Below are 57,671 nucleotides of genomic sequence, written 5' to 3'. Positions count from 1 at the left end.
GCCGCTTCAAGAAAAGCAGCGAAGCCGATTAATTCCGGCAATGACGCAATCTTGCAGTCGATTTCGCACACCGCCCGTTATCGTGACATATACTGCCATAGATCGGACAGAAGGCTGCTTTGGGAATGGCGATGAGAAGTCAAATTACGGTTCCCAAAACAGCTTTCCAAAGAGAAAAGCAGGAATCGAATGAACCGGTGTCAAATTAATAAGATATGAACTAATGTATCATTCGACATCATTCTAAGTTATCCATTGCTGCAAGGGTCAACCGAGTCATTTGTAAAAATGTAAAGGAGGGCAATGCCATGAAATTAGTTGTTGCCGTTGTACAGGATAAGGATAGCAATCGGCTTTCGAATGCTCTGATCAAGGAAGGCTTCCGGGCTACCAAGCTGGCAAGTACGGGCGGGTTTCTACGGGCCGGCAATACGACCTTTATGATCGGTATCGAAGACGATCGTGTGAATGAAGTGATGCAGGTCATCAAGTCGAACTGCAAAATTCGTGAACAGATCGTTACTCCTGTATCTCCTATGGGAGGAACGACCGACTCCTACATTCCGTTCCCGGTCGAGGTTCAGGTTGGCGGAGCTGCGGTATTCGTGCTTCCAGTTGAACGGTTTGAGCATTTCTAAATCGGAGAGGCAGGTTGCACTGTGAAAATAAATCCGGGCTGGCGCCCTTTCGGTAAAGAAATTCAAAGAAACGAGACCTCAACGCCCCAACAGCTGCAGCAGAAATCGTTCTCAGATATGATGCATCAGCACGACGAAAGGGCATCGCAGGAGCAGCTTCAGCGTATTTTGCAGCAGATTCATTTGCAAGGGGAACGCTTGTCGAGGTCGATGACGGTCCGTGAATTGCGCCAGTATAAGCTTCTCGTGAAGCAGTATTTGGAGGAGACGGCACGCCGCGGGGTACAGCTGCGCGATACGCGCGGCTGGGACCGGCGGGGGCGCTCCAAGCGGTACAAGCTTTTGGAGGAGATAGACGAAAAGCTTCTGGCCCTGGCGGACGAGCTGTTAGAAAGTGAGCAGGGAAGAATTGATCTGCTGCATCAAATAGGCGAAATTCGCGGCATGCTAATCAATCTTGCTTTTTAGGTTTTGTAAGAATCGGACAATGCAAAGGTCAACACTGACCTCTATATAATAGGAAAGGATAGTACAGGAGCACAATGTCTTTCCAATCCATACCCGGGCAAGAACGTGTCAAACAGATATTGCAGAACAGTTTACGTACAGATAAAGTATCCCATGCTTATATATTTACAGGTCCATCCGGAACTGGCCGTAAGCAGATGGCGCTTGCTTTTGCACAAGCTCTGTACTGCCAGGTGCTGCCGGACGATGCCTGCGGAGAATGTCTCGACTGCCGTAAGGTGGAGCATGGCAACCATCCGGACCTGCATTGGGTCCGCCCAGATGGGGCTTCTATCAAGATTGAGCAAATTCGGGAGCTTCAGAAGCAGTTCTCCTATCGTGCATCCGCTTCCGGGCTAAAGATGTACATTCTGGAAGATGCCGATAAGATGACGGTTCAGGCTGCCAACAGTCTGCTGAAGTTCCTAGAAGAGCCGACCTCCCGTGTCGTTGCCATTCTGATTACAGATAATGGACAAGCCCTGCTTCCGACGATCCGGTCCCGGGCGCAGTGGGTTCCCTTTGCTCCTATGAGCCGCGATCGTATGATAGCCGTGCTTCAAGAGGAGGGGCATCCCTCGGTTCTGATTCAAGCGGCGGTTCGGCTGGCTGCAGGTCCCGATGCGGCGAGAGAGCTAATTCAAGGAAATGGGTTTGCAGAAATAAGAAATCTAGTGATACAATTAACAAAGGAAAGTATGTCCCGACTGCCTACGGCGCTTTTGACGGCTCAGCAAAAGCTGGCTAAGTCCGAGCTGACGGAGCAGCTTCCCTTATTCATGGATCTGCTGATTTTATGGCTGAAAGATATGGTGCAGTTAAACATCGGCAATCGGTCCGGGCTCGTATATGCCGATCAAACCGATTGGATGGCAGGATTGGCCTTATCTTACGATATGAAGCATTGGGTGCGGTGTTTGGAGCAAGCAGTCGAGCAGCAGAAAAGACTCCGCTTTCATGCAAACCCGCAGCTGGTGTTGGAAAAAATGTTAATGCAGCTGAAGGGGGTGTAAATTTGTACTCGGTTGTTGGTGTCCGCTTCAAGAAAGCGGGAAAAATCTATTATTTCGACCCGATCGATTTACCGGTGGATAAAGAGAGTGCGGTTATTGTTGAAACGGCTCGAGGGATTGAGTACGGAAAAGTAGTTATCGGGAGACGGACGGTTCAGGAATCCGATGTCGTTCTTCCATTAAAGAAAGTCATTCGCATAGCGGATCAAACTGACGCACAGCTTGTGGAGGACAATAAGAACGCAGCGAAAAACGCATTTGCGCTTTGTCAGGATAAAATAAGGGATCATCAGCTCAAAATGAAGCTGGTTGACGTTGAATATACATTTGATCGCAACAAAATCATTTTTTATTTTACAGCCGAAGGAAGAGTCGATTTCCGGGAGCTGGTGAAAGATTTGGCCGGAGTCTTCCGGACCCGCATCGAGCTTAGGCAAATCGGCGTTCGAGACGAGGCCAAAATGCTGGGCGGTATCGGTCCTTGCGGGCGCATTCTTTGCTGCTCATCCTTCCTGGGGGACTTTGAGCCGGTATCCATCAAGATGGCAAAAGACCAAAATTTATCGTTAAATCCGACAAAAATTTCCGGGCTTTGCGGCCGGTTAATGTGTTGTTTGAAATATGAGCACGATAATTATGAAAGTGGTAAAGAGGATATGCCGCGCGTAGGAAGCGAAGTCATTTCCTCCCTGGGCAACGGCCGTGTCGTATCGCTAAATATTAACGAGCGTACCGTAAAAGTGCAGATTTATGAGCTCGGTAAAGTCATGGAGCTATCCTTTGACGATGTAGTGGAGCAGCAGCTTTAACGGTTGTTAGCTTTCTTGAGGTGAATGTGTGGATAAAAGAGACGTTTTTGTTCAAATTGAGCAAATCGAAGAACAGATGGGTGCTATCTACTCCGAGCTGGGGCTGATGAAAAAGCAAATTATCGAGCTCCTCGAGGAAAACAAACGCTTGAGCATAGAAAATCAGCAGCTGCGCAAGCTGCTAAAGAAGGATGCGGAGCCGCCTGTTGAAGTACCCCATATTCATGTCACCGCCGCACAGGCCAAGGAGCTTACAGGTGAGGGGTACGACAATCTGGCCCGCCTGTACCACGAAGGCTTCCACATCTGTAATGTCTACTACGGTCATTTGCGTACGGAAGGCGATTGTTTGTTTTGCTTATCGTTTTTAAATAAATAAAAAAACCGCCGTAGGGAGCAAGCTTCTCTACGGTTTTTTTCAAGAAAGAGGAAGCGTGCGCTGATGGAAAAGGTACCTTTGCAGCCTAGTGAAAGACTAGACGATTTATTAACGAATGATCTGAAAATCATCCAAAGCGATGAAGTGTTCAGCTTCTCGATGGATGCGGTGTTGTTAGGCAGATTTAGCTATGTTCCGCCGAGGGGAAGGATGGTCGACCTCTGTACGGGGAACGGAGTGATTCCCTTGCTGCTGTCGACGCGCACGAAGGCTTCGATCGTTGGCGTAGAGATTCAGGAGCGGCTCGCGAATATGGCGGAGCGCAACGTCCAGCTGAATGATTTAGATCACCAGATTCAGATTATTCACGGGGATTTGCGCACGATTCATCAGCAGCTGGGGAACGGGACCTTCGATGTAGTGACCGTGAACCCGCCATATCTTCCCGTTCCGAACGGGGAGCAAAATGGGAATGAGCATGTGGCGGCTGCACGGCATGAGGTGTTCTGTACGCTTGAGGATGTCGTCAGAACCAGCAGTAGGCTGGTACGGAGCGGAGGCCGCGTAGCGATGGTGCACAGGCCCAGCCGGTTAGTCGAAATTTTTTGCACGATGCGTCAGTATAAACTGGAGCCCAAAAGAATCCGGTATGTACACCCGCGTGCAGGCGAAGAAGCGAATATGGTGTTGATTGAGGCGCTCAGAGACGGGAAGCCGGAGCTTAGGACGCTGCCGCCGCTGATCGTATATAAAAATAAAACGGACTATTGTGACGAGCTGATGGAGATATATTACGGCAAGCGTGACGAGCTCATCCAGCCGACCGTTACATAGTGAGGGACAAACGTGGACATTCAGAAAAGCTATCAGCAGGATAATGGAGTAGGGAAGCTATATCTGGTCGGAACACCGATCGGCAACCTGGAGGATATGACGTTTCGTGCGGTGCGCATCTTAAAGGAAGTGCAGTGGATCGCCGCAGAGGATACGAGACAGACACGCAAGCTGCTAACCCATTTTGATATCGCAACACGGCTTGTAAGCTACCACGAGCATAATAAGCATGCAAGCGGGCCCGAGCTGATTCGTCTTTTGCAAACAGGCGAAGACATTGCGCTTGTCAGTGATGCAGGGCTGCCTGCCATTTGCGATCCGGGAGCGGATCTGGTTCGACAAGCTATCGACGCAGGAATAGCGGTTATACCCATTCCAGGCGCCAACGCGGCCTTATCGGCCTTGATCGTATCGGGGCTATCGACAGAACGTTTCACCTTTCTGGGCTTTTTGCCGAGAGACAGAAAGCCGCTGCAGCAGGAGCTTGAATCGCTTAAGCAAAGGAACGAAACGATGCTGTTCTATGAATCCCCTCATCGCATAATGAAGACGTTGGAAGCGATGCTGGAGGTATGGGATCCGGAACGGCAAATGTGCCTGATGCGGGAGCTGACCAAGAAATACGAGGAAGCGGCAAGAGGGACGATCCGAGAATGCTATGAGCTGCTGCAGGAGCATCCTCCCCAGGGAGAATACTGCATCGTCGTACAGGGCAGCACCGATTCGGAGAATGAAGTTTCGGACGCCTGGTGGGAAGGCTTCAGCCCGGAAGAGCACGTCGAGCATTATACGACTCAAGGGCTTGACCGCAAGGAAGCGATAAAACGCGCGGCAGCGGACAGACAGATACCGAAGCGGGAGCTGTACAATTATTTGCACCAAAAGTAGATCGCGAATGCGGAAGCGGCGAAATCAGCCGGTCGGCTCATTGCCGGATCGGCTGATTTTTTATTGGCTTACGCAGGCCGTACAAGCCCGTCGATGATGTGCCCGTGCTTTCCCGCCGCCAAACTGTAGAAATGGAGGCTTGGCGGAACTTTTGTGACATGTTCTTTCTATTATAATAGGTGACGCTAACACAAATAAAAACGGAAAAAAAATCCCCAATCTCATGAAATTTCATGGATTGGGGAATAGAGGAGATATGAAAAAGGTTAGAATTACCTTAGTAAGAAGTGCTATCCTTATTATAACCTATTTTTCTTATTTTGTCACAGGTATTGGCATTTCCGATAAACATTCGTGACAAACAATTTTACCTTTGAAATAAGAGACGTTTTCTGCATTGCCACAGAAAATACAGGCCGGCTCATATTTCTTCAGCATGATGCGCTCACCGTCGACATAGATTTCCAAAGCGTCTTTTTCGCCGATGCCCAATGTTCTGCGAAGCTCGATAGGGATAACAACACGTCCCAGCTCGTCAACCTTTCTAACAATACCAGTAGATTTCATCATATATAAAAGTCCCCTCTCGAATTAGATAAATCGTCATTATTCGACAATATTCTTAAGATTTATGATACCAACCATTCCCAAAATAGTCAACTAGAAAATTGCATTTTTTGCCGTTAAAATATGGTAGTCTATCCTTCTACTTCAATATAAAACAGAGTGGCTGCTGAAAAACCTTGCAAATATGCACCTTTTCTATAGACACCAAACATAGTATTATGAATATATTCCATACTAAAGAAAAATTTAGAAGACATATTCTGTTCACATTTGGAAGTTTTATACGACAAAGTTCGACAAAAACATCATTTTCCTGCTCATTCCGTGTCGAAAATACAAGAAGCTTTAGGGAGGTTACGCATCATGTCGAGTCCTTTACAGGAAGAAAAGGTATTCAAAGACCCGGTACATAAATACATCTACGTGCAGGACCAAACGATTTGGGATCTGATTAACACCAAAGAATTTCAACGCCTCCGTCGTATACGACAGCTCGGCACTTGCTTCCTGACGTTTCACGGCGCCGAGCACAGCCGATTTTCCCATTCCCTCGGGGTTTACGAAATCACGCGCAAAATCATATCGCAATTCGAACGAAACGGCTATGAGGATTGGCCGCGGGAGGAGCGGCTGCTCTCCTTGTGCGCGGCCCTTCTGCACGATGTCGGACACGGCCCCTTTTCCCACTCGATTGAAAAAACGTTCGGGACCCATCACGAGGAATGGTCCTGCCGGATCGTTCTTGGAGATACCGAAGTGAACAAGGTGCTTAAGCGCGTATCCCCCACTTTTCCACAAAGGGTGGCTGGGGTTATCGCCAAAACGTACAAGCAGGAAATCGTCGTCAGCCTCGTCTCGAGCCAGCTGGATGCAGATCGGATGGACTACTTGCTCCGCGACGCCTATTATACCGGTGTCAATTACGGGACGTTCGACCTGGAACGCATTCTGCGGGTGATGAGACCGTTTCAAGGCCACATTGTCGTGAAAGAGAGCGGCATGCATGCTGTCGAGGATTACTTGATGTCCCGGTACCAGATGTATTGGCAGGTATACTTTCATCCTGTTACCCGCAGCGCGGAGGTTATTCTGCATAAAATTTTTGAAAGAGCGAAACAGTTATATGAAGAAAACTATTCTTTCTCGTTTATGCTGCCGCCGCTCTTAAACCTGTTCCGGGGGACATTGTCCATACAAGAGTTCCATTTGCTCGATGAAGCCTTTATGCAGACGGTGCTGATGCAGTGGACCAACGAGCAGGATGCCATTCTGGTTGACTTGTGCTCTCGCTTCCTTAACCGCAAACTGTTTAAGTATGTCATGCTGGAGAGGATCGACGCGCTTCAAATAGAGCGGCTGCGCGATACGATGCGGGCTCTGAATCTGGATCCGTCCTTCTACCTCGAAATTGATTTTCCGTCGGATCTTTCGTATGATGTGTATCGGCCGGGAGTCCATGACGAAAAATTGCCGATTTTGCTGCTGGACCAAAAGCATACGTTGACGGAAATTTCGCGCAAGTCGGAAATTGTCCGGTCCATCAGCGGTATTCATATGGGGAAATACCATCTGTATTTCCCGGAGGAGCTCTTATCCGCTGATCCGGGCTCCATTCATCCGGAGCACCGCAAGCTGCTTGGCATGGAATAAAAGCTCGTCTATCGAACTGCAAGGACCAAATTGAACTTACATATGAAGGAGTTAATTGCCGCTATGCTGATAGACACGCACACCCATTTGAACGCCCCTCAATTCGATGACGATCGACATGAGGTTATCCAACGGGCATTAGAAAGCGGAATCAGTCGAATCATCAATGTCGGATTTAATCGCGAAACGATCCCTACCTCGATTGCGCTTGCCGAGCAATATGACTTTATTTATTCAACCGTCGGATGGCATCCCCAAGATGCCAAAGATATGATGCCGGGCGATCTGGAATGGATCGAAGAGCTGTGCAAGCACGAGAAGGTGGTGGCCATCGGAGAGATAGGCTTGGATTATTATTGGGATACCTCTCCCAAGGATGTACAGGATCGAGTATTTCGGGAACAAATCCGTCTGGCCCGCAAGCTGGGTATGCCTATCGTGATCCATAACCGGGACGCACACCAAGACATTATCCGGGTTCTTCGAGAAGAGAAGGCTTCGGAGGTCGGCGGTGTCATGCATTGCTTCTCCGGCAGCTGGGAGACGGCCAAGATGTGCCTCGATATGAACTTTTACATCTCCTTCGGCGGCCCTGTCACATTCAAAAATGCCAAGCAGCCCAAAGAGGTGCTGGAGAAAGTTCCGCTGGACCGTTTATTGGTTGAAACCGACGCGCCTTATTTGACTCCGCACCCCTATCGAGGGAAAAGAAATGAAACCGCATATGTGAAATTAGTCGCAGAAACCGCTGCACAAATCAAGGGGTTAACCCTGGAGGAGCTGGCTCACGCGACTACGAAAAATGCAGTTACATTGTTCGGATTACGGTGAAATAAAAGGGGGGTTGGGACAGCCCTATTTTCGTCGAAAACGTGAAAACGAGAGAAAAACAATCCAAAAAATACGTCAAGTTGAGAAATACATGGGTTATGCTCAAGAAATCGATCAAAAAAATCGGAATTGAACAAAAACGGACCTTTTTTGCCGAGTTTGTATACTTTACAACTTTATATCCGACAGCGTAAACTCAATATTAACTTAATACGATTACCAATTTTCCATTATCGCTGAGTTTCCGTAAGGGAAACGGGGGAACCGCAAAAGGCCAGTCTTGATTTGAAAATAAGGCTAAGGTCACATTTTCTGGGGTGAGTCTTGGATGGGTAGATGTTTGTTTACCCGGATCCAAGTAGGGCGACTCTCAAGTCCGAATCCGTCAGCTAACCTCGTAAGCGTTAAGAGAGAGGTATGATTGTCGTGTGCTTTATTTCATTACTGATGAAATAACCTAAAGTCACGGGAAGAGTCCTCTTTCCGTGACTTTTTTTGTTCTCCCGTCATTGTGATAACTATCCGACAACATAATCATTACCTACAGCCAAGAGGAGGTGCTGGCCGCACGCAGGAGAAACGATATGGATTGCTAGTTGCAGCCCTTAGTTGACCGCACAGGAGAAGCTTTTTCGAGCAGAATGAGTGTTCGTGAAACCTTCAGTGCTTCCAGGATACGTTTACTCAACGATCATGGAGGTTGTTCCTGGGTGAAAGAACGTCGTTAGGCGTTGTTCTTTATTAACCAACAGATTGCAAAACTTAACCATAGTCGCGTCAGATCAATCATGCGTAACACTCGACGGCGGGGCTTTGAAGGAGGACCGAACTAGTGGGAGCTATTCAACACGAGCAAACCCATGTAAGACGATCATCCAGCATGTCCTTCGCATTGCGATGGAGGCATGAAAACTTGCGTTTGATATCGATCATAGCAATTATTTCATTCGCGTTGACTTTCATGTTTTTATTAATGTTATACGGTACGGCTACCAAGAAGGTGACCGTAGTCGTGAACGGAGAAGAAACCATTGTTTACACCAAGCAATGGGATTTGAAGCATTTACTGGATGAGCAAGGCGTCACTGTAGGAGAGCATGATCGTCTCTCTGCAGCGCTGGATTCGAAAGTAAAATCCGGGGACCGGATTACGATCGAGCATGCAAGGCCGATTCAGCTGACGGCTGACGGAGAAACGAAGACGCTGTACACGGTGCAAAAGACGGTGGGCGGCGCATTGAATGATTTACAGGTTCAGGTAGGAGAGCTTGACAAGGTAACCCCTGTCGTGGATGCCGATCTGCCTGACAGCGGTGAGATTCAAATCGTACGGGTAACCAAAGAGGTTGAAGAGGTTCAAGAAAAGATAGCCTATGACGTTGTGAAAAAGAACGACCCTCAATTGGTAAAAGGCAAGGAGCAAGTGGTGCAGGAAGGCCAGGAAGGCCTGGTTGTGAAGAAAAAGGAAAAGATGTACGAAGACGGTAAGCTTGTATCCGAAGAAGTAGTGGACCAAAAGGTTCAATCAGAGAGCGTCAATAAAATTGTCGCGGTAGGCACCAAAAATCCGGTTGTTGTATTATCAGCATCATCGCCAAATCTACAGGAAGTAACAAAAGGCGGAGTTTCCTTCGGCGTCAAGCAGGTCATTAACAATGTGACATTGACCGCTTATTCAGCGGGCGCTGCTTCGACAGGAAAGAGCACAGAGCATCCGCAGTACGGACTTACGTCTACAGGCACGAGAGTAACGGAAGGTCGCACAATTGCAGTGGATCCCAAGGTGGTTCCGCTGGGCTGGTGGGTTTATATTGACGGGCTTGGATTCCGCAGAGCGGAGGATACCGGAAGTGCAGTCAAAGGAAACATTATCGATGTGTATTTTGACAGCAACGATTATGCCAACCGATTTGGCTTGAAGCGCGGGTATACCGTTTATGTGATAGGACCCAAGAAACCAACCGCGGACTAAGGACCTGCAATTGGGGAAGACTCATTATATATATGCTAAAGGAAGAGAAGAGGGCTACCTCTTCTTTTTTATGTGATCAGGGCAAGTTCACGCGGACAGGCTTCGTCATCACTTGAAAGTGGCGGGAACAAAGGCTAGTATAAAGAAAGCCGTATGGATGATTCTGGTATAGGGTGAAGGAAGGTAAGCAAGATGATCAAAGAAATTATAGTGGTAGAGGGCAAAGACGATACAACCGCCATCAAAAGAGCCGTAGAAGCCGAGACCATAGAAACGGGCGGCTCCGCGATTAATAAAGACGTTATCCGGCGCATCAAGCTGGCTCAGCAGCGCCGCGGCGTCATCATATTGACGGACCCCGACCATGCGGGTGAGCGCATCCGTAAAATCATTACGGCGCAGGTGAAGGGCTGTAAGCATGCTTTTATCACTCAGGAAGAGGCGACGGCCAAAGGGGACATCGGGGTAGAGAATGCTTCGGTTGAGGTCATCCGCAAGGCTCTTGCGAATGTAAGAACCGATTATGAGGCTGAAGAGTCGGACATTACTTGGGAGGACTTGATTGACGCCGGCTTGATCGTCCATCCGCAAGCTGCTGCCCGTCGTATGGAAATGGGCAAGCATTTGGGTATCGGGTACTGCAACGGAAAGCAATTTTATAACCGCTGCCGAATGTTTCGAATTTCCCGCGAGGAGTTCGCGGAGGCATGGAAGCAGCTTGAGAAAAAAGAGGGCGAATCATGACAAATATCCATTTCAATATGCAGGAGGACATTGCCTCCCCCAAAAAAACGAAAGAGCTTCTTCAAAGGCATGGCTTTACGCTGAAAAAAAGCTTGGGTCAAAACTTTTTGATCGATCCGAATATATTAAATAAAATCGTTACCGCCGCAGATCTGGATGCTTCCAAAGGAGCGCTGGAGATTGGCCCCGGGATCGGGGCTTTAACCCAGCAGCTGGCCAAAATCGCCGGCGGCGTCGTTGCCGTAGAGATCGATCAGCGACTGCTCCCGCTATTGGAGGAGACCCTGTCGGCCTATCCGCATGCGAGTGTCGTCCATGGCGACGTACTGAAGGTCAATTTGAAGGAATTGTTTGAACAGCATTTCGCGGCATTCTCCAAAGTGAGCGTAGTCGCAAATTTGCCGTACTACATCACGACGCCGATTATTATGAAGCTGCTTGAGGAAAAGCTGCCGCTGGAGAACATTGTCGTTATGATCCAGAAGGAAGTGGCGGAGCGAATGTCGGCCAAGCCGGGAGGCAAGGATTACGGCAGCTTGAGCATTGCGGTGCAGTACTATTGCGAGCCTGAGATTGTTACGATCGTTCCTCATACGGTATTCATTCCTCAACCGAATGTCGATTCGGCCGTCATCAAGCTGAAGGTTCGGAGCGCGCCTCCTGTGACGGTGACGGACGAGTCCTTCTTCTTCGAGGTCGTTCAGGCTTCTTTTGTGCAGCGCCGTAAAACGATCTATAACAACCTGGCTTCGCGGTTCTTTACCAAAGAGACGAAGAGCCAGCTGGAGGCTATTTTGCACGAGGCGGGCATCGAGCCTTCCCGACGGGGAGAAACCTTGTCGATCGAGGAATACGCTCGTCTGAGCGACTGCTTGCTCCGTGCACGTGGGAGCGAAGCATCGGCAACGTGATTGCGGATTTCATGAAAGGATAGGCTTGATAATCACCAAATGCCTATTGACGCCATAGGATACACGAGGAGGCGATTTGGCCATGAAACAGGGAGACCTCGTTATTCGTAGATCCTATGGCGGTGATATCATATTTAAAATTCAGGATATTATGCAGAATCAGGCTATTCTGCGTGGTGTGGATTACAGGCTGCTGGCCGACGCACCGCTTTTTGACCTGATCAAGGCGCCGCTGGATCCGTACCAGTACACGATCAATACCACCCGGCCGTCATGGATGGAATCCATGCGTCGGGCAAGAGAGAATCAAACGGAAGCCCCCCAGGCATACGGGGCGGTAGGAACTGCCGGTAATCCAACTCCGGTATATTTTGAAATGCCGGGGAAGGTGCTGCATTTGGACGGCGATCCGATGTATTTGCGCAAATGTATGAACCTGTACGGTGAATTAAGAGTCCCCGCAGAGGGATACTATGTACCGGAGCCTCAGATGGCGGATGCCATGTACCGTTTACTGCCCCAGGTAAAGCCGGATATTGTGGTCGTGACCGGCCATGACGGCATTCTGAAGCATCGCAGAAACGGCGACGTGACGCATCTGAGCAACTATAAGAACTCCTACCATTTTGTGAATGCCGTCAAAATAGCAAGGCAGTATGAGAAAAATAAGGATACCTTAACGGTCATCGCAGGCGCTTGCCAATCCCATTTTGAGGCGATTATGCAGGCCGGAGCTAATTATGCCAGCTCACCGGCCCGGGTGCTGATTCATGCATTAGATCCGCTCTGTGTGGCGGTTAAGGTAGCCTATACGCCAATAAGGGACACGGTCAATATAGTGGATGTCATAGGACTGACTCACAGCGGACTGGAAGGGCTTGGCGGTGTGGAGTCTCGGGGCAGCTACCGTAGAGGCGTTCCCACTATGCAAAAAATGACTCCTAAAGAAGCGCCATAAGGCGCTTTTTTGGTTTTGTTTGACAATTTTGTGAACGGGAATGAGGGGGATTCCTCGAAAAAGTCGTTGGAATAAGGAAAAATCCCGTTGACAACCGCTCAACATGGCTGATATAATATTTGTTCTAATTTGACATACTACCTCTATTGGGTTATAATTAACAAGGAAAGAGGTGGTAGTGGTCAATGGCTAAAAACGCGCTATTGGAGATCAAACGCAGTTTGGAACCTCATGTCGGACAGAAAATCATGTTAAGAGCAAACGGCGGTCGCCGTAAAACGATCGAACGCTCCGGTGTATTGGAGGAAACCTACCCTTCCGTTTTTATTGTGAAGCTTGATCAGGAACAGAACGCTTTTAAGCGCGTTTCCTATAGCTACGCAGATATACTGACTGAGTCAGTTGAGGTCATGGTTTGTAACGATGATGGACAAGTACGTATCACTATACAGCAATAAAGGGGTTACTTGAACGGCATGCTCTGACAAACAGAGTGTGCCGTTTTTGGTAAGTGAGCCTTCGTCTATCCGGACTGCATGAATAAGCGGCGGCCGGGTATACTACGGTTATCTTACCTGAAAAGGAGTGTTCGCGTATGGCACGCAGAAGAAATGGAGTCATGTCGGAACAATTCAAATACGAGCTCGCCAAAGACCTGGGATTTCACGATACGATACAACGTGAGGGCTGGGGAGGTATACGTACCAAAGATGCGGGCAACATGGTAAAGAGAGCGATTCAGATTGCCGAGCAATCGATTTCGAAGCAGCCGCCGAGAGGTTAAATAACGGTTCTAACGGAAGCTGGAGCACGCGAAGCGCTGCTTTAGCTTTTTTTTGTTTCTTTTTTGTTATAGTATTAGGGAATAGACTAGAGCTGCAAAGAAGGTGTCCTATGAAAGTATTTGAAAAAGCGCCGGCCAAAATCAATTTGTCGTTGGACGTCCTGCGGAAGCGGGAAGACGGTTACCACGAGGTAGAGATGGTGATGACGATGGTGGACCTTGCAGACCGGATTGAAATGCAGGAGCTGCCACGTGATACGATTATCATCTCCAGTCAAGCGGGGTATATCCCTCTGGATGAAAAGAACTTGGCCTTTCAGGCAGCCAAGCTCATCAAGGACCGTTATGATGTAAAGCAGGGTGTTTACATACATTTGGATAAAAAAATACCAGTAGCTGCAGGCCTTGCGGGCGGTAGCAGCGACGCGGCAGCTACGCTGCGGGGACTTAACCGGTTATGGAAGCTTAACATTCCTTCGGAGGAGCTTCAGCGCTTGGGAGCGGAGCTGGGCTCCGATGTGCCCTTCTGCGTTACAGGGGGTACAGCGATTGCGCGAGGGCGCGGCGAGAAGCTGGAACCGATCGAGTCTCCTCCTCAGTGCTGGGTTGTTTTGGCCAAGCCCCCTATCAATGTATCCACTTCGGAGATTTATGGCAAATTAAAAGCCAATGCGATTCAATCGCATCCTTCCACGGAACGCATTGTCCAAGCGATTCGGAATAAAAGGTTCGATCTGTTATGCGAAAACCTCGGCAATGTGCTGGAGGAAGTGACACTGGATTTATACCCGGAGGTTCGCCAGCTGAAGGATTGCATGATGCGGCTTGGGGCTGACGGAGTCCTGATGTCGGGCAGCGGGCCGACTGTATTCGGATTAGTATCCAAAGAAGCCAAAGTCCCAAGGATTTATAACGGCCTTCGCGGCTTTTGCAAGGATGTTTATGCCGTCCGTATTTTAACATGATCGGTTTGTGTTAGTTATATGTAAGAATAATTTGCATCGATCTCTTGAATAAATACGGATAAAAATGATATATTCACTATATATTATTCGGATTTTTGTGTATTTTCATGAAAGATCTTACAGTGCTGGCGGTTCATCGTACATAAGCACGAAGAAGAACGTATGTTACCTCTGGCCGGGGTCTCTTCACAGGGGGGCCGGCAGAGGGCTATCTCAAAGGGGGCATTCAGATGAAAAAGTTAAAAAGAAGCGCAAGGTTGGTCGAGATGACCCAATACTTGCTTTTTCGCCCCCATACCCTGATTCCTTTAACGACATTCGCGGACAGATATAATTCGGCTAAATCTTCGATAAGCGAAGACTTGGCAATCATTAAAGAGGTGTTTGAGGAAGAAGGGCTTGGCGAGCTGATGACGCTGGCCGGAGCAGCCGGTGGCGTCAAGTTTATTCCGAAGGTGACCAAGGCGGCCTCGTTGCAGTTTATTCAAGGCATCTGCCGTCAGCTGGAGCAGCCGGAGCGAATATTGCCGGGCGGTTATATGTATATGTCCGATATTATGGGACAGCCGATGATATTGAACGAAGTAGGGAAAATGTTTGCGACGGCCTTTGCCGGGAATGAAATCGATGTCGTCATGACGGTAGAAACCAAGGGGATTCCGCTGGCTTATGCTACGGCGTCGTTCTTGAATTTGCCTGTTGTCATCGTGCGCCGCGATAACAAAGTGACGGAGGGCTCCGCCGTCAGCATCAATTATGTTTCGGGCTCGAACAAGCGGATCCAGACGATGTCGCTTTCCCGCAGAGCCTTGAAGGAAGAATCCAAGGTGCTCATCATCGATGACTTCATGAGAGTGGGCGGAACGGTGCACGGGATGATGGACCTGTTGAAGGAATTTAATGCTACGGTCAAAGGTGTAGGCGTTTTCGTGGAATCCGGAGAAGTGGAGGAGCATTTGGTGGAGGATTACATTTCTCTCGCCAAGCTGTCTGCCGTTGATCCGAAGACAAGACAAATCACCGTAGAACCGGGAAACTATTTCAGTGACGGAGAGTGAATACAATGACATTAAAAACCATTGCAACGACAGAGGCCCCGGCGGCCATCGGACCTTATTCGCAAGCCATTCAATTCGGCAGCCTGCTGTTTACTTCCGGACAGATTCCGTTAAATACGGACGGGCAAGTGGTGAGCCAGGATATTGAAGAGCAAACGCACCAGGTATTCCGGAATTTGCAGGCGGTGTTATCCGCAGGCGGCTCCTCCTTCAGCCAGGTGATTAAAGCAACGGTGTTCATCAAGGACATGAACCAGTTTGCCAAGGTCAACGAGATCTACGCATCGTACTTCGGTGACCATAAACCGGCCCGCTCTACGGTCGAAGTAGCCCGTTTGCCAAAGGATGTCCTTGTCGAAATTGAACTGATAGCGACGACCAGTGTCGAAATTTAATAAATTAATCAAATATTTATAAAATTATACATTTTTGATTAAAAAAAAGAAGGATTTTGCCCTAAAATGTGGAATTTTATATCCCAAGTCTCCTAGATGGAAAAAGGTGGTGAACACTAATGCAGATTACAGACGTTAGACTCCGTCGGGTTAATTCCGAGGGAAGAATGAAAGCCATTGCTTCCATTACCATCGACAACGAATTTGTGGTTCACGACATTCGTGTGATTGACGGTAACAACGGCATGTTCGTCGCAATGCCAAGTAAGCGCACACCAGACGGGGAGTTCAGGGATATTGCACATCCGATCTCTTCCACAACTCGTGAGAAAATTCAAGCCGCTGTATTGGCTGAATACGATCGAGCAGCAACGGAGGAAGAAGTAATCGTTGAAGGGGCATAATTCAGCTGAGAGAGGGCCGAGAGAGGCTCTCTTTTCTTTTTGCATGAATTCAGATATATTGGGTTGAGGGACCATGTTCATGAATATGTTTGGCTGGGATGGTCCCAAGCGGGAACGTCCTTTCGAAGGTTTTTTTAGTGAGAAATCGCAGTCTCCTCTTGAAGGAGCCTCTCTTTGACTTGTTTTCATAAGTATAGTTGGTTAGCATGGAAGTAGAAGTTTCATAGACATAATAGGGATAACAAAGGAGTGGACTGGATTGAACGTGATGGGGATTGTCCTGGCGGCAGGACAAGGCAAACGTATGAAATCGAAGCTGTACAAAGTGCTTCACCCGGTATGCGGGAAGCCGATGGTAGGCCATGTTGTTACCGTGCTGGAGCAGCTGCAAACACAAAGAACGGTTGTCGTGGTAGGCCATGGAGCTGAATCCGTTAAGGCATACCTTGGAGACCGCGCCGAATATGCGCTGCAGGAGAAGCAGCTGGGTACGGGACATGCCGTGCTGCAGGCTAAGGAATTGCTAGGAAACGAGGACGGGTTAACCGTCGTGCTATATGGCGATACGCCGCTTGTAACCACAGAGTCCGTACAGGAAATGATCCGTGTCCACCAAGAGAAGGGCGCTGCCGCAACGGTGATGACGGCTATCTTTGACAATCCGTTCGGGCTGGGCCGCATTATCCGCGACGCCCAGGGGCGTGTTTCCCGAATCGTGGAGCAGAAGGACTGCAATGCGGAGGAACGGGAAATTAAGGAGATTAACTCCGGAATGTACTGCTTCACTAACCGAAAGCTGTTTGATGCTCTTTCCAAGGTGAAGAATGATAATGCGCAGCAGGAGTATTACTTGACGGACGTCATCGGGATTCTGGTGAATGAAGGAGATATCGTAGAGGCTTACTGTACGCCGGATGCGATGGAGACGCTCGGCGTAAATGACCGGGTGGCGCTGTCGGAGGCGGAACAGCTGATGAAGGCAAGGATCAACCGCGGTCATATGCTCAATGGGGTCACGCTGATCGATCCGGCGAATACGTATATTGAAGCTGATGTGCAAATCGGTTCGGATACGGTCATTTTGCCCGGAAGCGTACTGAAAGGGCACACCGTAATCGGTGAGGATTGCATCATCGGCCCTCAAGCGGATATTACGGATTGCAAGCTCGGCAATCAGATCCAAGTGAAGCATTCGGTTCTTTCCGAAGCTGAGGTCGGCGACGGCACGGCCATCGGTCCGTTCGCTTATTTGCGTCCGGGCTCCAAGCTGGGCTCCAACGTGAAGATCGGAGATTTCGTGGAAATCAAAAACGCGAAGCTGGACGATGATGTGAAAGTATCCCACTTGAGCTATATCGGCGATGCGGTCGTAGGCAAGAACGTCAACTTTGGCTGCGGAGCGATTACGGTCAACTACGACGGCTTCAATAAACAGCTTACCGAAGTTGAGGAAGATGCGTTTATCGGCAGCAACGTCAATTTGATCGCCCCGGTCAAAATTGGAAAGGGCGCCTACGTCGTGGCCGGATCGACCATTACGCATAATGTCGAAGCGAATGATTTGGCGATTGCCAGAGAACGTCAGGTGAATAAATCCGGCTATGCCGAGAAGCTGCGCAATAAATTTCGCGCGAAGAAACAGCAATTGAAGAACGACAAGTGATTGGTTTTTTCCTTATTTGGGTAAAGTAAGAATAGGCAGGCTATTTCCTGGACCCAAATGAAGGAGGATTCACCCAATGGAAGCTACATTGAAAGCGGAAGTCCGCGGTACCAATACCAAATCAGAACGTAAAGGTCTGCGGGCAAAAGGAAAAATTCCGGCGGTTGTGTACGGAAGCAAGGTGACCAATACGCCTATCGCTGTAGATGAAAAAGAGCTGCTGGCACTGCTGCGCTCCAATCCTCACGCCATCATTCAGATGGAGCTGCCGGATTCGGGCAAGCAGCCCGTGATGATCAACGAGGTTCAGCGAGATGCCATTTTGAAAAATGTGCTTCACGTTGATTTTCACCAAATTAACATGGACGAACCGGTTACGACAACAGTGCGGCTCGACTTTACCGGAGAGCCTGTTGGCGTAAACATGGGCGGTATTCTGCAAATTCAGCATCATGAGATTGAAATTCGCTGCTTGCCAACTCATATCCCTGCTTCGATTGAAGTCGATATTAGCGGGCTGGAGATCGGCGGCAGCATGCTGATATCGGATCTGAAGGTGGACCCGTCTATTGAGATCAAGTCCATCGCCAATGATGTATTGGTTACCGTGCTGGCGCCTCAGAAAGAGGATCTTCCTGCCGATACGGAGGAAGAAGCAGAGCAAAAGGCGGAGGCCCAGGCCGAGGCGACTCAGAACCATGCGCAGGAAACGGTGTAACGTTAGTTTGGTGGAGAGTTCTCCCTTGTTTGCGGAGCGTGTCGAACGCGTGTTCGATGCGCTCCTTTGTCACGTTTGGCGTCTTCCTGCTAAGCAGATAGCTTCTACAGCATCACTTGGTTACATCAGCTGGAGTGGGAAGGGGAGCAATGAAAATGAAATGGTTTGTCGGATTGGGCAACCCGGGCAAGCAGTATGAAACGACCCGGCATAATATCGGTTTTATGGCATTGGACCGTTTTGCAGACAAGCATGGGATTACAATAACCCAAAATAAATGCAAAGGGCTCTTGGGAGAAGGTAATGTCAACGGAACGAAGGTGTATTTGCTGAAACCGATGACGTATATGAATTTATCGGGGGAATCGATAAGAGCATTCCTTGATTTCTATAAGGCATCTATAGACGATTTGGTCGTTATTTACGATGACCTGGACACGAGCTATGGACAAATCCGGCTTCGCTACCAAGGAAGCGCTGGAGGCCATAACGGCATCAAATCCACCATTCAGCATCTCGGCACTCAATCGTTTAACCGGATCCGGATGGGGATCAGCCGCCCGGCCCCGGGGTACAACATTGCAGACTATGTGCTGTCGACATTTTCCAAGGAGGAATTCAAGACCATGCCGCAGGTGCTGGATACGACGTGCGAGGCCATGGAATATGCGCTGGACAATCCGTTCGAGAAAACCATGGCAAAGTTCAACGGCTAATCTATGCCAGAGCGAGGTCTAATTTATTGATCGGGTGAGTGTCGGCTAAAATCCCCCTTTTTGGGTCATAATGTAATGAAAAAGGAGGGATTGCGTCATGGCTATCCGATACGTCTGCCGGCACTGCCGGACAATGATAGGAGAACTGGAGCAGCGTCAGGTAAGTGAGGAGCTGCTGGGCTTCCATTTCTTGACCCCCGAAGAGCGTCAGAGTATAATATCGTATAACCCGAACGGAGATATGACCGTCAACGTGGTTTGCGATTATTGCAAGGAAGCGCTGGACAACAATCCGGAGCTGTCGCTTGTGGCAAGTCCGCTTCAATGACAAGGGCGGCTGCAGCATTCGAGTATACGTGCCTGGGCTAGTTGAAGTCTGGGTTCTTTTTCGAGTACTTGAGTTACGGGCTTCTTAAGCGGGCCTCCCCGCCATATGATTTAGATGGAAGCCTTGCGTGACATCCATCCCTATTGGAGCTTTATTAGGTATGTGAACATGGATAGTGAATAATAAAAAGGGGCGTCACCCTGATATGGTGTCGCTCCTTGTACCCGTTGGCGGGAAACAGGAGAGCCACTCGGCCGTTGGCGAAGCAGCCGCGGCTGACTTCTAGAGGGCGATAGATGAAAGAGGTTTTGTTGATGGGTGAGAGGGGGTACGTTTTTTGCAAGCTTTAATCCAGGCGTTCTCTGCGGACCCGGATTTGCAGAGTATTGTTTCGGGCATTCAATCGGGGATGAGAGAGCAATTAATATCCGGGTTGTCCGGATCTTCCAGACAGGTTATGCTGGCTGCGTTATACCAGGAGCTTCAGCAGCCGTTGTTTATCGTAACGCACAACATGTTTTCGGCACAGAAAATATTCGAGGATTTGGTGGAATGCCTGCCGAGCGATAAGGTGCTGCTGTTCCCGGCTCAAGAACTGCTGGCCGCAGAAATGGCAGTTGCCAGTCCCGAAATGCTGGCTCAGCGGATCGATGCGCTGACCCGGCTATCCGAAGGTTTCCGAGGCGCCGTCGTTGTGCCGTATGCAGGTATGAGGCGGATTCTTCCGCATAAGGAGATGTTTGCCGAAGCCAGGATTCCCGTTCAGGTGGGCCAGACTTTGGATTTGGATGCGTTTGTAGCAGAGATGGTGCATCTCGGGTATGAACGCGTAGAGCGTGTGGAAAGCAAAGGCGAGATGAGCGTTCGAGGCGGGATCATTGACTTTTATCCGCTGTCGGCCGTGAATCCGTACCGAATTGAGCTGTTCGATGTGGAAGTGGATTCGATCCGCACCTTCGACATAGCCGATCAGCGCTCTATGGATAAAATAAATGACTTGGTGATAACCCCCTGCCGCGAAATTATCGCCGAAGGAAAACGGTTACAAAGCGCGGCGCAGCAAGCCTATGAGCTGCTTCAGGCCCAGATGGAGAAAATGGCCGACCGCAACGCCAAGGACCGCCTGCTTGAGGGCGTAGGGCATGATATTGAACAAATGCGGGAAGGGCAATATTTTCCTGGCCTTTTCAAATACATTTCTCTGCTGTTCCCGGAACGTCAAACGCTGCTCGATTATATGCCGAAGGATTCGGTGCTCTTGATCGACGAGCCGGCAAGGCTTCTGGAGACAGCCAAGCAGCTGGAGCGGGATGAAGCTGAGTGGATGACAATGTCTCTGCAGGACGGCAAAAGCATCCCGGCGCTAACGCTGTCCAAACCTTATGAAACGCTGCTGCAGCGCAAGCCTTATCCGATGCTGTACATGTCTTTGTTCCTGCGGCAGGTTCCGCAAACCCAACCGCAAAACATCGTAAATTTCATGTGCCGCGTCATGCAAAATTTTCATGGGCAGATGAATGTGCTCAAATCCGAAATGGAGCGCTGGAAAAAGTCGGGCGCGAAGGTGCTGATTCTGGCTAACGGAGAAGAGCGGGTAGAACGCGTGCGCCGTGTTCTGGCGGATTACCACATTGAAGAACCCGCGATTTTGAACGGCAACCTGCAGACCGGCTTCGAGCTGCCGAATATTCATTTGGTGGTCATTACCGAAGGGGAAATGTTCACTCAGAAGCAGCGCAAGGCGAGAAAAGTAGAGAAGAAAATGGCGAATGCCGAGCGGATCAAGAGCTATCAGGAGCTCAAGGTAGGCGATTATGTCGTTCACGTCAACCATGGGATCGGGAAGTTCGTGGGCATCGGCACGCTGGAAGTCGGCGGCATTCATAAGGATTATTTGCATATTTTATATGCCGGGGGAGATAAGCTTTCTGTCCCTATCGATCAGATCGATCATATTCAGAAATATGTAGGGTCCGAGGAAAAGGAGCCTAAGGTTTATAAGCTGGGCGGAGCGGATTGGAACCGTGTGAAAAGCAAGGTGCGTTCCTCTGTTCAAGATATTGCCGATGACCTGATTAAGCTGTATGCGGACCGCCAGGCGACGACAGGGTACGGCTTTAACCCGGACACGACGTACCAGCAGGAATTCGAAGGCATGTTTCCTTACGAGGAAACGAGCGATCAGCTGCGGGCTATCAGCGAAATCAAGGCGGATATGGAGAAGCCCCGTCCGATGGACCGGCTGCTGTGCGGCGATGTGGGTTACGGCAAGACTGAGGTTGCAATCCGGGCCGCTTTTAAAGCGGCGATTGACGGTAAGCAGGTAGCTGTTCTTGTGCCGACCACGATTTTGGCCCAGCAGCATTATGAAACGTTCCGTGAGAGATTCTCCGGATATCCGTTTAACATTCAGGTGCTGAGCCGCTTCCGGTCGAAGAAGGAGCAATCCGATACGATGAAGGGCGTCAAGGCCGGTACGGTGGATGTCGTTATCGGAACGCACCGGCTGCTGTCCGCGGATGTGAAGTTCAAGGACTTGGGTCTTCTCATCGTTGACGAGGAGCAGCGGTTCGGCGTATCCCATAAGGAAAAGCTGAAAAAGCTAAAAACCAATGTGGATGTTCTGACGCTCACGGCGACGCCGATCCCGCGCACGCTGCACATGTCCATGTTGGGAGTACGGGATTTGTCGGTTATCGAAACGCCGCCTGAGAACCGCTTCCCTGTGCAGACTTATGTCGTCGAGCACAGCAATGCGCTTGTGAGGGAAGCCGTGGAGCGGGAGCTTGCCCGGGAAGGTCAAGTCTACTATTTATACAATCGGGTTCAAGGTATCAATCAAATGGCCGAACAGATTTCCATGCTCGTTCCCGACGCGAGAGTAACGGTAGCACACGGTCAGATGTCGGAGCAGGAGCTGGAGAAGACGATCCTCGACTTTTTGGACGGGGAGTACGACGTTCTGGTTAGCACAAGCATTATCGAGACCGGGGTGGACATCCCTAACGTGAATACGCTGATCGTTCATGACGCTGATAAAATGGGCTTATCCCAGCTGTATCAGCTCCGTGGGCGCGTCGGCCGTTCGAATCGGATCGCTTATGCGTACTTCACCTATCAAAGGGATAAGGTGCTGACCGAAGTAGCCGAGAAAAGGCTGCAGGCGATAAAAGAGTTTACAGAACTTGGATCAGGGTTTAAAATTGCGATGAGGGATTTGGCCATTCGCGGTGCAGGTAACCTGTTGGGCGCCGAGCAGCATGGATTCATTGCTTCGGTCGGCTTTGACTTGTACTCGCAAATGCTCGCCGAAGAAATTGCCAAGAGAAAGCACGAGATTACTGGGGAAGAGCCGGAGGTTCAAAAGCCTTGGACAACCCAGCTCGATATTCAGCTCGACGCTTACATTCCCGGAGATTACATTTACGACAGCGTACAAAAAATCGAAATCTATAAAAAAGTGGCTGCCATTAAGACGTTGGAGGAAGCTGCAGAGCTGCACGACGAACTTGTAGACCGATTCGGCGATCTGCCTCAGGCGGTTCTCAATCTGCTGGCTGTTGCGAGATTGAAGGTATATGGTTCGATGTATGCGATCGAAACGATTTCGCAAAAGGGAGTGGATTACGACATCAAAATTCATGCCGACCAAACCGGCAATTTGGATGGTCAAAAGCTGCTTGCGGTAACAAGTGAGTTTGAAGGCAGGATCAAGCCCGTTTCCGGTCCGCAAATTCATTTCCAACTGAAAGGCAAGGGATTAAAGCCAGAAGAATCCATCGATTTGCTGGAAAGGTTTCTGGTACAATATAAGCGTGCGCTGAAATCGAAGGGAGAACTACAGGATGTTGCAAAATAAATGGAAGACGGCCAAGAAAGGGCTTATCGCTCTGCTGGCTGTTACGACAATCATTGCGGCCGCAGGCTGCGGTAAGAAGACCGATACAGAAAATACAGGAAATGCAGGCACTGCAAGCAAAGACGCTAACGAGGTTATAGTAACGTATAAAGATGGCGGTAAAGTGACACGCGGTGAATTTGATACGTTCATCGACACGAACCTGTTGTTCTATAAAGAGTACGCGCAATTTAAAGAAGAGCCTGCGTTCCAGCAGGACATGATGAAGCAGCTGGTTACATTCAAGGTATTGTCCGCGCGTGCGGATGATAAAGCCAAGGCTGAAGCGGCTACGAAGTCGAAGCAGCAGCTGGACCAGATCAAAACCTTCTTGGGTATGCAGGAAGGCGGCATGGAGAAACAGCTGAAGGATAACAATATTACGGAGAAGGATCTGGAATCGTTCGTTGACCGCAGCTTCCAAGCCATTGCCGCTATGGAAAGCAAAGTGACGGATGATGAAGTCAAGGCGGAATATGACAAACGGATTGCCGCGGATAAAAATGTGTATGATGTGGCGACGGTAAGACATATTCTAATCGGGCTTACCGATCCGGCTACGGGCAAGGAAACCCGTTCGAAGGAAGATGCATTGAAACGTGCGAAGGAAGTTGAGGACAAGCTGAAAAACGGCGGCGATTTCGATGCGCTGGCCAAAGAATATTCAGATGATCCGGGCTCCAAGGATAACGGAGGCAAATACGAAGATGCTCCGATCTCCCAATGGGTTCCTGAATTTAAAAAAGCAGCTGCCGAGCTTCCGCTGAACCAAATCAGTGATCCAGTAGAAAGCAGCTTTGGTTATCACGTGATGAAGGTGGAATCGCGCAAAACCAAGACGTTCGATGATGTGAAGGGCGATTTGCGCTCTGAGCTTGCCGAGCCTCATATTTATGATTTTGTGGAGAAAGAGCTGCCTGCTATGATAGAGACGAACAAGCTTCCGACTCCAACGCCTGCTCCGACACCGACACCACAGCCTTCTGGGGCGCCGCAGCCATCTGCGACTCCGGCAGCACCGGCCAAGTAAGATATTACCAGGGTACCCGCAAGGGTGCCCTGTTTTTATTTCTCAAATATGGACATAATGAAAACAACGGCGTCACGGATATGGGGTTCGCGAACGGGCGCTAACTACTTAGCAACAGATGTATAAGCTTCTGGGAATCGAAGAATACTATGGTTACTAATTGAATTCCCTCCATTTGTATACACCGTGCTATCCAGTCGAATCTAACTCTTCAAGGAAAGCGAGGCATCTAGAAATATGAAAGCAACTGGAATCGTTCGTCGTATTGACGATTTAGGAAGAGTGGTTATCCCTAAAGAAATTCGCCGCACACTAAGGATTCGCGAGGGAGACCCGTTGGAGATTTTCGTGGATCGCGACGGGGAAGTTATTTTAAAAAAGTATTCTCCTATCGGAGAATTGGGCGATTTCGCCAAGGAATATGCGGAGTCTTTATTTGAGAGCACGAATCATATTACGATGATATCCGACCGGGACACCATTATCGCAGTGGCCGGAGGATCGAAGAAGGACTACTTGGAGAAGCAAATCGGTCCCTTGGTGGAAACGTGCATGGAAAACCGCAAGTCGTCGATGGAGAGCGGAACGGGTCAATACGAGATATGCAAGGATATAACGGAAACGTACTCCTCCTATGTCATCGCCCCGATTGTGGCCGGCGGAGACCCTATCGGCTCCGTTATCCTTGTAAGCAAGGACGAGAATGTGAAGATGGGGCAAATGGAAACGAAAATGGCGGAGACCGCCGCTGGATTTTTGGCTAAACAGATGGAGCAATAGGTGATTCACGCATGCGCAGTTCATAAGCTTCCTGACAAGCGGATCCTTTATGGGAGACGAAAGTTGGGAAGCTTTTCGCTGTTAGAGCGGGGGTGCGGAGCCCGTAGCGCGAATGGACAGCCCTTTCGTTACAACAGACGATATTATATAATGATGAAATTAACAGGGCTGTACATAAGGAGCCGGGATGGGGAATGAACGAACCGGATGAAAGAAGAACCGAATAATGCAGGCGGCCTGAAGGCAACCGCCGTACCTTCCTTACTGCGGGGGGCAGCCGTGCTGGGCATCGCCGCTATCGTATCGAAGCTGATCGGAACGATGCAAAAAATTCCGCTGCAAAATATAGCGGGCGACGGCGTATTCGGCATTTATAACGCTGTGTATCCGCTCTATATATTAATATTGTTTTTGGCTACGGCCGGATTTCCGCTGGTCGTATCCAAATTTGTGTCCGAACAGGCCGTTGCCGGGCGGCATCGGGAGGCGCGACGCGTACTCAAGGTAGCGTCTTCGGTGCTGGCCGTCACGGGCATGCTGTTCTTCGCATTATTGTACTGGGGAGCCGATTGGATTGCTGCCCTGATGGGAGCCGAACAGACGAGCCCGGCGATCCGCAGCGTCTCGTTTGCCCTTTTGTTTGTGCCGGTGATGTCGGCCTTGCGCGGCTATTATCAGGGCTACCAAAATATGATGCCGACGGCGGTTTCCCAAGTCGCTGAGCAGACGGCACGGGTAGCTGTGATGTTCCTGCTGCTGCTCCTGTTCGTCCATTGGCAGTATGGGCCGGAGCTGATTGCTGCGGGGGCCACCTTCGGTTCTGTCGCCGGCGCGGTGGCCGGGCTCATCGTCATGCTGTGGTTTTGGAGGAAGGCCGATCCCTCTCGCGAGCGGCAGGAATCGCTGCCAGGCGCGGACGACGGCCATGCGCCGGAGAGCAATGGGAGATTGGTTCGGCGTCTGCTTGCCTACGCGATTCCGATTTGCCTCGGTACCATCGCCATGCCGATATTGACGCTGGTCGATTCTTTTACGGTTCCGCGGCTATTGAAGCTAGGCGGAGCGGATGAGTCGGAGGCGCTGCTCCGCTTCGGGCTGTACAATCACGGGCTTCCGCTAGTGCAGCTTGTCGCTATGATCGCTTCCTCGATGTCGGTGGCGCTCGTCCCGTCCATCGCCGAAGCCCGGTGGCGGGGCGACAAGGAGGCGCTGCAAAGCCGCACGCGGATGTCGATCCGGCTGACGTGGCTGATCGGGATGGCTTCGTCCTTCGGCTTGGCCGTCCTGGCGGAGCCGATCAACGTCATGCTGTTCAAGAGCCCCGAAGGCTCGTGGACGATGTCGATCCTCGCCTTCACGGCCTTATTCAGCACGCTGAACATCGTGGCGTCCAGCGTGCTGCAGGGCTTCGGCGCCGTCGCTGCTCCGGCGCTGTATCTGCTCGCCGCGGCGGCGGTCAAAACCGCGGGCAATATCGCCCTCGTGCCCCTCTGGGGCATCGATGGCGCTGCCGCCGCGGCTGTGGCCGCCTACGCGCTCGCAGGCTTGCTCGCGCTGGCGCACGCGCTCTCCGCCGCCGGCGTCAAGCCGGCCCTAGGCCGCGCGGTCATCAAACCGGTGCTGTGCACCGGCTTGATGATTGCGGCCGTGCTGGCCGTGACGCACGGGCTGCCCGCGCTGCTGGGCGCGCTCCGCCTGAGCCTGCCCCCGCGGGGCATGGCTACGGCGGTCGCGCTCGCAGGCGTCGCGGCCGGAGCGCTCGTCTACGCGCTCGCGCTTCTGCGCCTCGGCGTCATTACCGCCGCCGAGCTGGAATCGGTTCCGAAGCTGGGCGGCAAGGCGCTCAAGCTTCTGCGCAAATGCAGGCTGCTGCGATAAATTAGCCGGTCGTCCTCGGTGCACGGACCGACGGAAGAGTCCCCGCAGCGCATGATTCACAAGGCATATCCGGCTCACGCCGATAACAGATATGAACAATTGAAGGAGGCGAATGCCGACATGAAACCGCACATTACGGTAGTCGGACTAGGGTCGGGCGACGAAGATCAATTGACGCTCGGCGTTTGGAAGAAGCTGAAGCAGGCCGATCGGATCTACCTTCGCACCGATCAGCACCCGATGGTGAAGCTGCTGAGGGAGAACGACATCGCATTCGAGTCGTTCGACAAGCTCTATGAAAGCCGGGATACGTTCGAGCAAGTGTATGAAGCCATTGCGGACGAGCTGCTGCGCAAGGTGAAGGAGGCCGGCGAGCTCCTGTATGCCGTTCCCGGGCATCCGATGGTAGCGGAGATGACCGTCCAGCTGCTGAGGGCACGCTGTCCGGAAGCCGGTATCGAGCTTACGCTGCTTGGGGGAGAGAGCTTCCTGGATCAGGCTTTTATCCGTCTCGGCTTCGATCCGATCGAAGGCTTTCAGCTGCTTAACGGAACCGAGCTGTCGGTTCACGCTCTCAATCCGCAGCTCCACACGATAATCGGGCAGGTCTACGATACGTACTCCGCCTCCGATGTGAAGCTGACCCTGATGGAGCTGTACCCGGATGATTGGGAGGTTGTCGTCGGCCATGCCCTGGGCGTACCGGGAGAAGAGGCCATTCACCGCATTCCGCTTTACGAGCTGGATCATTTGCAGGATTACGGCAATTTGTCGCTGGTCTGGATCCCGCGTTCGGATGAGGACCGGCTGCGCAACCGTACCTTTGCCCGTTTGCACGAGATTGTCGAAATATTGAGAAGCCCCGAAGGGTGTCCATGGGACCGTGAGCAGACGCACCAGTCGCTGCGCAAAAACCTGATCGAAGAAGCGTACGAGGTGCTCGAGACGTTCGATGAGGACGATCCGGACCATATGGCGGAAGAGCTTGGCGACCTGATGCTGCAAATTATGCTTCATTCCCAGATCGAAGCGGAGGAAGGCGGGTTTACCGTATGGGACGTCATAGCGGGGCTCAATGAGAAGCTGATTCGACGCCATCCTCATGTATTCGGGGAAATGAAGGCAGAGGATGCGGACGAGGCGTTAAGCAACTGGCAGCAGATCAAGCAGGAGGAGAAGCGCCGTAAGGGCATAGATCCTGATGAGCTTCCTATTCTATCCGGCGTTCCTCGCGAATTGCCGGGACTCATGAAGGCCTACAAGCTGCAGAAGAAGGCGGCGGCCGTCGGCTTTGACTGGTCGGAGCTGGGCGATGTGTTGAAAGTTGTCGAATCTGAGCTGGTCGAATTGCAGGAAGCTATTAGCTCCTTGTCGAAGAAAGAACAGCAGGAAGAACTCGGCGATCTGCTGTTCTCGATTGTAAATTTGGCTCGTTTCCTGAAGATCGAGCCCGAAGAAGCCATGTCTGACGCCAATCGCAAATTTTTTGACCGTTTTGGCTATATCGAGCGGCAGCTGCGTTTAAAGGGTAAATCTTTTGACCAAACTGATTTACAAGAGATGGAATCTTTGTGGCAGGAAGCAAAAAAAGTTTTATAAATCGACAACGGCTAGCAGGAATTTCCTGATGAACAAAGAATACATAGCATTAGTGTTATTTTGAGGAGGAAATGTATCCATGAACAAAACAGACTTGATTAACAACATCGCTGAGAAAAGCGGCATGACCAAGAAGGACGTTGAAACCGTTCTGAACAACTTCCTGGGCGAAGTAACCGAAGCTCTTTCCACCGGCGACAAAGTACAACTTATCGGCTTTGGCACCTTCGAAACTCGCAAGCGTTCCGGACGTACGGGCCGCAACCCGCAAACCGGTAAAGAAATCAACATTCCTGAATCCGTAGTTCCGGCTTTCAAAGCAGGTAACAAGCTTAAAGAAGCGGTAAAATAATGCGCCTTGATAAATTTCTCAAGGTGTCCAGGCTGATCAAGCGTCGTACGGTCGCCAAGGACGTGTCCGATCAAGGACGTGTTTGGATCAATGGAAAGGACGCCAAGCCAAGCAGTGCGGTTAAGGTCGGCGACGAGCTGAAAATTCAGTTCGGCCAGAAAATCGTAACCGTGCGTGTAGAACAGCTATCCGAATCGACCCGCAAGGAAGATGCGGCTGCTATGTACACGCTGCTTAGCGAGGAAGCTCGTAAAACCGAATTATGGTAACGCTAAAGAGACTGAATCCTTCAGTCTCTTTTTTGACCCCCCTAATAGAGTTAGAAGATGTCTATTTGGCGGTGAATCAGCTTCCAATTCCGGGCCTCACTTTGTGGGGTTATTTTGGTTCTATTTCGGGACATCCCTCCATATTTTTAAGTAAACAAGCTTTGCTCGTGAATGCTTGATGATTCCATGTTTCATAAGGCGGAGGGCAGTGTAACGAACCGGAGAGTTTACGTGTCGCCTTTGAAAACGGGTTGTACCAGAAAAAATCTTATGATCAAGGAACCCGTTTTCAACAGCGACCGGAGGTCGTTACACTGGCCCGCAGCCTGGCCGAAACATGTAATCCTTTGTTCATTCACGAGCAAAGCTGCCAGGAGGGATCGTATCATGGCAATCGAGCCGGGAAAAGTAAAACGCCAAGAAATCAAGATGCTGAACCGTAAGCTGCTTGAAGTATCCGGCGTCATGAATGTAGAGAGCTTTGATAGTGAGGAATTTTTGCTGGAAACCGAGTTTGGCTATCTTATGATTAAGGGGCAGAACCTGCATATCAAAAACTTGAGTTTGGAGCAGGGATTGGTTGCGATTGAAGGTTTGGTGAACGAGCTGGCCTATTTGGACACAAACTCCCAAGGTAAGCCCAAGGGATTTTTCGGTAAGCTGTTTAAGTGACCCTTCAGGTTCAATTCGTCACGATGGGTATGATGCTTCTTGGGGGACTTTCGCTAGGCGGACTTTTCGATCTGTATCGGGTGCTGGCCGGCCAGCTTCGAGCGCCCCGGTATGCCTATTACCTCCTTGACATCTTCTTTTGGTGCATCGGGACGCTCCTTATTTTCAAGCTGCTCTACATGAGCAATTTGGGACAAGTGCGGATGTTTATTTTTATCGGCTTGCTTGTTGGGGTGGGGATTTACTTTCTGCTGTTTAGCCGAACGGTGATTCGTGTCATTATGTGGATGATCCGATTGGTTCAGGCAACGATCCGTTTGGGAATACGGCTGTTCCGGGTATTTATTATCATTCCGTCGATTTGGCTATATAGGGCTACTGTCGTGTTTTTAGGATTTTTACTGGCCATAGCTATTTTCCTGTATAAAGTTATGCTACAATTACTCTATCCTATGTGGAAATTGCTGCTATGGCTCGTGAGGCCGCTCGGCAAGTGGTTCCGTATGCCTACATGGGTAAACCAAGCAGGTCGAAGCATTGCGTCATTCTTTCGTCGCTTTTTTTGACCGGATAAGGAGGATTGCACAGTTGACGCGAGCAGTTCCGGCAGTAAGCAAAGAGACAAAACCGAAACCGAATAACAAAGGCTCTTTTCGGAGACGCCGGTTAGTCCTCATTATTTTTGCATGCTTTATGAGCTGGGCTGGTGTAACTCTGTGGAATCAGATCGATAAGCTAAAGGACCGCAGCGAGAAAGTGATTGCTCTGGAGCAGAAGAAGAAGGAAACCGAGCAGGTGAACCAGGACAGCAAGCGGGAGATAGCAAGATTGAACGATCCTGAATATTTGGAACAAAAAATTAGAAAAGAGCTGCACTACGTGAAGCAGGGAGAAACTCTCTTTTATGTCCCGAAGGAACAAAAGTAAACAAGTGTCATAATCCTTCTGTTGACCGTATTGCGGCCAGTACGTTATAATCTGCATTGTCAGGGTTTTTGTTACCATCGTAAGAATGGTCTCGTTATCTTTTTACGGGCTGTATCTTATTGGCAATAAGGCCTACCTCTAAGCGCGGTCGCTCATCTTCGAAAGGCCTCGATAGAGGTTTTCTCAATTATTTAAGGGAGGAACATTTTACTTTATGGCAATTGAAGTGGGCAGCAAGCTGGAAGGAAAAGTAACGGGCATTACTCACTTTGGGGCGTTTGTAGAGCTGCCTGAGGGCGGTACCGGCCTTGTGCACATCTCGGAGATAGCAGACAACTATGTTAAAGATGTTAATGATCATCTGAAGTTGAATGACATGGTTACCGTCAAAGTGATTAATGTGGACAAAGACGGCAAAATCGGGTTATCGATTAAGCAAGCCGTAGATAAACCGGTAGAAACAGCGAGGCCCGCTCGTTTTGAAAGACCTAGTGGCGGTTCCAGTGGCGGCGGCAATTTTGGCGGCGGTGATCGTGGAGATCGTGGACCACGAGGCGGTGGCGGCGGTTTTGGTGGCCGTGGAGGCGACCGTGGTGGCCGTGGGGGTAAACCTCCTGCTGGCAAGTTAACATTCGAAGACAAAGTGTCACGCTTTTTGAAAGATAGCGAAGAACGTATTTCGTCCCTGAAGAAGAATACAGAAGGTAAACGTGGAGGCCGAGGAGCACGACGCGATTAATGATACAAAGTAAGCCGTACGGGCATGTGAATGCTTGTACGGTTTTTTTAACTCTATAAGACTTCACGGAAAAAGATCTGAATCAGCATCGAAGCCAAATCCTCACTTTTGTGGGGTTCATTCGGGGCTCCCCGCAAAGTACTTGAATCAGCATCGAAGCTAAAACCCCACTTTGTGGGGTCTAACACCAGCTATCTTGACAAACGCTGCGGCGGTAGTATATAATTCTGATTGTTGTGGCGGTGTAGCTCAGCTGGCTAGAGCGTACGGTTCATACCCGTGAGGTCGGGGGTTCGATCCCCTTCGCCGCTATAGAAGATACAAGAAGACACCCTTTCCGAAATCCGATTTCGGGAAGGGTATTTTTCGTTGTCATGTAGCATTTTGTGGCTCATCCAAAATACCTGAACCAGCTTCGATGCCAATGCCTGCTTTGCGAAGCTATTTTTTTTCAGCAATTTCGTTATTAGCTCCGTGCTCTGGCAGAATTCGTGTCATTCCATGGCAAGTGGTGAGACGTTTCGGGCGAATCTTGACCATGTGACCATTTTAAGCTCAGGGGAGTGGAAAGTTGTGGAATAATATCCCAATCCATGTCGGCCGATGAATCCTGTTTCAGTTGTTTTGTCGTATCGTTAAAGAGCCCCCGGTGAATCGACACCATGTAACGGCAATAGAGGAGGCTTGACCAGTTCATAAGCCGAACGCTTGTTTGGATATGTGATAAATTCCGTACCCTGCCATAGTCCTTCACGGCCGTCTATATAAGGGCTGGCGCCGACTCGGCCCGGCTTCTTTTTTTTGTCGGAAAAAACTTTTGCTCTACCAACTCATTCTGACAAACTTTATAGTAGACTGCCCATATACTAGAACCACTAAATAGTCTATGGGTGGTGTTCAGGAAATATGCAAAGAAAATTAAATGCCGGTCAAGTTGGAATCGTTTGGAGTCGTTGGATGCAATCAGGGAAAAGCCGTATTACCAGCATCGTCGTGGAAAATCGCTTGGTTCAATCCGTCGTTGCCAAAAAATGGTCCATTCTTCTTTTGTTTATGGCATTTTTATTGGGAAGGGCAATGATCCTGGATCAGCTGGCGCCGTTCGCCGTAGCCTTCTTTGCGGTCATGTATTTCTTGCGAAGGGAGCTGCTGTTCTGGGCGGGGACCTTCCTGCTGGCCGGCAGCATCTTCTCGGCTGCTCCTGCACACGCAGGCTATATTGCTGCACAGATGCTCGTCTTTCTTCTCATCCAAAAAGGGGTCGAGAGGTTTGAACGATCCGATATTTCTTATGCACCGGTCATTGTATTTTTCTCCACCTTCTTCGTCCAGCTCTTTGCCAGCTTGGTCAATACGCAGCTGAGTGGTTATGCGTTCTTGATGATTGGAGTGGAGTCGCTGCTCAGCCTCATACTGACGCATATCTTTTTGCAGGCGATTCCGGTGTTTACCTTAACCCGCAAAAATTACAGCTTAAAGAACGAGGAAGTCATATGCCTTATTATTCTTCTCGCTTCCGTGATGACAGGGACTGTGGGCTGGTTGGTGGGGCCGGTTACCGTAGAGCATGTACTGTCACGCTATCTCATATTGCTGTTCGCCCTGGTGGGAGGGGCTCCGTTAGGGGCATCCGTCGGGGTCATTACCGGATTAATCCTTAGTCTTGCCAATACCAATGCCATCTACCAGATGAGTCTTCTTGCTTTTGCCGGTATGCTGGCAGGCTTATTGAAGGAGGGAAACAAACTCGCGGTATCGCTCGGCATGCTGCTGGGCTCATCTATTCTCACGATTTATATCGGGAACCAATCGGAAGTGTTGAATTCAACCTGGGAATCGCTGGCTGCCGTTATTTTATTCATCTTTACACCGAAAGCGGTAATTCAAATGCTGGCCAAATATGTGCCCGGCACTCAGGAAAATTTGAAATCCCAGCATGACTATGCCAAACGGGTGAGAGATGTTACGGCAAGCCGCGTGGAGCAATTCAGCGAGGTGTTCCGCCAGCTGTCGCGCAGCTTCAAGCAAATTACGGCGGATGTGCAGCCGCTTCAGAAGGAGGAGGAGGTCGGGCATTTTATGAATTCGGTCGCTGAGCAGTCCTGCAAGGGCTGCTGGAAGCGAAGCCAATGCTGGGATGATAAATTTTATCAAACCTATAAATTTATGACCGATATGATGACGGAGGTGGAGGTCAGGGGGCCGCTCGCAAGAAAGCATATTTTGCCTCAATGGAAAAAGCACTGCATTAAGCCGGATCAAGTGCTTGAGGTGATGAAGCATCAGTACAGCCTGTACAAGAACGATCAGCATTGGAAAAAACAGATCATGGAGAGCCGCCAGCTGGTGGCGGAGCAGCTATCTGGGGTCTCGCAGGTGATGGAGGACTTGGCCAAGGAAATCAAACGGGAGGGCCAGGAGCTGTTCATGCAGGAGGAACAGATTCGCAGCGCATTGGAGGAGCTGGGGCTATCCATCCACAGCATCGACATTATAAGTCTGGACGAAGGGAACGTGGAAATCGAAATTATCCATCAATTCACGAAAGGATTTGATGAATGCCGCAAAATCATAGCACCATTGCTTTCTGAAATATTAGGAGAGCATATTGCCGTCAAGAATGAACAGGCGCTTGAACGCAAGGAGGGGTACAGCACTGTAGTGTTCGGCTCGGCTAAGGAATATGAAGTCGAGACCGGTATTGCCGGCGCCGCCAAGAACGGCGATTTGCTGTCGGGAGACAGCTTCAGCGCCGTAGAGCTCGGCAACGGGAAGTTTGCCGTCGCTTTAAGCGACGGCATGGGGAATGGTGAACGGGCCCGGGCGGAGAGCAGCGCGGCACTCAGCATATTGCAGCAGCTGCTGCAATCGGGCATGGAGGAGAAGCTTGCGATCAAATCCGTCAATTCCGTTCTGATGCTGCGCTCGTCTGATGAAATGTATGCGACAGTGGATGTTGCACTGATCGATTTATATAATGCGAATACGACCTTCTTGAAGATTGGTTCGACGCCAAGCTTTATTAAGCGCGGCTCGGAGGTATTCCCCATTTCGGCAAATAATTTGCCGGTAGGGATCGTGAACGACATTGATGTCGATCTGGTAAGCCTGCCGCTGCAGCCTGGGGATATTCTGATTATGATGACCGATGGGATTTACGATGCGCCGGGCCATGCTGTCAATAAGGAGCTTTGGATGAAGCGGGTGCTGTCGGAAATCCATACTGATGTTCCGCAGGAGTTTGCGGATATTTTGCTCGAGCGGGTCGTCCGCTACCATCACGGCAATATATATGACGATATGACCGTCGTTGTCGCCCGCGTGGAGAAATACCAGCCGGAATGGGCAACGTTCCGATGGCCCGGGCTGCAGCGGATTGAACGCCCCAAGACGGTCAGTTAACCTATGGACAGGCGCTTTCTTCTCTGACTGAGAGGAAGTGCCTTTTTGCCGCGGCCTGTCGACTTCTCCCTTAAGTTTAGGAATCTCGCAAAATGGAAAAACTAGAGATCATACTATTCGTTATAGGGAGGAAGAGGCATTTATGAAGCAAATTATTTTAATAACGGACGGCTGCTCCAACGTGGGCGTCAGTCCTGTCATTGCCGCCGCACACGCCAAGGCGGAAGGGATTATCGTCAATGTTATCGGTTTGATCGATTCTAGTGAAATCGGGGAGCATGGCATAGAGGAAATCAACGAGACGGCCAGCGCGGGAGGCGGGCTCAGCCGTATAGTGAACGCATCCGAGCTCTCGCAAACGGTTCAAATGATGACGCGTAAAACGGTAGTGCAAACCATTCAGCAGGTGGTTGGGAAAGAGCTTCAGCATATTTTGGGAGACTCCAAGATTGAAAGTCTTCCTCCGGACAAGCGGTCGCAGGTCGTGCAGGTCATGGATGAGCTGTCCGAATCGTCTTCCTTGCAGGTAGCGCTGCTCATCGATACGAGTGCCAGCATGAAGCCCAAGCTGCAGGCGGTGAAAGAAGCGATCTATGATTTGCAGCTAAGCATTCAGGCGCGCAAAGGGGACAGCGAAATGGCCGTCTTTCATTTTCCGGCATCGGTTTCCGGCGAGGATGAGGTCGAAATGGACCTCGGCTGGACGCGGGACCTTGCAAATCTGAACCGTTTGTTTTATAAATTAAACATGAAGGGTACGACCCCGACCGGGCCTGCGCTTCTCAAGGTCATCCAGTTCATGACAGGAGCCGGGGAAGGGCTGCACCGGGATCAAACCTTCGGGCGCGAGGAGCCGTCCGGAACAGCGAGCAAGCATAAAGGCGAGGATGGGATTCTGAGTGACTACGTCGTTTGAGCCGTTCGCGGTTTCCGGAACGGTCGTTATCGGCAAGTGGAATAAGCGGCAATACCGGATCGAGCGCCTGCTGGGCGCAGGGGCCAACGGCAAGGTATATCTGGTCAGGCGGGGCAAACTGCATTACGCGATGAAGACCGGCTTTGACGCTGTGGATCACCAGTCGGAGGTCAACGCGCTGAAGGCATTGTCGCGGTCGAATACATCGTTTCGGCAATATTTGCTCGACGTGGATGATTATCAACGGGACGGCCAGGATATTCCGTTCTATGTCATGCCTTATTTCAAGGGATCATCCATCGGCGATTTTATGAAGCTTAACGGCCGGGATTGGATTTATCTGATAGGCTTGAACCTGCTGCGCAAATTGGTAGAGCTGCATAAGGAAGATTACATATTCGGCGATATCAAGATGGAGAACCTTATCGTCTCGGGATACGGTGACGTTGATTTGATCGATTTTGGCGGAGTTACCCCCAAGGGGAATGCCGTCAAGCAGTTTACAGAGGTGTACGACCGCGGGTTCTGGGGAGCTGGAAGCCGCACTGCGGATGAGGCATACGATTTGTTTGCCTTTGCGGTGCTCCTGATCAGCAGCACCGATGCCGAGCGCCGGCTTGCGGGAATCAAGCAGGTGCTGCCGCAAAACCGGAATGCGGACATGCTGCTCGACATGCTGCAATCGAACAAAGCCTTAAGCCAGGCTGCCCCTGTGCTGCGCAAGATGCTGCTCGGGAAATATTCGACATCGAAGCAGGCTTTGGCGGATTGGCGGAGGCAGAGCTACCCGAGACCGGCCAAATCTCCGCGTTCTACAGGGGGAACCTGGCTCAAAGTTTGCTTCGCGGCTTCGCTCGTGGTCTTCGGCTTGACGGTTTATATGTATTGGTCGTGAGGAAGCATAACGGCCGTATGAAAGGATTTATGGCGATGGATCTGGTATCAAGGATTGAGAGGCAATTGAAAGACGAACAGCTGCTTTGCCGAGGGGACAGTATCGTTGCTGCGGTATCGGGGGGACCTGATTCCATAGCCATGCTGCATGTCCTTTTTTTGCTGTCCGAACGATGGGAGTGGCGATTAACGGTAGCGCATGTCAATCATCAATTCAGGGTGGAGGAGTCCGCAAGGGAAGCGGAGTTCGTCAAGGACTTTTCCGACAGGCTTGGCCTTCCGTGTGAAGTTGCCGTCATCAACGTGCCCCAGTATATTCAGGATACCGGGATGAACGCGCAGGCGGCCGCCCGCGAGCTGAGGTACCGTTTCCTGCAGGAAACGGCCGCCAGGTTGGGCGCGGGGAAGATCGCTCTCGCCCATCATGCGGATGATCAGGCGGAGACCATGCTGATGCGGCTGCTCCGCGGTACGGGACCCTCCGGCCTGGCAGGAATCCCCATTCGGCGGACCGAACGGAATGTGGAACTTGTGCGCCCGTTGCTCCGTATATATAAATCAGAGCTGCTGGACTACTGCCATCATCATCAGCTTACTTATTTTATGGATAGCAGCAATCTGAGTACGAAGTATCTTCGGAACGAAATCCGTCTAGAGCTGCTGCCGATGCTTCAGCAAAGATATAATGATCAGCTGCCGCAGGCGCTCAATCGGCTGTCAGTTACAATGGCTGCAGAAGATGATTTTCTGGATCAGCAGGCATCCGCCATATTTGAACAAAATGTGGCCGTAGAAAGCGATTTCGCACAATGGTCAAGAAATTGGTTTGCCGGGGTACATGTTGCTTTACAAAGGCGATTGATTAAACTAATATTAAATTATCTTTCTTTTGAGGCCGATTCCCTTGATTTTACCAAGCTGGAGCAGATGAGGGAGCTAATCGTCAAGGAAGAGCCTTCCAACCAACGTATCGATATAGGACATAATCTGACGCTAACAAGGGAATATGACCGTATCCAATTACATACTTATGTGGTACCGCCTAAGCCCTACCTGTACACGCTACAGCCCCGTCAAGGAAGCTTGACCGTTTCCGAAACGGGAGCGGTTATCGAATGCGCTTTGTTGGAAGAGGCGGGGAAGTACGAGCGTAATTCCGGGGACAGAGCCTCGGAGTGGTTCGATGCAGATTTGCTGGCATTTCCGCTGACGGTGCGCAGCCGCGCTGACGGGGACAGAATGAACCTGTTCGGACTAAACGGGTCGAAAAAAGTAAAAGATATTTTCATCGACGCCAAGATTCCGCCGAGTCTCAGAGCCAGAATACCTGTCATCGAGGATGCGGAGCATCGCATTATATGGCTGCCGGGGATTAGAAGATCCTCGTGGGCTCCGGTAACCGGGAATACGAAAGCATGGCTTCACTTGAAACTTTGCATGGAGGAAGGTTTTTTGTCCACTGTGTTAAGATAGCATTACAAGATCATTTTATTCCAAGTAGGAGGTTCTCTCTTGCAAAACGACATTCAAGAAGTACTTTACAGCGAGCAACTGATTCAGGACAAAGTAAAGGAGATGGGCCAACAAATAAGCCGCGATTTCGAAGGACGCAATCCGCTAGTCATTTGTGTACTGAAGGGTGCGTTTATTTTTATGGCGGATTTGGTTAAACAGATTACAGTGCCCTTGGAAATTGATTTCATGGCGGTTTCCAGCTACGGTCAATCGACCAAATCGTCCGGGGTCGTCAAAATTATTAAGGATCTCGACGTTCCTGTAGAAGGACGGCACATTATTATTGTCGAAGACATTATTGATAGCGGATTGACCTTGAGCTACTTGATCGACGTATTGGAGCGCCGCAACGCTCTTTCCATTACGGTGGCCGCACTTTTCGATAAGCCTGGGCGTAGAACTGTGGAATTGGACGCAGACTATAAAGGGTTCGTTATTCCTGACGCGTTCGTTGTTGGATATGGTTTGGACTACGCGGAGAAGTACCGCAATTTGCCGTATGTCGGCATACTGAAGCCCGAGGTTTACTCCCATTAGCATTTCTTGTGATGCCAAGACTTGCTGTGGTACAATATACAAAGTTGCCGTTTTTGAGAGGAGGTAGGGGATGAATCGAATTATTCGCAATACAGGCTTTTATTTGCTCATTTTTTTGGTCACTGTCGGTATCGTTCACTTTATCAGCACACAGAATGACCAGAAAGACGTAATCAGCTACGATAAGCTCCGACAGGCCTTAATCAGCAAAAATGTGGAATCGGTCAGTTTGAGATATGACGGACAAACATACTTGGTTCGTGGTAAATATAAAACTCCAGAGTCGCCGGATAAGAAGAATTTCGAAACCCGGGCGCCTTACGACCAAGAAACCGTTACTTTGATCGAGAAGAGCGACGTGCCTAACATCGTCATCGAGAAAATGGAAGGGGACAATGTCTGGATCAGTTTCCTTACCTCCATTATTCCGTTTGTCATTATTTTCATCCTGTTCTTCTTCCTGTTGAATCAGGCGCAGGGTGGCGGCGGTAAGGTGATGAATTTCGGAAAAAGCCGCGCGAGGCTTTATAATGAAGAGAAGAAGCGCGTGACCTTTGAGGATGTAGCGGGGGCAGACGAAGAAAAGCAAGAGCTTGTGGAAGTAGTCGAATTTTTGAAGGATCCTCGTAAGTTTGCTGCCGTAGGAGCCAGAATTCCTAAAGGGGTTCTGTTGAATGGTCCTCCGGGAACGGGTAAAACTTTGCTGGCGCGAGCGGTTGCCGGCGAAGCGGGAGTTCCGTTCTTCAGCATAAGCGGTTCCGATTTCGTAGAAATGTTCGTCGGTGTGGGTGCATCCCGTGTCCGCGATTTGTTCGAAAACGCTAAGAAAAATGCACCTTGTATTATATTTATAGACGAGATTGACGCTGTAGGCCGTCAGCGCGGCGCCGGTTTGGGCGGCGGTCATGACGAGCGGGAGCAGACTCTCAACCAGCTCCTCGTGGAGATGGACGGATTCGGAGCGAATGAAGGGATTATTATCGTCGCGGCTACCAACCGGCCGGATATTCTAGACCCTGCGCTGCTTCGTCCGGGACGCTTTGACCGTCAAATTACGGTGGATCGTCCGGATGTCAAGGGTCGTGAAGCGGTGCTCAAGGTACATGCTCGCAACAAGCCTTTGAATAAAGACGTTAAACTGGATGTGCTGGCGAGATACACAACAGGCTTTACAGGCGCTGACCTGGAGAACCTGCTCAATGAGGCTGCATTGATCGCGGCCCGCCGCAACCGGAAAGATATCTCTATGGAAGAGCTGGACGAAGCGTTCGACCGCGTTATTGTCGGTACGCAGAAGAAAGCTCGCGTCATCAGCGAACGCGAGAAGCGCATGGTGGCTTTCCACGAAGCCGGGCACACAATTATCGGCTACCATTTGGAGAATGCCGATATGGTCCACAAGGTTACGATTATTCCTCGCGGTCGTGCAGGCGGCTATGTCATGATGCTGCCTAAGGAAGGCGAAGACCGGATGATGAATACCAAGAACGAGCTTCTTGATAAAGTTACCGGTTTGCTGGGCGGACGCGTATCCGAGGAGCTGTTTATCGGCGAGATCGGTACTGGCGCGTACAGTGACTTCCAACGGGCAACCGGCATTGTACGCAAGATGATTATGGAATACGGCATGAGCGATAAGCTGGGTCCTATGCAGTTTGGTAATGTTCAGGGGCAAGTGTTCCTGGGCCGTGATTTCGGACATGAGCAAAACTACAGTGATGCGATTGCCTATGAAATCGACCAAGAGATGCAGACGATCATCCGCAGCTGCTATGCCAGAGCAAAAGAAACGCTCGAGAAGTACGCGGATCAGGTTCGCCTGATTGCCGAAACCTTGCTCGAGAAGGAAACACTCGAGAAAGAACAAATCAAGCAGCTCATCGAGAACGGCAGGCTGGATGATGCCGGCTCTGAAGTGAAGGTGAACATTGTCGGTCAACAGCAAACGGCAGATGCCAACAAGCTGGACTTCGACAAAGGTACTTCCGATGAGGAAGATAAAGAGAACAAATAAAGAGACACAGAACCGGAAGGCGAATGCCTTTCGGTTTTTTTTGCGCCGTAGCTGTCTAGACACCACTTTCCCGTTAACAGATAAACAACTTGTTTACGAAACGGGGGGTTGCGGAAGCGAAGCCTTAAGGTCTCAACTTGTGTAAGTACATCAGCGAGACAATGCACCCATTTTCACTGTCTTTATTTAGCCTTAACATAGAAACTGGACACTAGAGACCAAAGCACGGAACAACACCGTCATCTGCTGAATGAATTCGGGTATTTTGTTGTTATTTGAGCATTGACACCACCGGGGATGTTGTGTAAATTAGTTGTAAATCTTCAAACAATATGTGAACATTTTCACGACTTAGTTGTTAAATAAAAAGGGGCATAGGGACGGAAAGGATGGTAATGCGACGATGGAAGCATTAGCTCTGGAGCGCAAGGAAGAACAGAAAAGGGAGCTTAAGGAACGAATTGCTCAATTGAAGAAGGAACGCAACGCTATTATTCTTGCTCATTATTACCAACGTGATGAAATCCAGGAAATTGCTGATTTTCGCGGCGATTCTTTTTTGCTGGCCCAAAAGGCGGCATCGACCGACGCTGACGTTATTGTATTTTGCGGTGTTCATTTTATGGGCGAAAGCGCAAAAATACTGGCTCCGAACAAAACTGTTCTGATACCGGATGAGAGAGCGGGCTGTCCGATGGCCGATATGGTCAATGTGGATGGACTCCGTGCACTGAAGAAGCAGCATCCGAATGCCAAAGTGGTAGCTTACATTAACACTTCGGCAGATGTGAAATCCGAAACCGATATTTGCTGTACCTCGGCTAATGCTATCAAAGTCATTAACTCCGTCGACTCCGATGAGATCATCTGGGTGCCTGATAAAAACCTGGGTGATTACGTTTCCAAATTTACGGACAAAAAAGTCATTATTTGGGAAGGATATTGCAACACTCATGACATGTTAACCGTCAAAGATGTAGAGGAAATGAAAGCTCTCCATCCGAATGCCCAATTTGTGGTTCATCCGGAATGCCGCCCTGAAGTGGTGAAACTGGGTGATTTTGTAGGCAGTACGACAGCCATTATCAAGTACTGTAAGGAATCTGACTGCCAAGAATTTATTGTTGGCACGGAAGACGGTACAGGATATCAGCTTCGCTTGGATAGTCCGAATAAGAAGTTCCATTTCGCAACAAAATATTTGGTTTGTCCGAATATGAAAGTCAACAACCTAAAAAAGGTTGCCAAATGTTTGGAGACGATGCAGCCGCAAATTTATGTACCGCCGCACATCGCAGAACAAGCCAAGGCGTCCCTGGAGCGCATGCTACAAGTGAAGTAGCATGCGCTACTCTCTTGTTTGTGTCAGTATGCATAAGCTCTATTTCCTTTGAAGCTTTTAACCATTTTTGGGCATTAAAGAAGGAGAGCGTATCATGATTCCACGTTATTTAGTCGACTTTCAACTGGACGAGCTGCCTCAAGTACATACAGATGTCATCGTCATCGGTGCGGGTATCGCCGGGCTTTTTATCGCTATTAAAGCCAGTCAGCATTTTAAAGTGCTGATGGTCACCAAAAAGTCGCTGTTGGACAGCAATACACGCTATGCTCAGGGGGGAATCGCCGCCGTAATTTCCGACGAGGACTCCCCGGAATACCACCACCAGGATACGCTGAACGCCGGGGCCGGGTTGTGCTCCTCAGCCGCGGTCAACGTCTTGGTGCATGAAGGCCCTGCCGGAGTTCAAGACCTGATTCAGATGGGGACGCAGTTCGATCTGGAGGATGGAGTGTTTGCCCTGACCAAGGAAGGGGCGCACAGCCAACGCCGGATTTTGCACGCTCATGGAGACGCAACGGGTGCGGAAATCGTCCGCGCCTTATCGGAAAAGACGAAGCAGCATCCGAATATCGAGCTGTGGGACGATCATTTTGTTATTGATCTGATTACGCAAGACGGGGAATGCTATGGAGCATTGGTTCAAAAGCCGGACGGGCAAAAAGTATTTGTACGGGCTAACGCAACCATCCTGTGTACTGGAGGAGCCGGGCAGCTGTTCCGGTATACGACGAACCCGGATATTGCGACTGCCGACGGAATCGCTATCGCGTATCGTGCCGGGGCTCTCATTCAGGATATGGAATTTGTTCAATTCCATCCGACAGCGTTATGCTACCCGGGCGCTCCAAGGTTTTTGGTTTCTGAAGCGGTACGCGGCGAAGGGGCTATATTAAGAAACATTAACGGCGAACGCTTTATGGAGAAGTACGATCCTCAGCTGGAGCTGGCCCCCAGGGACATTGTAGCGCGAGCGATTGTCAACGAAATGGAGCAGACGAAGTCGACCTTCGTTTATATTGATTTTACCCATGAATCGGAAGAAACGGTGAAGCACCGGTTCCCGACGATTTATGAGTTTTGCTTGAATTACGGCCTGGACTTGTCCTCCGACTGGATTCCGGTCGCTCCTGCCGCTCACTATATGATGGGCGGGGTCAAAACCGATCTGTACGGCGAAACCGAGGTTGCAAGGCTGTTTGCTTGCGGTGAGGTTTCCTCTACAGGAGTTCACGGGGCCAACCGGCTGGCGAGCAATTCCTTGTCGGAGGCAATTGTGTTCGGGCGCAGAATCATAGAAAGAATTCATCAGCTTTCCCCTGTCGGATCCGTTCCGTCCATTTCGTCCGAGTCCAATCGGACAGAGCATGCCAAGCAGCCGATTGTGGAAAGAAGGCTTAAGCTGCAAAAGGTTATGCTGCGCTATGTAGGTCTCAAAAGAAATGCGGCAGGGCTGGAGAAGGGCTACGAGGAGCTGAAAAGGCAGATTTCGATCTATGATACCTGCTTGTCGAAGCGCGAGGATTATGAATTCGCCAATCTTCTTACCTGTGCGCTTCTTACGACGCAAGCCGCTTTGATTAGAGAGGAAAGCCGAGGGGGACACTATCGGGAGGATTTCCCCGAAAAAGATGACCTCCACTGGAGAAAGCATACGGTGTTCCATCGCGAGCACGGCATTACGGAGGGACGTATTGACGATGTATGAGCTGCAAATGGATTTAGTGAAGAAAAGCTTGAAAATGTGGCTGGAAGAGGATATCGGTATGGGCGACGTAACGACCATGTCGACCATTCCTCCCGGTCAGCAATCCAAAGGGATTATTCATCTTAAGGATAACGGGGTTATCGCAGGCCTGCCGATTGCTGAAGCCGTATTCTCCCTTGTCGACGAACAGCTTCATTTTGAGCCCAAGGTGCAAGAGGGACAAGCTGTCAGTTACGGAACTGTATTGGCCGAGGTGACAGGAAGCACCCGCAGCATTCTGCTGGGCGAGCGGCTGGCATTGAATCTGATGCAGCGCATGTCAGGCATTGCGACTCGGACGAGACAATACGTAGACGCCCTGCAAGGATTGCCGGTCCGTCTTGTGGATACGAGGAAGACGACGCCCGGTCACCGTCTGCTCGAGAAATATGCGGTGCGTATCGGCGGCGGTCATAACCACAGATTTGGCTTGTACGATGCGGTCATGATTAAAGATAATCATATTAAAGGCGCAGGCGGGATTAAGGAAGCGGTTCAGGCCGCACGTTCCCAGATTCCGCATACGATGAAGATCGAAGTGGAAGTCGAAAGCATGGAGCAGCTGGAGGAGGCTTTGAGCGCGAAGCCGGATATCATTATGCTGGACAACATGAAAACGGACCAAATGCGTGAATCGGTTGTACGCATGAAATCCCAGGCTCCGCATATTCTTGTAGAGGCATCAGGATCTGTAACCCTAGACACTATACATGCCATTGCTTCTACGGGGGTAGACGTCATTTCCGTCGGTCGATTAACCTATTCGGTGCAAGCCTTGGATATCAGCCTGGATTTGAATGAGCGGAAAGGGGGAGCATCATGATACTGGCGGTGGATGTAGGGAATACGAACATCGTATTAGGCCTTTATGAAGGGGACCAGCTGCTGCATCATTGGCGATTAAGCACTAACCGCTCCAGCACGACCGACGAATACGGAATGATGATTTACAATTTGTTTCAGCATTCGGGGCTTGAGCTGGATCAGATCGAGGGCATTATTATTTCCTCCGTCGTTCCGCCGCTCATGTTTGTTCTCGAACAGTTATGTTCAAAATATTTAAAGAAAACCCCGCTTATCGTCGGACCGGGTATCAAGACAGGACTGAACGTTCGTTACGAGAATCCGCGCGAAGTCGGAGCGGACCGGATCGCGAACGCAGTCGCTGCTATCGAGCTTTACGGCGCGCCATGCATCGTTGTTGATTTTGGTACGGCAACAACCTTTGATTATATTGATGCATCCGGCCAGTATATTGGGGGAGCAGTCGCACCGGGTGTCGGCATTTCTACCGAAGCCCTGTATCAGCGTGCGGCAAAGCTGCCGCGGATTGAACTTGTGAAGCCCAAATCGGTCGTTGGACGCAACACCGTCGCTTCGATGCAGGCAGGTATCATTTATGGCTTTGCCGGGCAAGTGGACGGAATTGTGGGACGTATTCGCGAGGAGCATAACGCCCAGGCGAAGGTTATCGCTACAGGAGAAATGGCCGAGCTTATAGCGAGCGAGTCCCGTACTATAGAGAAGGTGAATCCGCTTCTGACGCTTCAGGGGCTGCAGATGATCTATCAGCGTAACCAATAGGAATTGGATGAACGCATCCTAATCAAACCAACCAGCATAGAAAGGGAACCTCAATGCGTGATTATTTAATTCGAGCAACGGCGATGGGCGGCAAGGTAAGAGCCTTTGCTGTATGCTCTACCGGAATAGTAGATGAGATTAGCAAACGGCACCAAATGACTCCAACCACAACGGCGGCGCTGGGAAGAACGATGTCGGCAGGCCTGATGATGGGGGCTATGCTGAAGGGTGAGGAGAAGCTCACCATCATGATTAAAGGCGGAGGCCCCATCGGTCAGATCGTAGTGGACGCCAATGCCAAGGGAGAAGTACGCGGCTATGTAGCCAACCCACAGGCGGATCTCCCTCTTAACGCGGTAGGTAAACTCGATGTAGCAGGTGTGGTCGGCACCGAGGGCTACATTAGTGTTGTGAAAGACCTGGGGCTGAAAAAGCCATACAGCGGGAGCGTTCCTTTGATCTCCGGAGAGCTTGCCGAAGATTTTACATACTACTTTGCCACATCGGAGCAAACGCCTTCGGCGGTTGGCTTAGGGGTGCTTGTGGGCGTAGATTATGCCGTTACTTCTGCAGGAGGCTTTGTGATCCAGCTTCTGCCCGGATTGAAGGAGGATGAAATCTCGCTCATCGAGCAGCTGCTTTCGAAAGTTGAGCCTGTATCCGCCCTACTTGAACAAGGGCTGGATCTGGAGCAGATTTTGCAGCGTATTGTTCCTGATGTTGAGGTGCTGGAGGAAATGGACGTATATTTCCGCTGCCAATGCTCTCGGGAACGCGTGGAGCAAACCTTGATCTCATTAGGACGTGACGAACTGGAGCAGATCCTGGAAGAGGACGGGAAATCCGAAGTCGTCTGTCATTTCTGTAACGAACATTACACCTTTGACGAAGAGGATTTAAAATCTATCATCAATCAGCTTTAACCGGACGATATAAAGGTTGAGACAACCTATTGGAATACCAATAAAGCAATAGTGACCATACGAGGGGATTAGGAATGCGAAACATTAAGATACTGTGGGGAGTCGTAGCGGTTTTGTTCATTGCCGTTGTCATCCTTTCCTCCGTATTGTCTGCCGATCTAATCAACCAACGACATGTCGACATGAGCCCGGATCAGACGAAGCAGAACCCGTCAGTAAAAGTCATCGCAACTATCGGAGATAAGACCATTACCAGCATGGAATTGGAACAACAGCTGCTGCAAAAGCATGGCCGGGAATTGTTGAATCAAATGGTGGATCATGAAGTCATTCGCATGGAAGGCAAGGCATTGGGCTTGTTTGTGGAGGAAAGCGAAATCCAGAAGGAACTAAAACGCATGCAGCAAGGCTATGATAATGAAGGACAATTCTATGAATCGATGAAGGTCCAGCTGGGACTGACGCCAGAGGCTCTTAAAGCCGATATTTACGACAAGCTGCTTCAGGAGAAGATCATTACGAAGGATATTATTGTTTCGGATGAACAGGTCAATGCCTATATCCAGTCCCATCCCGAAGAATTTAAAGCGGCGGCCCAGCTTCGTTTGCAGCAGATCGTCGTAAGCAGCAAGGATCAGGCGGCCAAAGTAACGGCTGACGTAAGCAAGGGGATTGAATTTGCCCAGATTGCCAAAGACCGGAGCTTGGATGATGCGACACGCGATAACGGCGGGGATCTGGGATGGGTGGAGGAAGACGACCCTTTTATCGCCCCGGCCATTCTGAAAGCGGCTAAACAGCTTAAGCCAGGAGAGGTAAGCAAACCGATCGACTTGAACGGGCAGCTTTATATTATCAAATTGAAGGATCGGAAGGAGCAGCCTAAGGAGAGCAAAGAGACGATCATGGAAAGTGTACGCAAAGAGCTCGCTCTTCGTGCAGCGCCGCCGCTTAAGGACGCGATAAAAAAGCTGCGGGAAAAATATAAAGTACAGGTTATGCTGTAGCTGGGGCAATCCTTTCTGGTAAACACATCCACAAAATGATATTGACAACCTAAGCTCCGGTTGATAAGATATTATTATAATACCTACCAATTTACTCGGATATTATACATCATATCTATTTTAGGAGGAACGTCAGGATGGCAAAACTAGTTCAGAACATAACACAATTAATCGGTGGAACCCCGTTAGTCAAACTGAATCGCGTTGTGCCGGAAGGCAGCGCAGAAGTGTATGTTAAGCTGGAGTATCAAAATCCGGGTGCGAGCGTAAAGGACCGTATCGCCATCAGCATGGTGGAAGTAGCCGAGCAAGAGGGCAAGCTGAAGCCGGGTGATACCATCATTGAGCCGACAAGCGGTAATACGGGAATCGGCCTGGCCATGGTAGCTGCAGCTAAGGGTTACAAAGCCATTCTGGTGATGCCTGAAACGATGAGTATAGAGCGCCGCAACCTGCTTCGTGCATATGGTGCTCAATTGGTACTGACTCCTGGAGCGGAAGGCATGAAAGGCGCTATCAAGCGCGCGGAAGAGCTGCTGGCCGAGAATCCGACTTATTTCATGCCGCAGCAATTTAAAAACCAAGCGAACGTGAAAATCCACCGTGAAACAACAGGTCCGGAAATCGTGGAAGCCATCCAATCCCATGACGGTAAGCTGGATGCATTCGTGGCCGGTATCGGAACTGGCGGTACCATTACGGGTGCGGGCAGCGTGTTGAAAGAGAATTTCCCTAACATTAAAATTTATGCGGTTGAACCAAGTGCATCTCCGGTATTGTCCGGCGGTAAACCAGGTCCTCATAAAATCCAGGGAATCGGTGCAGGCTTCGTTCCTGATATCCTGAACACTTCGGTGTACGATGAGGTCATTCCTGTCGAGAATGACGACGCATTCGAGACCTCCCGCCGTGTGGCCAAAGAAGAAGGGATCCTTGGCGGTATTTCTTCCGGTGCGGCTATCTTTGCAGCATTAAAAGTTGCCAAAGAATTGGGTCCGGGCAAACGGGTCGTCGCTATCCTTCCAAGTAACGGTGAAAGATACCTCAGTACGCCATTGTATCAATTCGAAGACTAATAACGAAAAAGCAAAGGCCCTTCCATCGAGAGGGGCTTTTTTTCGTTTGCAATATCAAGTATACTTAGTCCAAAACTTATGAATGAGAAGCAAGGAGGGGCGTCCGTTACGATGATAACCTACGAACAATGGCGGCAATGGGCGGGCCGCTATACGATGCTTCCCTACGTACGGCGTTACCCCTTGGAGGAAGATCGGTTGATTTCTTGGGAAACGGCCTGGGAGCAGGCATCACCGGGTTCCTTTGTACTGGAGAGCGGAAAGGGAGGAAGGTATACCTTTCTAGGGTTAAAGCCGGTATCTGCCATCCGCGGCAAAGGAATGCGAACCGTCGTTCAGCATGAAGACGGCACCGTGACCGAGGGAGAAGGAGCGCCTCTTGAAGCGGTAAAGCAATGGATGGCTGAATACCGCTCACCTGCTGTTCGCGGTCAAGGGCTGCCCAAATTTCTGGGAGGCTGCGTCGGCTATTGGGGCTATGATGTCGCCCGTTCTATCGAGAGGCTCCCGGAGACAGCCTCGGACGACCTGCCGGTGCCGGACTATGCTTTTGCCAGATTCGACCGGATTTGGATTATCGACCATGAGGAGCAAGTGCTGTATTGCGCCGTTCACAAGATGAGCACGGAAGAGGCTGACGCCTTGGCCGAGCTTTACCGTGAAGCGGAAGCGGACGCAGACCGGATGAAGCGCCAATGGGATCTCGTTGCAGCCGCGAATCGAACGGAGAAGTATAGGGCCCTCCGTGATGGCATGATGGAACGTATACATCAAGACCTGCTTCATATCGACGTCGACTCCATTGAAGGCATTCAGGCGGATTTCCCGAGAGAAGCCTACATTCAGGCGGTTCAACAGATTCAGCGCTATATCGGGGCTGGAGATGTGTTTCAGGTCAATTTGTCTGTCAGACAGCATAAACGGCTGCATGCTTCGCCTGAGGCAATCTATGAATGGCTGAGGGTCGTTAATCCGTCTCCTTACATGGGACTGCTGCGGTTCGGGGACTTTCACATTGTATCGGGATCGCCGGAGCTGCTGGTTCAGCTTGAAGAGGATACCGTGAGGACCCGGCCTATCGCCGGAACCCGGCCGAGAGGGAAGGATGCCGAGGAAGACCAGCGCCTGGCGGATGAATTGATCCATCATGAGAAGGAACGTGCGGAGCACATTATGCTGGTCGATTTGGAGCGCAATGATCTGGGGAAAATATCTACCTACGGTACGGTAAAGGTCGAAGACTTCATGGTCATCGAATATTATTCCCACGTCATGCATATCGTCTCGCAGGTAGAAGGGAAGCTGGCGCCGGGCAAAGAAGCTTACGATGTCATTGCGGCGGCATTCCCCGGCGGAACGATTACAGGGGCTCCCAAGGTTCGCACGATGGAAATTATCGAAGAGCTTGAACCTGTGCGCAGAGGCCCGTATACAGGGTCTATCGGATGGATTGACTACAATGGCGATATGGAATTTAATATTATTATACGGACTTTGGTCATGGCGGAAGGGATAGGCTACGTGCAAGCCGGAGCCGGCATTGTGATAGACTCCGTCCCTGAGAAGGAATATACAGAATCCATCAACAAGGCTAAAGCGATGTGGAAAGCAATTCAATATAGCGAATGGAATGAAAAAATGGAAGCGCGGGGGGTATAAAGCTGTGATCCTAGTCATTGATAATTACGATTCGTTTACTTATAATTTGGTGCAATACTTGGGCGAGCTCGGTCAACAGGTGGAGGTTCGCCGCAATGACGAAATCGACTTGGCCGGTATCGAGGCTCTGAAGCCGGACCATATTCTGATATCTCCGGGGCCGTGCACTCCGAACGAAGCGGGAATCAGCCTGTCGCTGATCGAGCATTTTAAAGGGAAAATTCCGATTCTTGGCGTATGTCTCGGACATCAATCGATCGGCCAAGTATTTGGCGGTGAGGTCGTTCGGGCCGAGCGGCTCATGCATGGCAAGACCTCCCCGATCCTGCATGACGGGAAAACCCTTTTCAAGGATATCCCATCACCTTTCACGGCCACCCGATACCATTCCCTGATCGTCAAGAGAGAGACGCTGCCCGATTGCCTGGAAATCAGTGCAGAGACGGAGGAAGGCGAGATTATGGGGCTCCGCCACAAGGAATATCCTATTGAAGGCGTACAATTCCATCCCGAATCTATCATTACCGATCACGGATTGCGTCTTCTGCGCAACTTTTTGAATGAAACGGCAGTGAAGCAGGCGTGAACATCTATGTCAACGGAAGCTTAATAGCGGAAGAACAGGCCGTGGTCTCAGTATACGATCACGGTTTTCTTTACGGCATAGGACTGTTTGAAACGCTCCGTACGTATAACGGGCAGCCTTTCTTGCTCAAGGAACACCAGGATCGGTTGATTGCAGGCTGCGAACAGCTGGGCATGGATTATCAGCCGGGGACCGGAGAGTGGGAGGGAATTATCGAATCGCTCCTTAAAGCGAACGGGTTAGAGGATGCCTACTTCCGCTTTACGGTAACGGCGGGGGAAGATATTTTGGGGCTTCCCGCCGGGGAATACTGCAAACCCAATTTGATTGTGTACGTCAAAGGATTGCCGGCTCGGGACGAGAAGCTGTATCGAGAGGGGAAGCCGCTGCAGCTGCTAACCTTGCCTCGAAACACGCCAGAAGGAAGCGTAAGATTCAAATCCCTTCATTATATGAATAATATATTAGCCAAGCGTGAAATGAAGCGGTACCTATGGGCAGGCGGAGCGGAAGGCTTGCAGACCGACAAGCAGGGCTTTCTTGCCGAAGGGATCGTAAGCAATCTGTTTTTTGTCAAAGACGGTCAGCTGCATACTCCAACGCTTGATACGGGAATATTGCCGGGCATAACGAGAGCTTTTGTTATGGATCTGGCCAAACAGCTCGGTATAGCAGTAGAAGAAGGCTGGTACCGATGGGGAGATTTGCAGCTGGCGGATGAAGCTTTTATTACGAACTCCATTCAAGAGATCGTTCCGGTGACGACACTGTATGATCCGGAGGGCCATTCCCGCATGGTAGGCAGCGGTACGTCCGGACCGGTGACGAGGCGGCTCATAGAGCAGTACGGGCATCACACAATAATACGGAAATGACGGTGAACGCTCATGTCGAAATCAGTCAATGAGCAGCAGCCTTACATAGACTGCCGCGGAATAGCTTTGGATGTATATCACGAAACAGTCATTATGGGGATTTTGAATGTTACTCCGGATTCCTTCTCGGATGGGGGGAAGTTTACCGATCTTTCCGCCGCTGTCGACCATGCTAAACAGATGGTGGCCGACGGAGCCGGGATTATTGATATTGGAGGAGAGTCGACCCGCCCGGGCGCGGAGTTTGTTACATTGGAGCAAGAGCTGGAGCGGGTTATTCCTGCTATCCGGGCTTTGAAGGAAGCCGGCATTCAGGTGCCCTTGTCGGTGGATACCTACAAGACAGAGGTGGCAAGACAAGCGCTGGAGGCGGGGGCCCATCTATTGAACGATATTTGGGGACTGAAGAAGGACCTCCATATGGCGAAGCTTGCCGCCGAATACGGGTGTCCCATCGTGATTATGCATAATCGCGTGAAGGCGGAGTATGATAATTTCATTCCCGATGTGATCGGGGATTTGCTGGAAAGCGTCCGGATAGCCCACGATGCAGGCGTGAAAGACCATCAGATTATTTTGGACCCGGGAATCGGGTTTGCCAAATCCTACGAGCAAAATTTGCAGCTGATGAACGAGCTTCATCAAATTGCTGCAATAGGCTATCCCGTCCTGCTTGGAACCTCCCGCAAAACGATGATCCGAACCGCTTTGCAGCTTCCTGCGAACGACGTAGTGGAAGGAACTGCGGCTACGGTAGCCATGGGGATTGCACAAGGCTGTCGAATTATGCGGGTTCATGATGTCAAATCCATGAAGCGCGTCGCTGTCATGGCAGACACTATTATCAAGCACCGTCTTCCAATCAAGAGCGATGAGAAATGAGGTAAATGATGGATAAAATCATATTGAACGGTATGCAATTTTATGGGTATCACGGCGTGTTTCCCGAGGAAAATAAGCTGGGTCAGCGGTATCACGTCGATGTAGAAATGCATATGCCCTTGGACAAACCGGGAGCTACGGATCATCTGGAGGACACTATCAACTACGCGGAAGCATATGAGCTCATTAAGAACACCGTGGAGAAGCGAATTTTCAAGCTGATTGAAGCTTTAGCCGAGCAGGTTGCATCTGAGCTTCTACAAACTTATACTAGTATAAATGCAATTACTGTACGCGTCAGGAAGCCGCATCCGCCGGTTGCAATGGTGTTCGATGGCGTTACAGTTGAAATTCATAGAAAGCGGGCATAAGTTCATGGGCTCACAGCCTTCACATCGCGTATACATTGCGCTTGGCTCCAATATGGGGGACAGAGAACGTTTGCTGCTTGAGGCGATTCGCCTGCTGGCAGAACACGAAACGATAGAGGTTAGCGGCTGTTCCGGTATTTACGAAACGGAGCCTGTAGGCTACGTAGACCAGGCGGCTTTTCTTAACATGGTCATTGAAATCAGGACGTCCCTGGAGGCGAAAGAGCTGCTAGGCGTTATGCAGCATATTGAACAAAGCCTCGGGCGTACACGGGAGCTCCGTTGGGGACCGAGAACGATCGATTTGGATATGCTGCTGTACGATGATTTACGCCAGGACGATCCGACGCTTATCCTTCCCCATCCAAGAATGCTGGAACGAGCCTTTGTCCTTGTGCCGTTGGTCGAGGTCATGCAAGCGCGGCGTGAGCAGCAGGCTGCCGAATGGGCGGCTCACCTAGAAAAGCTGGAGGGAAAGGAAGGCGTTGCTTTATGGAAAAAAATGCAATAGCACAGCGCATCCGCGCTTTTCGTAAGCTTAAGGGGTTCACCCAAAATGAATTGGCGGATCAGCTCGAAGTGTCCATCGCCGTGCTTGGTGCCATCGAACGAGGGACGCGGAAGCCTGATCCCAAGATCATCCGAAAAATATCTGAAGTCCTGGGCATCGACCCGGATGAATTGCTGCCTGCTGCGAAGTAGGAACGAATGCGGAAGGAGGGAATTAACATGTTGAAGATAGGAAATGTAGAAGCGCCGAACCAGGTGGTATTGGCTCCGATGGCGGGTGTATGTAACCCTGCGTTCAGACTGATTGCCAAGGAATTCGGCTGCGGGCTTGTTTGTGCGGAAATGGTGAGCGATAAAGCCATTTTGCATGGCAATCACCGTACTATGGAGATGCTTTATGTGGATGACCGGGAGAAGCCGCTCAGCTTGCAAATTTTCGGCGGGGACACGGAATCTCTTGTCGAAGCGGCCAAATATGTAGATCAGCATACCAATGCGGATATTATTGATATTAACATGGGGTGCCCGGTTCCCAAAATCACCAAATGCGATGCGGGGGCACGTTGGCTTCTGGATCCCCCCAAGATCGAGCAAATGATATCAACCGTGGTTAAATCGGTAACTAAGCCGGTAACGGTGAAGATGCGTATCGGTTGGGACGATGAGCATATTTATGCCGTAGAGAACGCCAAGGCCGTAGAGAATGGCGGAGGCGCAGCTGTATCCGTACATGGACGCACACGCGTACAAATGTATACGGGACACGCTAATTGGGACATTATTAAGGAAGTTAAAGAATCCGTGTCGATTCCTGTCATTGGCAACGGCGATGTTTGCACACCGGAAGACGCCAAGCGAATGCTGGATCAGACAGGTGTCGATGGGGTAATGATCGGTCGGGCTGCACTCGGGAATCCATGGATGCTGTACCGGACCATACAATACTTAACGAACGGCGAATTGCTTCCTGAGCCATCAGGGCAAGAGAAAATGCGTATTGCTCTTCTTCATATGGACCGTTTGGTTGCGCTCAAAGGAGAGCATGTAGCCGTGAAAGAAATGCGGAAGCATCTGGCGTGGTATTTGAAGGGACTGCCGGGAGCTGCTCGTGTCAAGGACGTAATTATGGAGCAAACGAAGCGGGATGAGATGGCCCGTGTGCTGGAAGAATTCGTGGCTTCATTGGGTCAGGAATCCCTTAGTGATACAGCCTCGGAGACGTCCGCAGCGGTACAATAATTGGGCTTTTTGCAGCATTTGGTTCAGATTGACATTTGAATGGGGTTGCAATATAATCAGTCAATAGTCATTACAAGCGGATCAGGCATCAGGATCTCGATCGTTAATATATTATTTATAAGTGAATTCATAGTCGAAGGAATCAGCTCGAAATATGAAAATCTTTCACATGACAGGAGATTGTTGCAATGAGTGAAAAAGAAGTCATCCTGACTCAGGAAGGTTTGAAAAAACTTGAGGAAGAGTTGGAGCACCTCAAATCCGTCAAGCGCCGCGAGGTTGCCGAACGGATCAAAGTAGCAATCGGCTACGGTGATATCAGCGAGAACTCCGAATATGAAGATGCGAAGAACGAGCAAGCGTTTATCGAAGGCAGAATTTTGACGCTGGAGAAGATGCTCCGGAATGCTCGGATTATTAATAATGATGATGTCGACACAGACACCGTCAGTGTTGGCTCTATCGTCACCCTGAAGGACCTGGAATTCGGCGATATCGTGGAATACAACATTGTAGGTACAGCGGAATCGGATCCGTTCCAAAATAAAATCTCCAACGAAAGCCCGGTAGGTAAAGCTATTCTTGGCAAATCGAAAGGCTCTTTGGTTGACGTTAACGTACCTGCGGGCGTGATTCAGTACGAAATCATCGATATTAAGAAATAAGATGGGTTTTATGCGGTATTATTGTAAAAGCCGTCGATAGAAAGCTTCCTTTGGAAGCTTTTTTAACGTATAGACAGCAAATTATAAGGAGCTGGGAACTAGCATGACTGTAGAACAAGAAATAAACGAATTGCTTCAGATCAGAAGAAACAAATTGGACGAGCTTCGCTCGCTTGGCATTGACCCGTTTGGGCAAAAATTTAACCTTACCCATCATGCGGCCGATCTGCTTAAAGCATATGACGAGGTTTCCAAAGAGGACTTGGAAGCACAGGAGATTGAGGTCAGCATTGCCGGACGCATTATGCAAAAGCGCGGTATGGGCAAGGCGAGCTTTGCCCATATCCAGGACATTACCGGCAAAATTCAAATTTATGTCCGGGAAGATGCGGTCGGAACGGTGAAATACAAAGCCTTTGATATGCTTGATATCGGGGATATCGTCGGTGTTAAAGGAAGCATGTTCAAAACAAAGACAGGCGAGCTGTCCGTAAAAGCGCTGGAGGTAGAAGTGCTCTCCAAATCGCTGCTGCCGCTCCCTGAAAAATACCACGGGCTGAAGGACGTTGAGCTTCGTTACCGCCAGCGTTACGTGGACCTGATCATGAATCAGGAAGTGCAGCAAACGTTCATTACACGCTCCAAAATTATTCAATCGATGCGCCGCTACCTGGATTCCCGCGGGTACTTGGAAGTAGAGACGCCAACGCTTCATGCTATTGCAGGGGGAGCGTCCGCACGTCCGTTTATTACGCATCATAATGCGCTGGACATGCAGTTGTATATGCGTATCGCCATCGAGCTTCATTTGAAGCGCCTGATTGTCGGGGGCATGGAGAAGGTATATGAGATCGGCCGCGTATACCGTAACGAGGGGATTTCCACCCGTCATAACCCTGAATTTACGATGATCGAGCTGTACGAGGCTTATGCCGATTATCAGGACATCATGAAATTGACGGAAAACATGATTGCCCATATTGCTCAGGAAGTATTGGGTACGACCAAAATTCAATACCAAGGCCATGAAGTCGACCTGGCTCCGCAATGGAGACGTGTTTCAATGGTGGATGCTATTAAAGAGGTCGTAGGTGTCGACTTCAGCAAGCATATGACCGATGAGGAAGCTCATCAATTGGCCAAAGAACATAAAGTGCCGGTAGAGCCTATGATGACATTCGGCCACATCGTGAACCAGTTCTTCGAAACGTTCGTTGAAGAAACACTGATTCAGCCTACTTTTGTATACGGGCATCCTGTTGCTATTTCTCCATTAGCGAAAAAGAATGAACAAGACCCGCGGTTTACCGACCGTTTCGAATTGTTTATTGTTGCCCGCGAGCATGCCAACGCCTTTACGGAGCTGAATGATCCTATTGATCAGCGGGAGCGGTTTGAAGCTCAGCTGTTGGAGCGCGAGCAAGGCAACGATGAGGCGCATGAAATGGACGATGACTTTATTCGTGCTCTGGAATACGGTATGCCGCCGACAGGCGGACTGGGCATCGGCATAGACCGTCTGGTCATGCTGCTGACTAACGCTCCTTCTATTCGCGATGTGCTGTTATTCCCATTAATGCGTGAGCGTCAAGGCGACTAAGCTTTATATTTCAACGAAACGTATCTTCCCTTTGTGGAAGGTACGTTTTTTCTATATAGACTTTATAAACCTCTGGGTTCTCACAAAGCACCTGAATTGGTTTGAGCCAAGGTCCGCTTCGCGGGTTTTCGGGAAACGAATTTACAGGATAAGGAAACAAAAAAAGGTTGCATTTTAGGTTCGGTTTTGGTATATTACTCTTTGTCGCTTTTGAGGCTCTGTTGGTTAAGTGCTTGATTTCATCAGATGATGAAGTGGTAATAAAAAGTACTTGCAATTGAGCAGGCGAATGTGATATATTATAAAAGTCGCCGCTAAACAAGGTGACGATAAACAAGAGAAGATTGTCCTTTGAAAACTGAACAACGAGTGAATGTTTTAACAGAGAATGAAAATTCTCGCTAGCATTGAATTTTGAGCTTAAGACAAGCTCTATTATAGATCACTTCGG

The 57,671-nt window shown here is 50.1% G+C and carries 59 protein-coding genes, 1 tRNA gene and 1 riboswitch (1 of these 61 running past the window's edge); of the genes, 59 read left to right on the top strand and 1 reads right to left on the bottom strand.

What is annotated here, in order from left to right:
* From tmk to rsmI, 8 genes are all read left to right on the top strand, one after another.
* On the top strand, positions 1 to 32 hold the 3' end of the coding sequence (gene tmk, locus ABEA66_RS28685) for a dTMP kinase (RefSeq protein ID WP_345593064.1). The gene continues 616 nt to the left of window position 1, outside the view; 32 of the gene's 648 nt are visible here — the last part of the coding sequence; its start codon lies beyond the left edge, outside the window; its stop codon occupies positions 30 to 32.
* A 276-nt stretch (positions 33 to 308) separates the two neighbouring features.
* Positions 309 to 638: a cyclic-di-AMP receptor gene (locus ABEA66_RS28680; protein WP_079914900.1), complete on the top strand. Its 330-nt coding sequence runs from the start codon at positions 309 to 311 to the stop codon at positions 636 to 638.
* Positions 639 to 659: 21 nt separating this feature from the next.
* Positions 660 to 1,106 (top strand): YaaR family protein, encoded by a 447-nt coding sequence (locus ABEA66_RS28675; RefSeq protein WP_079914901.1) that lies wholly within the window; start codon positions 660 to 662, stop codon positions 1,104 to 1,106.
* 74 nt (positions 1,107 to 1,180) lie between these two features.
* Complete coding sequence (holB, locus tag ABEA66_RS28670; protein WP_079914902.1) at positions 1,181 to 2,158, top strand: DNA polymerase III subunit delta'; 978 nt, start codon at positions 1,181 to 1,183, stop codon at positions 2,156 to 2,158.
* Positions 2,159 to 2,160: 2 nt separating this feature from the next.
* A complete protein-coding gene (locus tag ABEA66_RS28665) occupies positions 2,161 to 2,967 on the top strand; it encodes a PSP1 domain-containing protein (protein ID WP_079914903.1) in 807 nt (268 codons plus the stop codon).
* A 28-nt stretch (positions 2,968 to 2,995) separates the two neighbouring features.
* Positions 2,996 to 3,346, top strand: coding sequence for a DNA replication initiation control protein YabA (gene yabA / locus ABEA66_RS28660; RefSeq protein ID WP_079914904.1), 351 nt, complete (start codon positions 2,996 to 2,998; stop codon positions 3,344 to 3,346).
* A gap of 63 nt (positions 3,347 to 3,409) precedes the next feature.
* Positions 3,410 to 4,180 carry a tRNA1(Val) (adenine(37)-N6)-methyltransferase gene (locus ABEA66_RS28655; RefSeq protein WP_079914905.1) on the top strand — a complete coding sequence of 257 codons (771 nt, stop codon included), beginning with the start codon at positions 3,410 to 3,412 and terminating at the stop codon, positions 4,178 to 4,180.
* Between the two features lie 12 nt (positions 4,181 to 4,192).
* The gene (gene rsmI, locus ABEA66_RS28650) at positions 4,193 to 5,068 is read left to right on the top strand and encodes a 16S rRNA (cytidine(1402)-2'-O)-methyltransferase (RefSeq protein ID WP_345593058.1); all 876 of its coding nucleotides are present in this window, start codon (positions 4,193 to 4,195) and stop codon (positions 5,066 to 5,068) included.
* 315 nt (positions 5,069 to 5,383) lie between these two features.
* On the opposite strand, the gene ABEA66_RS28645 is transcribed toward rsmI, so the two are convergent.
* On the bottom strand, positions 5,384 to 5,638 hold the full coding sequence (locus ABEA66_RS28645; RefSeq protein ID WP_010501678.1) for an AbrB/MazE/SpoVT family DNA-binding domain-containing protein: 255 nt from the start codon (positions 5,636 to 5,638) through the stop codon (positions 5,384 to 5,386).
* Positions 5,639 to 5,998: 360 nt separating this feature from the next.
* Here ABEA66_RS28645 and ABEA66_RS28640 point away from each other — a divergent pair, with 360 nt between their 5' ends.
* From ABEA66_RS28640 to lysS, 51 genes are all read left to right on the top strand, one after another.
* A complete protein-coding gene (locus ABEA66_RS28640) occupies positions 5,999 to 7,285 on the top strand; it encodes an HD domain-containing protein (RefSeq protein ID WP_345593051.1) in 1,287 nt (428 codons plus the stop codon).
* Between the two features lie 63 nt (positions 7,286 to 7,348).
* Complete coding sequence (locus ABEA66_RS28635) at positions 7,349 to 8,116, top strand: TatD family hydrolase (RefSeq protein ID WP_079914908.1); 768 nt, start codon at positions 7,349 to 7,351, stop codon at positions 8,114 to 8,116.
* 224 nt (positions 8,117 to 8,340) lie between these two features.
* A riboswitch (cyclic di-AMP (ydaO/yuaA leader) is annotated at positions 8,341 to 8,536 on the top strand.
* A gap of 412 nt (positions 8,537 to 8,948) precedes the next feature.
* A complete protein-coding gene (locus ABEA66_RS28630; RefSeq protein ID WP_345593049.1) occupies positions 8,949 to 10,088 on the top strand; it encodes a resuscitation-promoting factor in 1,140 nt (379 codons plus the stop codon).
* Between the two features lie 192 nt (positions 10,089 to 10,280).
* Positions 10,281 to 10,832, top strand: coding sequence for a ribonuclease M5 (rnmV, locus tag ABEA66_RS28625; RefSeq protein ID WP_079914910.1), 552 nt, complete (start codon positions 10,281 to 10,283; stop codon positions 10,830 to 10,832).
* The gene (rsmA, locus tag ABEA66_RS28620) at positions 10,829 to 11,743 is read left to right on the top strand and encodes a 16S rRNA (adenine(1518)-N(6)/adenine(1519)-N(6))-dimethyltransferase RsmA (protein ID WP_345593044.1); all 915 of its coding nucleotides are present in this window, start codon (positions 10,829 to 10,831) and stop codon (positions 11,741 to 11,743) included. Before rnmV ends, rsmA begins: the two co-directional genes overlap by 4 nt.
* 82 nt (positions 11,744 to 11,825) lie before the next feature.
* Entirely contained in the window at positions 11,826 to 12,701 is an 876-nt protein-coding gene (gene yabG / locus ABEA66_RS28615; RefSeq protein WP_079914912.1) for a sporulation peptidase YabG, read from the top strand.
* Positions 12,702 to 12,886: 185 nt separating this feature from the next.
* Entirely contained in the window at positions 12,887 to 13,159 is a 273-nt protein-coding gene (veg, locus tag ABEA66_RS28610; RefSeq protein ID WP_028551901.1) for a biofilm formation stimulator Veg, read from the top strand.
* Between the two features lie 137 nt (positions 13,160 to 13,296).
* Positions 13,297 to 13,485, top strand: coding sequence for a small, acid-soluble spore protein, alpha/beta type (locus ABEA66_RS28605; RefSeq protein WP_192705796.1), 189 nt, complete (start codon positions 13,297 to 13,299; stop codon positions 13,483 to 13,485).
* Between the two features lie 110 nt (positions 13,486 to 13,595).
* On the top strand, positions 13,596 to 14,450 hold the full coding sequence (ispE, locus tag ABEA66_RS28600; RefSeq protein WP_079914914.1) for a 4-(cytidine 5'-diphospho)-2-C-methyl-D-erythritol kinase: 855 nt from the start codon (positions 13,596 to 13,598) through the stop codon (positions 14,448 to 14,450).
* A 230-nt stretch (positions 14,451 to 14,680) separates the two neighbouring features.
* Positions 14,681 to 15,508 carry a pur operon repressor gene (purR, locus tag ABEA66_RS28595; RefSeq protein ID WP_079914915.1) on the top strand — a complete coding sequence of 276 codons (828 nt, stop codon included), beginning with the start codon at positions 14,681 to 14,683 and terminating at the stop codon, positions 15,506 to 15,508.
* Between the two features lie 5 nt (positions 15,509 to 15,513).
* Positions 15,514 to 15,903 (top strand): RidA family protein, encoded by a 390-nt coding sequence (locus ABEA66_RS28590; RefSeq protein WP_079914916.1) that lies wholly within the window; start codon positions 15,514 to 15,516, stop codon positions 15,901 to 15,903.
* Positions 15,904 to 16,022: 119 nt separating this feature from the next.
* On the top strand, positions 16,023 to 16,307 hold the full coding sequence (spoVG, locus tag ABEA66_RS28585) for a septation regulator SpoVG (protein ID WP_028551906.1): 285 nt from the start codon (positions 16,023 to 16,025) through the stop codon (positions 16,305 to 16,307).
* A gap of 259 nt (positions 16,308 to 16,566) precedes the next feature.
* Complete coding sequence (gene glmU, locus ABEA66_RS28580) at positions 16,567 to 17,970, top strand: bifunctional UDP-N-acetylglucosamine diphosphorylase/glucosamine-1-phosphate N-acetyltransferase GlmU (RefSeq protein WP_345593031.1); 1,404 nt, start codon at positions 16,567 to 16,569, stop codon at positions 17,968 to 17,970.
* Between the two features lie 76 nt (positions 17,971 to 18,046).
* The gene (locus tag ABEA66_RS28575; RefSeq protein WP_345593029.1) at positions 18,047 to 18,688 is read left to right on the top strand and encodes a 50S ribosomal protein L25; all 642 of its coding nucleotides are present in this window, start codon (positions 18,047 to 18,049) and stop codon (positions 18,686 to 18,688) included.
* Positions 18,689 to 18,843: 155 nt separating this feature from the next.
* A complete protein-coding gene (gene pth, locus ABEA66_RS28570; RefSeq protein ID WP_345593077.1) occupies positions 18,844 to 19,404 on the top strand; it encodes an aminoacyl-tRNA hydrolase in 561 nt (186 codons plus the stop codon).
* A gap of 97 nt (positions 19,405 to 19,501) precedes the next feature.
* Positions 19,502 to 19,732 carry an anti-sigma-F factor Fin gene (fin, locus tag ABEA66_RS28565; protein ID WP_079914919.1) on the top strand — a complete coding sequence of 77 codons (231 nt, stop codon included), beginning with the start codon at positions 19,502 to 19,504 and terminating at the stop codon, positions 19,730 to 19,732.
* Positions 19,733 to 20,069: 337 nt separating this feature from the next.
* The gene (mfd, locus tag ABEA66_RS28560) at positions 20,070 to 23,591 is read left to right on the top strand and encodes a transcription-repair coupling factor (protein WP_345593026.1); all 3,522 of its coding nucleotides are present in this window, start codon (positions 20,070 to 20,072) and stop codon (positions 23,589 to 23,591) included.
* Entirely contained in the window at positions 23,578 to 24,660 is a 1,083-nt protein-coding gene (locus ABEA66_RS28555) for a peptidylprolyl isomerase (RefSeq protein ID WP_345593024.1), read from the top strand. The genes mfd and ABEA66_RS28555 overlap by 14 nt, the downstream gene beginning before the upstream one ends.
* A 237-nt stretch (positions 24,661 to 24,897) precedes the next feature.
* Entirely contained in the window at positions 24,898 to 25,440 is a 543-nt protein-coding gene (gene spoVT, locus ABEA66_RS28550) for a stage V sporulation protein T (RefSeq protein WP_079914922.1), read from the top strand.
* Between the two features lie 207 nt (positions 25,441 to 25,647).
* Entirely contained in the window at positions 25,648 to 27,318 is a 1,671-nt protein-coding gene (locus tag ABEA66_RS28545) for a putative polysaccharide biosynthesis protein (RefSeq protein ID WP_345593022.1), read from the top strand.
* A gap of 120 nt (positions 27,319 to 27,438) precedes the next feature.
* A complete protein-coding gene (gene yabN / locus ABEA66_RS28540; protein WP_345593019.1) occupies positions 27,439 to 28,917 on the top strand; it encodes a bifunctional methyltransferase/pyrophosphohydrolase YabN in 1,479 nt (492 codons plus the stop codon).
* Positions 28,918 to 28,996: 79 nt separating this feature from the next.
* On the top strand, positions 28,997 to 29,269 hold the full coding sequence (locus ABEA66_RS28535) for an HU family DNA-binding protein (protein ID WP_028551916.1): 273 nt from the start codon (positions 28,997 to 28,999) through the stop codon (positions 29,267 to 29,269).
* Complete coding sequence (locus ABEA66_RS28530) at positions 29,269 to 29,538, top strand: RNA-binding S4 domain-containing protein (protein WP_079914924.1); 270 nt, start codon at positions 29,269 to 29,271, stop codon at positions 29,536 to 29,538. Before ABEA66_RS28535 ends, ABEA66_RS28530 begins: the two co-directional genes overlap by 1 nt.
* Before the next feature lie 387 nt (positions 29,539 to 29,925).
* Complete coding sequence (gene yabP / locus ABEA66_RS28525) at positions 29,926 to 30,210, top strand: sporulation protein YabP (RefSeq protein WP_079914925.1); 285 nt, start codon at positions 29,926 to 29,928, stop codon at positions 30,208 to 30,210.
* Positions 30,207 to 30,776 carry a spore cortex biosynthesis protein YabQ gene (gene yabQ, locus ABEA66_RS28520; RefSeq protein WP_079914926.1) on the top strand — a complete coding sequence of 190 codons (570 nt, stop codon included), beginning with the start codon at positions 30,207 to 30,209 and terminating at the stop codon, positions 30,774 to 30,776. The genes yabP and yabQ overlap by 4 nt, the downstream gene beginning before the upstream one ends.
* Positions 30,777 to 30,798: 22 nt before the next feature.
* Complete coding sequence (locus ABEA66_RS28515; protein WP_079914927.1) at positions 30,799 to 31,137, top strand: FtsB family cell division protein; 339 nt, start codon at positions 30,799 to 30,801, stop codon at positions 31,135 to 31,137.
* Positions 31,138 to 31,351: 214 nt separating this feature from the next.
* On the top strand, positions 31,352 to 31,876 hold the full coding sequence (locus ABEA66_RS28510; RefSeq protein WP_079914928.1) for a S1 domain-containing RNA-binding protein: 525 nt from the start codon (positions 31,352 to 31,354) through the stop codon (positions 31,874 to 31,876).
* Positions 31,877 to 32,114: 238 nt separating this feature from the next.
* A tRNA-Met gene (locus ABEA66_RS28505) sits at positions 32,115 to 32,188 on the top strand.
* Between the two features lie 645 nt (positions 32,189 to 32,833).
* Positions 32,834 to 35,278 (top strand): stage II sporulation protein E, encoded by a 2,445-nt coding sequence (gene spoIIE / locus ABEA66_RS28500; RefSeq protein WP_345593009.1) that lies wholly within the window; start codon positions 32,834 to 32,836, stop codon positions 35,276 to 35,278.
* 142 nt (positions 35,279 to 35,420) lie between these two features.
* Positions 35,421 to 36,194 carry a vWA domain-containing protein gene (locus ABEA66_RS28495; protein ID WP_079914930.1) on the top strand — a complete coding sequence of 258 codons (774 nt, stop codon included), beginning with the start codon at positions 35,421 to 35,423 and terminating at the stop codon, positions 36,192 to 36,194.
* Positions 36,178 to 37,089: a protein kinase domain-containing protein gene (locus ABEA66_RS28490; RefSeq protein WP_345593006.1), complete on the top strand. Its 912-nt coding sequence runs from the start codon at positions 36,178 to 36,180 to the stop codon at positions 37,087 to 37,089. The genes ABEA66_RS28495 and ABEA66_RS28490 overlap by 17 nt, the downstream gene beginning before the upstream one ends.
* A 17-nt stretch (positions 37,090 to 37,106) precedes the next feature.
* Positions 37,107 to 38,561, top strand: a complete 1,455-nt coding sequence (tilS, locus tag ABEA66_RS28485) for a tRNA lysidine(34) synthetase TilS (protein ID WP_345593004.1) — start codon at positions 37,107 to 37,109, stop codon at positions 38,559 to 38,561.
* Between the two features lie 39 nt (positions 38,562 to 38,600).
* Positions 38,601 to 39,140, top strand: a complete 540-nt coding sequence (gene hpt / locus ABEA66_RS28480) for a hypoxanthine phosphoribosyltransferase (RefSeq protein ID WP_079914932.1) — start codon at positions 38,601 to 38,603, stop codon at positions 39,138 to 39,140.
* A 70-nt stretch (positions 39,141 to 39,210) separates the two neighbouring features.
* Positions 39,211 to 41,154, top strand: coding sequence for an ATP-dependent zinc metalloprotease FtsH (ftsH, locus tag ABEA66_RS28475; RefSeq protein WP_079914933.1), 1,944 nt, complete (start codon positions 39,211 to 39,213; stop codon positions 41,152 to 41,154).
* Positions 41,155 to 41,557: 403 nt separating this feature from the next.
* Positions 41,558 to 42,496 carry a quinolinate synthase NadA gene (gene nadA, locus ABEA66_RS28470; RefSeq protein ID WP_079914934.1) on the top strand — a complete coding sequence of 313 codons (939 nt, stop codon included), beginning with the start codon at positions 41,558 to 41,560 and terminating at the stop codon, positions 42,494 to 42,496.
* 94 nt (positions 42,497 to 42,590) lie between these two features.
* The gene (nadB, locus tag ABEA66_RS28465; protein WP_345592997.1) at positions 42,591 to 44,204 is read left to right on the top strand and encodes an L-aspartate oxidase; all 1,614 of its coding nucleotides are present in this window, start codon (positions 42,591 to 42,593) and stop codon (positions 44,202 to 44,204) included.
* Positions 44,197 to 45,066, top strand: coding sequence for a carboxylating nicotinate-nucleotide diphosphorylase (gene nadC / locus ABEA66_RS28460; protein WP_345593075.1), 870 nt, complete (start codon positions 44,197 to 44,199; stop codon positions 45,064 to 45,066). The genes nadB and nadC overlap by 8 nt, the downstream gene beginning before the upstream one ends.
* Positions 45,063 to 45,827, top strand: a complete 765-nt coding sequence (locus tag ABEA66_RS28455; protein ID WP_079914937.1) for a type III pantothenate kinase — start codon at positions 45,063 to 45,065, stop codon at positions 45,825 to 45,827. Before nadC ends, ABEA66_RS28455 begins: the two co-directional genes overlap by 4 nt.
* A gap of 53 nt (positions 45,828 to 45,880) precedes the next feature.
* A complete protein-coding gene (hslO, locus tag ABEA66_RS28450) occupies positions 45,881 to 46,750 on the top strand; it encodes an Hsp33 family molecular chaperone HslO (protein ID WP_079914938.1) in 870 nt (289 codons plus the stop codon).
* A 74-nt stretch (positions 46,751 to 46,824) separates the two neighbouring features.
* Positions 46,825 to 47,757, top strand: a complete 933-nt coding sequence (locus tag ABEA66_RS28445; protein WP_345592993.1) for a peptidyl-prolyl cis-trans isomerase — start codon at positions 46,825 to 46,827, stop codon at positions 47,755 to 47,757.
* A 137-nt stretch (positions 47,758 to 47,894) separates the two neighbouring features.
* Positions 47,895 to 48,833 carry a cysteine synthase A gene (gene cysK, locus ABEA66_RS28440; protein ID WP_079914940.1) on the top strand — a complete coding sequence of 313 codons (939 nt, stop codon included), beginning with the start codon at positions 47,895 to 47,897 and terminating at the stop codon, positions 48,831 to 48,833.
* A gap of 111 nt (positions 48,834 to 48,944) precedes the next feature.
* Positions 48,945 to 50,492 carry an anthranilate synthase component I family protein gene (locus ABEA66_RS28435; RefSeq protein WP_345592990.1) on the top strand — a complete coding sequence of 516 codons (1,548 nt, stop codon included), beginning with the start codon at positions 48,945 to 48,947 and terminating at the stop codon, positions 50,490 to 50,492.
* A gap of 4 nt (positions 50,493 to 50,496) precedes the next feature.
* Entirely contained in the window at positions 50,497 to 51,078 is a 582-nt protein-coding gene (pabA, locus tag ABEA66_RS28430; protein ID WP_192705810.1) for an aminodeoxychorismate/anthranilate synthase component II, read from the top strand.
* Positions 51,075 to 51,953 (top strand): aminodeoxychorismate lyase, encoded by an 879-nt coding sequence (gene pabC, locus ABEA66_RS28425; protein ID WP_345592987.1) that lies wholly within the window; start codon positions 51,075 to 51,077, stop codon positions 51,951 to 51,953. Before pabA ends, pabC begins: the two co-directional genes overlap by 4 nt.
* Before the next feature lie 12 nt (positions 51,954 to 51,965).
* Positions 51,966 to 52,835, top strand: a complete 870-nt coding sequence (folP, locus tag ABEA66_RS28420; RefSeq protein WP_345592985.1) for a dihydropteroate synthase — start codon at positions 51,966 to 51,968, stop codon at positions 52,833 to 52,835.
* 8 nt (positions 52,836 to 52,843) lie between these two features.
* Entirely contained in the window at positions 52,844 to 53,206 is a 363-nt protein-coding gene (gene folB / locus ABEA66_RS28415) for a dihydroneopterin aldolase (protein ID WP_345593073.1), read from the top strand.
* A 4-nt stretch (positions 53,207 to 53,210) separates the two neighbouring features.
* A complete protein-coding gene (folK, locus tag ABEA66_RS28410; protein WP_345593071.1) occupies positions 53,211 to 53,717 on the top strand; it encodes a 2-amino-4-hydroxy-6-hydroxymethyldihydropteridine diphosphokinase in 507 nt (168 codons plus the stop codon).
* Positions 53,699 to 53,908 (top strand): helix-turn-helix domain-containing protein, encoded by a 210-nt coding sequence (locus tag ABEA66_RS28405; protein ID WP_079914947.1) that lies wholly within the window; start codon positions 53,699 to 53,701, stop codon positions 53,906 to 53,908. The genes folK and ABEA66_RS28405 overlap by 19 nt, the downstream gene beginning before the upstream one ends.
* Before the next feature lie 27 nt (positions 53,909 to 53,935).
* Positions 53,936 to 54,955 (top strand): tRNA dihydrouridine synthase DusB, encoded by a 1,020-nt coding sequence (gene dusB, locus ABEA66_RS28400; protein WP_345592982.1) that lies wholly within the window; start codon positions 53,936 to 53,938, stop codon positions 54,953 to 54,955.
* A gap of 188 nt (positions 54,956 to 55,143) precedes the next feature.
* Positions 55,144 to 55,620 (top strand): transcription elongation factor GreA, encoded by a 477-nt coding sequence (greA, locus tag ABEA66_RS28395; RefSeq protein WP_079914949.1) that lies wholly within the window; start codon positions 55,144 to 55,146, stop codon positions 55,618 to 55,620.
* Between the two features lie 103 nt (positions 55,621 to 55,723).
* On the top strand, positions 55,724 to 57,220 hold the full coding sequence (gene lysS, locus ABEA66_RS28390) for a lysine--tRNA ligase (RefSeq protein ID WP_079914950.1): 1,497 nt from the start codon (positions 55,724 to 55,726) through the stop codon (positions 57,218 to 57,220).
* Positions 57,221 to 57,671 lie beyond the last annotated feature (451 nt).

Source organism: Paenibacillus vulneris (assembly GCF_039543185.1).
In the GTDB taxonomy this organism is placed as follows: domain Bacteria; phylum Bacillota; class Bacilli; order Paenibacillales; family NBRC-103111; genus Paenibacillus_S; species Paenibacillus_S vulneris.
Note: the sequence above shows the minus strand (reverse complement) of the source record. Positions and strands in the feature narration are given on the sequence as shown.

Bases quoted from the DNA above. Each gene is read 5' to 3' on its own strand.
- purR (WP_079914915.1), top strand. From the start codon at position 14,681: ATGAAAAAGTTAAAAAGAAGCGCAAGGTTGGTCGAGATGACCCAATAC.
- lysS (WP_079914950.1), top strand. From the start codon at position 55,724: ATGACTGTAGAACAAGAAATAAACGAATTGCTTCAGATCAGAAGAAAC.
- ABEA66_RS28635 (WP_079914908.1), top strand. From the start codon at position 7,349: ATGCTGATAGACACGCACACCCATTTGAACGCCCCTCAATTCGATGAC.
- ABEA66_RS28530 (WP_079914924.1), top strand. From the start codon at position 29,269: ATGCGCCTTGATAAATTTCTCAAGGTGTCCAGGCTGATCAAGCGTCGT.
- greA (WP_079914949.1), top strand. From the start codon at position 55,144: ATGAGTGAAAAAGAAGTCATCCTGACTCAGGAAGGTTTGAAAAAACTT.
- ispE (WP_079914914.1), top strand. From the start codon at position 13,596: ATGAAAGTATTTGAAAAAGCGCCGGCCAAAATCAATTTGTCGTTGGAC.
- veg (WP_028551901.1), top strand. From the start codon at position 12,887: ATGGCTAAAAACGCGCTATTGGAGATCAAACGCAGTTTGGAACCTCAT.
- ABEA66_RS28535 (WP_028551916.1), top strand. From the start codon at position 28,997: ATGAACAAAACAGACTTGATTAACAACATCGCTGAGAAAAGCGGCATG.
- ABEA66_RS28575 (WP_345593029.1), top strand. From the start codon at position 18,047: ATGGAAGCTACATTGAAAGCGGAAGTCCGCGGTACCAATACCAAATCA.
- rnmV (WP_079914910.1), top strand. From the start codon at position 10,281: ATGATCAAAGAAATTATAGTGGTAGAGGGCAAAGACGATACAACCGCC.
- ABEA66_RS28405 (WP_079914947.1), top strand. From the start codon at position 53,699: ATGGAAAAAAATGCAATAGCACAGCGCATCCGCGCTTTTCGTAAGCTT.
- tilS (WP_345593004.1), top strand. From the start codon at position 37,107: ATGAAAGGATTTATGGCGATGGATCTGGTATCAAGGATTGAGAGGCAA.
- ABEA66_RS28645 (WP_010501678.1), bottom strand. From the start codon at position 5,638: ATGATGAAATCTACTGGTATTGTTAGAAAGGTTGACGAGCTGGGACGT.
- nadB (WP_345592997.1), top strand. From the start codon at position 42,591: ATGATTCCACGTTATTTAGTCGACTTTCAACTGGACGAGCTGCCTCAA.
- ABEA66_RS28545 (WP_345593022.1), top strand. From the start codon at position 25,648: ATGAAAGAAGAACCGAATAATGCAGGCGGCCTGAAGGCAACCGCCGTA.
- ABEA66_RS28605 (WP_192705796.1), top strand. From the start codon at position 13,297: ATGGCACGCAGAAGAAATGGAGTCATGTCGGAACAATTCAAATACGAG.
- ABEA66_RS28495 (WP_079914930.1), top strand. From the start codon at position 35,421: ATGAAGCAAATTATTTTAATAACGGACGGCTGCTCCAACGTGGGCGTC.
- ABEA66_RS28555 (WP_345593024.1), top strand. From the start codon at position 23,578: ATGTTGCAAAATAAATGGAAGACGGCCAAGAAAGGGCTTATCGCTCTG.
- fin (WP_079914919.1), top strand. From the start codon at position 19,502: ATGGCTATCCGATACGTCTGCCGGCACTGCCGGACAATGATAGGAGAA.
- ABEA66_RS28590 (WP_079914916.1), top strand. From the start codon at position 15,514: ATGACATTAAAAACCATTGCAACGACAGAGGCCCCGGCGGCCATCGGA.
- ABEA66_RS28435 (WP_345592990.1), top strand. From the start codon at position 48,945: ATGATAACCTACGAACAATGGCGGCAATGGGCGGGCCGCTATACGATG.
- ABEA66_RS28655 (WP_079914905.1), top strand. From the start codon at position 3,410: ATGGAAAAGGTACCTTTGCAGCCTAGTGAAAGACTAGACGATTTATTA.
- dusB (WP_345592982.1), top strand. From the start codon at position 53,936: ATGTTGAAGATAGGAAATGTAGAAGCGCCGAACCAGGTGGTATTGGCT.
- yabP (WP_079914925.1), top strand. From the start codon at position 29,926: ATGGCAATCGAGCCGGGAAAAGTAAAACGCCAAGAAATCAAGATGCTG.
- folK (WP_345593071.1), top strand. From the start codon at position 53,211: ATGGGCTCACAGCCTTCACATCGCGTATACATTGCGCTTGGCTCCAAT.
- ABEA66_RS28510 (WP_079914928.1), top strand. From the start codon at position 31,352: ATGGCAATTGAAGTGGGCAGCAAGCTGGAAGGAAAAGTAACGGGCATT.
- cysK (WP_079914940.1), top strand. From the start codon at position 47,895: ATGGCAAAACTAGTTCAGAACATAACACAATTAATCGGTGGAACCCCG.
- folB (WP_345593073.1), top strand. From the start codon at position 52,844: ATGGATAAAATCATATTGAACGGTATGCAATTTTATGGGTATCACGGC.
- folP (WP_345592985.1), top strand. From the start codon at position 51,966: ATGTCGAAATCAGTCAATGAGCAGCAGCCTTACATAGACTGCCGCGGA.
- ABEA66_RS28445 (WP_345592993.1), top strand. From the start codon at position 46,825: ATGCGAAACATTAAGATACTGTGGGGAGTCGTAGCGGTTTTGTTCATT.
- spoVT (WP_079914922.1), top strand. From the start codon at position 24,898: ATGAAAGCAACTGGAATCGTTCGTCGTATTGACGATTTAGGAAGAGTG.
- hslO (WP_079914938.1), top strand. From the start codon at position 45,881: ATGCGTGATTATTTAATTCGAGCAACGGCGATGGGCGGCAAGGTAAGA.
- nadA (WP_079914934.1), top strand. From the start codon at position 41,558: ATGGAAGCATTAGCTCTGGAGCGCAAGGAAGAACAGAAAAGGGAGCTT.
- spoIIE (WP_345593009.1), top strand. From the start codon at position 32,834: ATGCAATCAGGGAAAAGCCGTATTACCAGCATCGTCGTGGAAAATCGC.
- yabN (WP_345593019.1), top strand. From the start codon at position 27,439: ATGAAACCGCACATTACGGTAGTCGGACTAGGGTCGGGCGACGAAGAT.
- yabG (WP_079914912.1), top strand. From the start codon at position 11,826: ATGAAACAGGGAGACCTCGTTATTCGTAGATCCTATGGCGGTGATATC.
- holB (WP_079914902.1), top strand. From the start codon at position 1,181: ATGTCTTTCCAATCCATACCCGGGCAAGAACGTGTCAAACAGATATTG.
- ABEA66_RS28640 (WP_345593051.1), top strand. From the start codon at position 5,999: ATGTCGAGTCCTTTACAGGAAGAAAAGGTATTCAAAGACCCGGTACAT.
- pth (WP_345593077.1), top strand. From the start codon at position 18,844: ATGAAATGGTTTGTCGGATTGGGCAACCCGGGCAAGCAGTATGAAACG.
- ABEA66_RS28680 (WP_079914900.1), top strand. From the start codon at position 309: ATGAAATTAGTTGTTGCCGTTGTACAGGATAAGGATAGCAATCGGCTT.
- spoVG (WP_028551906.1), top strand. From the start codon at position 16,023: ATGCAGATTACAGACGTTAGACTCCGTCGGGTTAATTCCGAGGGAAGA.
- rsmA (WP_345593044.1), top strand. From the start codon at position 10,829: ATGACAAATATCCATTTCAATATGCAGGAGGACATTGCCTCCCCCAAA.
- ABEA66_RS28455 (WP_079914937.1), top strand. From the start codon at position 45,063: ATGATACTGGCGGTGGATGTAGGGAATACGAACATCGTATTAGGCCTT.
- nadC (WP_345593075.1), top strand. From the start codon at position 44,197: ATGTATGAGCTGCAAATGGATTTAGTGAAGAAAAGCTTGAAAATGTGG.
- ftsH (WP_079914933.1), top strand. From the start codon at position 39,211: ATGAATCGAATTATTCGCAATACAGGCTTTTATTTGCTCATTTTTTTG.